This is a genomic window from Myroides sp. C6-3 (assembly GCF_050522425.1).
Classification (GTDB): domain Bacteria; phylum Bacteroidota; class Bacteroidia; order Flavobacteriales; family Flavobacteriaceae; genus Flavobacterium.
In genome coordinates, this window is record NZ_JBMVQP010000030.1 from 1 (window position 1) to 46,429 (window position 46,429).

The following is a 46,429-nucleotide window of genomic DNA, read 5'->3' on the forward strand; positions in this document are numbered from 1 at the left end:
TTTAGCACTTGGCTAATCATTGGGGGCTAGCCCCCAATGATTTAATTTGAGTTGCACTTATTTGTTGAACTTAGAATTTAAAAAAAAAACACTCGACCGAGTGTTTTTTTTTACATAAAATCAAGAATTTCTTTCTTCATTTTTGTTGAAAATTTTAAATTATTTTCTTTCAAAAGATCCTTATCAATGGATTCAATTTCTTTGATAAGCGGTTTTAAATTTTCATCATTTAAGGCTTCTAATTGTGTTTGAACCTTGTACAATCTCAATGAAATTTTCTTTACATTTTTTTCTTCCATAGCTAATAAAAAAATTTAATATTAAGTAAAGTGATTTCTAAAAATACAAAAATTTTATTGTTTAATAAAATTCTTATTTCGATTGAATTGGCGTTTTGTATTATATGATCAATCTAGGGTTAAAGTTAAAGTGTATGTTTAGCAAGAGGATACTGCGATGAATCGCAGTAGTAAGATTAAGCGCCTGCAAATCAATATCTTACGATATTAGTGTTTTTAAATAAAATATATTTTTGAATACTTTTTTTAAAAAAGTATTGAATTTCAATCAAATAGAATTAAAAAAAATATATGCTTCAAATATACTTTTGTGTAAAAATCTATTCTAATATACTGATTTTTATCGTATTATTGCATATATTTATTTAAAAAATAAAAAATGAGTAAATCAGATATAACAACGATACGCGTTCAACGTGATTTGAAAGAAAAAATTGAAGTAATCCAAAAGAATTACCAATACAACTTTATCTATGAAGTCTTAGATGATATGACTAGTTTTTTTTTAAATAATGGATTAAGTCCGGCTACTAATCTAAATTTAAATATTCACAAGGACATTCAAAAAATCAATGAAGATTTTAAAAAAAGGGATGATAGTTTTCGAAAATGGTTTGGAGATCATTTCAAAAAAACTATTGAATTAATTCAGCAAAGTGATATGATTTTAGCTAATCAAGAATTATTTAAAAATATACTTCAAGGTGAAATAAAAGAGGAAATAAAAAAGGAAATTATTAGTGAGGATAATTTTAAAAAACCTAACGAAGTTATTGCAGTAACACAAAATTTTGAAAAGACTAATTCGAGTAATATAGATGATTATTTGAATGTAATTGAAAAATTAAATAAACAAATCAGTGATTTAAAAAGTAGTGTTAATCTGATTGTTTCTAAGGCAGAAAAAAACGAAAAAGGAAAAGTTCATTATACGATAGTTCTTAATGAAATAGAATATAATAGTTTAAAAAGAATCTAATGCACATTTCATATAAAGCACATGATCCGCAAAAATTTGGTTTGAGTTCTCAAACTATGATTGAGTATTTAACAAAAGAAGAAAAAACAAAAGAAGCAGAAGTTTTTTACAATCATGAACAGCAAAATATATCTCCTAATGATGCTTATAATGCCATTGATAATAATAAAGGAAGTCATGGAAAAGATGTGTCTAAGTTTTATATGATGAATATTTCTCCCTCTCAAAAAGAATTAAATCATTTGGAAAATTTAGCGGAGAAATTTGCTAATGAATCAAAACAAGATGATTTGACTAAAGAGGAAATAAAAAAAATTTATGTTGAAAAATTATTACAAGAATATACGTACAAAGTAATGGATGACTATGCTAAAAATTTTGAGCGTGATAAAACCATTGATGACTTAGTTTATTTTGCTAAAATTGAACACAACAGAACTTTTAAAGAAAATGATAAAGATGTAATTCATAATAAAAGAATAGATGCTAAAATCAAAGAGAACCCCGAAAGAAAAAATGAATTTGATAGAGATTACAAACGAAATAGTAAAGGCGAGATTATTAGAAATGGATTAAAAAAGGAGGGTAATAATACTCATATTCATGTTGTAGTTTCGAGATACGAAAAGAAAGGAGAACAACGTGATAAAGCTTCTTTATCTCCAATGAGTAAAGCGAGAAAATCTAAAGGGTTGAATAATTCAAAAGTTGGTTTTGATAGAGATAGATTGAATCAAAAGTCGGAGGAAAGATTTGATGATATGTTTGATTTTAAAAGAATGAATAATGAAACTTATCAAAAAAGAAAGGAAAATAAGAAAGGTTATGACCAAGATAAAAGCAATTATTATGATTATGAAAGACAATCTAAATCTAATAAAAAAAAGAATGATAATGCAATTGTTTCCTCTATAAAGGATCGAGTTAAAGAAGAAGCAAAAGAACTTAAAAAAGAGTTTAAAGACGCATTAAAAAGTAATGGAGTTGATGTCAATTTGCCTACATCATTGAAAGAATTACAGTGGAAAATTGAACGCGATATTAAACAAGAATTAGGAATGGATAACCTTAAAAGTCCTAAAGAAATATTGGATAACGAAATTAAAAGTATTCGAGATAACTTGTCTAAAGGAATCGATATTGGATATTAAAAACTATTTTAAATATGAATACAAATACAATTATTTGGTTAGTATTAATTAACATCATATTCTTTGTTGTGTTTTGTTTGGCCACGAAGAAAACTAAATTTTTCTTTCTTTTTTACATTGGTGGAACGATTTATCTGTACAATCTGTTTCCCTCTTACAAAACACTAATATATTTTATACTTCCTAATTTTGTGTTGGGTGCTATTATCAGTTTGCTAACTAAAAAGAAACCCCTAGTAGATGATATTTTTGATATTAAAATTATTACTAATCAGGGCGAAAGATTGTTAGAAAATTTTGATAGGGGAGTTTCTATTTTTGGTTCGTCCGGTTCTGGTAAAACTCAAAGTGCTATTTATAATTTCTTTGAGCATTTTAAAAAACATGATTTTGCAGGTTGTCTTTATGATTATAAAAACGGCGAGCTTACAGAAATTATAATGGGAATGTTTGACAATGTTGAAATTATTGCTCCTCATGACCCGTCAATAAGTGCTAGAGTTAATTTTATTAAACCAGAATTACTTAATGATGAAATTGATATTAACGAGATTGCAAAAGTTTTAATCATGAATCTGAAAGGTAATAATGATAAAGGAAATTTCTTTGACACTAATGCGGAAGCTCTTTTTACGGGGCTTATCTTGAAGTTTAAGTTAGATCATCCTGAGTATTGTACATTTCCTCATATACTAGCTTTCCTTACGTTAAATGATTTTGGAGGTATTAGAATGGTCAGAACCGTTGATGAAGATTCAGGAGAAGAAAAGATAGTACGCAAATGGAGTGATTTTAAATTGTTGCAAGATTTCTTGGAAAGTAACCATCGGATTAAGAATGTAACCCATCAAGAAGTTACCATTAACTATAAAGATTATAGAGATAACAGTAAAACCAAAGAGCTCACACTTAAGAATGAAGAATTTACTCGTCGCTTTAGTTTACATATTCTGCCTAAACGCTTTGTTCGAATCAGGCATTACGGCATTTTAAGTAGTAGTTGGAAACGCAGTAAACTACAACAACTACAAGAAGATTTAAATATCATTCGACCGATAGTTGAACCTAAAACACAACATCGAAAATGTTATTGTTGCAAAATTGGTAATCTGGTTACGCTACATGTTTTTGGGCAACGAGGTCCGCCAAAAGCATATCTTATCGAAAACACACTTGCTTCTGTGAATTAGGTTTTACGGGTAAGGGAACTTGTGTTTGGTTGAATCGAAAAACAACAAAAAACGATTGAAACAGCACAATTTCAACCACAAAAAAAGCAGTAATCCTAAAATTACTGCTCGTATATCTTAAAGTCATACTTCGACAACTCCATAATACTTTATTAGCTTCCTACGGTTCTGTTCAACGGGCTTTCATCTCGTGCCCTGCGGGCAAGACGAAAGCTTAGTTATTATGTGTAGTTTTTTTGTATCTTTGTCAGATGAAATTATCAGATTAGCATATTTACTTTACGCAACGTATAGGAAGAGAATAGTTTAGTATTATTCTTCGTTTCCTTATTGTCTCTTATTGTAAATTAAATATGTTAAATAATGAAAAATTTCTTCGAAAGTCCTTTTAAAGGAAAAATAATCAAAGACCACATAACTAATCCCAATATAATTTCGGGTAAATATTCTTATTATTCTGGTTATTATCACGGTCATTCATTTGACGATTGTGCTCGTTATCTGTTTCCGGACAGGAATGATGTCGATAAACTAATTATCGGTTCTTATTGTTCAATAGGGAGCGGTGCAAGTTTCATAATGGCAGGTAATCAAGGTCATAAATATGATTGGATTTCCAGTTTTCCATTTTTTTATATGTCTGAATTTGATGTTTTCAGTAAAAGCCAAGATGGATTTCAAAAAGCAGGAGATACAGTTGTTGGGAATGATGTTTGGATTGGTAGTGAAGCTATGATAATGCCAGGAGTTCAGATAGGAGATGGAGCTGTTATTGGCAGTCGTGCTTTGGTTACAAAAGATGTTGAACCTTATTCAATTGTAGGGGGAAATCCAGCCAAATTGATAAAAAAGAGATTTAGTGATGATGACATCCAAAAATTGCAGGAAATGAAATGGTGGGAATGGGATGAAGAAACCCTTTTTGAAGCAATGCCAATTCTTTGTTCAAATAAAATCGATTTGTTGTACAAGTTTTTTAGAAAAATGAAATGATAAAAAGAAGGTTCCGAAATTCGGAGCCTTTTTGTTTTAACTGCGTTTGCGGCTAAAATTACACATAACGACCGAGGCTATGGGCACGGGCGGGTTGCGGGCGTATTCGCTGTCGCACAGCGACAAGGCGAATGCGGGCGCAAAACCTGCTAAGTGCACGTCAGCCAGCCTGTGAACATAGGCGTGTGTTAGGTGGTCGTAGTTTGTTGTTTTTCAGTCGTTTAAATTTCGGCCGTTTAGTGAGCTTTCACTTCGAAAACCACAATTCAGTCGCTTGTTAAACCGCATTTTCCAACCGAAAACGCTCAAATTCGTTGTAAATTTTATATTTTCTTTTTTCTTAAAGTCTAACCGCTAAACTACGCACAAATTAACGAATAAAAACTGATTTTTTTGTCTTAGAATTCATGTTTTCCGACAGTTTTAAAGTCGAGAAACTCAAATTAAATGAACTGAATGTCAGTCGGAAAGCAGAAATAGAATCGAAAATTTTTCCGTTTAAGCACTTTCACGACAGCCCGAAACGGGTTTTTTATTTTCGGGTTGTCCGTGAGTTTGTTTTTCTTTTTGTTTTTTCGTCAAGTTTGTTCGTTAACCACTTTCAGTCCGCTAAAGAGCAGAGTCTGCAAAAAATGAACTTGGTTTCCTTATATTCAAATCGGAAATCTCCATTTCCAAAATTTCGTTCGTTATATGTCGTAGTCTGAAAAGTAATAAGTCTAATTTTCTTTCCTTTAAAATCTGCGAGGAATTGTCCGCCGTGCAAACTCCCGAAAGCCAGCAAATTCAGTCTAACCGATAAGTCAAAAAGTCGAGAAGAAGCGGACAGTTCCTCAAAGATTTTTCAGCAACAAATCCGTCTTTTTCCTTTTTTTACTATGACACCTAACGACCGAGGCTATGGGCTTGGGCGGGCTGCGGGCGGATTTCCTGTCGCCACAGCGACAAAGGAAATGCGGAACGACCTAAATCAGTCAGAAAATACTCAGTACGAGGTGGTTGTTCTGCATAAATTTTTCTATCTATAATCTTATACTCCAACAATTCTTTAAGTTGTTGATTTATTACACGTTCTGTTGCATCAGGCACCTCCTTGAATATCAGACTTGGGCGTAGTGGCTTATCTCGAAGTGCTTCTATGATGCAAATTTTCCACTTTCCGCCAAGCACCTGCATAGCAATGCTATAACCACATTCTAGATATATAGGGATTTTTCTTTCAGACATAATTGTATAGTTAATTTGTAGGAACAAGATACAAAAATAGTGCGAGAATGCATTCTTTGATTATTTTGCTTATCATTCTCTTATCCTAATTCCTTCTCAAACATATACATCAATTTATCTTTTTCATTCAGTTCTACACTTCTGCTTACCTTTTTATTGGTGATTTGATAGCCCGAAAATCGAGTAACAAAAATGCCCAAGCCTTGAGTGTAGGAGCTGACTTCTGCTGAGTATTCTTTACTAGTATCTAAAGGAATTTCACCCAAAATAGTAGTCCAATCACCATCTGAAGTAATAGTAGATATTTCGCCTTGCATCTTGTTGATGTCTGTAATAGCCCTAGCATTCACAGCTATTGGAATTTGCAATTTAAAATCTAAGATTGGCTCCAACAACTCAACATCAGCTTGTTGTAAAGCCAATCGAAAAACATAGGGAGCTAAACTTCTAAAGTCGGCAGGTGTGCTCACTGGACTATAATAGATTCCGTGAGAAAAAGTGACTTTAAGGTCGGTTACTTTCCAGCCATACAAACCCGATTCACAGGCTTTCTTGACTCCATCGAATACTGCATTCTGAAAAGATTGATTCAAGTAGCCCAATGAAATATCGCTCTCTATCGTAAGTCCCGCACCGATTGGCAAAGGTTCTATAATCAAGCCAATAGATGCCCAATAAGGATTAGGTGGCACTTCGATATGAATGGTGTATTCCGATTTCGTTTTCAGACGTTCCTTATAAATCGTTTTCACCTCTTCAAAGTAAGCATCTACCGAAAATCGCTCCTCCAACAAAGTCAAAATAACTTCCCGTTGAGTTGCTCCATAAAGAGAAACTTCTAGCTCATTATTATCAGCATTGATACCAAACGTTAAAGATGGATCTTCTACCGATAATACATTCATAGCAGAAATTAATTTACTCCTATCCTCTACTTTGGCAGGATGTATAGATGATTTGAGAGCAGGACTAGGAATATTCAATTTATCAAATAAACTTGGCATTGTTCCTAAATAATCACCTACCATCAGACTTTCGGCATGGTCTAAAATTGCAATATCGTTTGTAGAAACTTCATCTACATCTATTTCGTTTCCAGCGTAAAAGGTCTTTAAACTTCTTATTTTCAGATTCTCATCTGAGCCATTGAGGTTGTATGATTTTCTTGTTCTAAGGCTTCCCCCTATAATCTTTAGATAGGCTCGTTTCTGTTCCTTCTTATTATGCTCAATTTTATAGACATAGGCAGATAAATCGTTCTCTTGAGGTAGAGATGTTTCAATAAAAGTAGTGATTGAGTTTAGCAAATCTTCGATACCAATGCCATACATTGCTGAGCCATGGTAGATAGGATGTAGTTTAGCGAATTGAACAAGATGAATCATTGAACTCCAATAGTCTGAATTTGAGAGTTGCGTATCGCTTAAGTATTTTTCAAGCAAAGAATCATCTTTCTCCAAAATTGTTTCTCTGTCCTTTTCTGATATGTTGTGTATTGTACAGCTAGAAGTTAAAATCTTGCCATCAACGGATTGCATAAGAAGAATATCTTTTGAAAGGCTATTTTGTATTTCGAAATAAAGCTGATTTAGATTTACTCCCTCTCTATCTATTTTGTTGATAAATAGAATGGCTGGAATTTCTAGTTGTTGCAAGACATTGAACAACAATCTCGTTTGAGCTTGAATACCCTCTTTAGCAGACACCACAAGAATAGCACCATCTAGCATTCTAAAAGTGCGTTCCACTTCTGCTAGAAAGTCCATGTGTCCAGGAGTGTCGATAATATTAATCTTTGTATCGTTCCATTGAATAGACGTTGTAGAAGCTCTAACGGTGATACCTCTTCGTTTTTCAATATCCATCGAATCGGTTGTGGTATTACCTTTGTCCACACTTCCACGTACCTCAGTTGCTCCACTAGCAAATAGCAAGTTCTCAGTAATGGAGGTTTTTCCTGCATCAATATGTGCAAGAATACCTATATTTATAGTTTTCATTTGATTTTGTAAATAATATAGCGGATGCTTTGTAGAAATGCATCACATAAAAAATACATCCTTGATGGTAGAATGTACCACAAGAACTTGAATTCGTATTTCTAATTATATTATTTACTGCCGCATAGTGTGACAAAGGTAGAAAATAAATTTTAAAATCAACCCTACATTCAAGTTGAAAATGCAACTTTATTGATTATTAACTAAATGATATGTTTGATGAAAAAATCGAGGATAACTTTTTTCGAGCTCGATGGGACGGCTCCAAAAGTTATCACCCGCTTTTTTCGAGTAGATTCCAAATTCCATCAAATATCTGATTTGGGGATAAATATCCAAATCTTTTTCGTGGCCTGTTGTTTATCTGTTGTTCCACATAATTCACATATTCATGTGTAACATAATTGAAATCAACTTTTTTCGGTATATATTGCCTTACCAAGCGATTATAGTTTTCGTTGGAACCTCTTTGCCAGCTTGCATATGGCTTGGCAAAGAAAAAGTCGATTTTCAAGTCTCCGGCTACCATCTGATGACACGAAAACTCTTTTCCATTGTCAGATGTGATTGTTTTCAGGAATGGTTTCCAATCCTCCAGGCAATCAATAGTAACCAGTGCGAGTTGTTCCGCATCCTTGCCATCTAATTTTCGGAGTCTGGCTATTCCGGTTGCCCTGTCGTTGATGGTTAAGATGGCACCTTTGTGATCCTTGCCTATGATAAGGTCAATTTCCAAATCACCAAAGCGTTCCCGTAGTTCAACTTCAGGCGGTCTTAGAGATATATCTGTACGATTGGGGATTGTTCCCCGCTTGTCGTAAATCACACTTCGCTTTTTGTAGCGACGTCCACGGTTTCTCAGGTCAAGATATAGCGTCCCTTTTTTACGCTTATCTTGCCAAATAAACTGATAAATACGTTCGTGTGATACACAGTTATCTCCATTTGTTTTGGCAACACCTGCAATTTGTTCCGGACTGTATTTGAGACGCAATTTATCTCGTACATAAGCCTCAACCTCAGGTGTGAAGGTTCTCGCTTTAGCTTTGTATGCCTGACGCTTCAGGTATTTACGATGCGCTAAATCATCTTTGTATTCGCCAGATCGGGCATCTGCATTACGGCGGATTTCACGACTGACAACTGATTTATCTTTATTTATTACACGGGCAATCTCACATTGTGGATACCCACTTTGCAACATTGTGCAAATAGTATATCTTTGTTCTCTGGTTAAATGACTCATAAATGTCAACTTTGGTCGGTAGACAATATAGTTCATTTTTTCCATCAGGGCAAGGGGGAGTTATTCCTCCTGGCTCTGAAAAAAACAAACTTTCCTATTTTGTCTGCAAAGTTGCATTTACAACTTGAATTTTCATGTCAATTTCTTTTATTTTTCTGAAAAGTTTATTTCCAATTCTAAAGTACTCATAGTTGTTGTTAAAATAGAAAAATACTTTATATCTTCCTCTATAACTATAAACACTTTCGATTGGCAGAGTCATAACAATCTGATTACTGTTTTTTGCAACATTATAGCCAACAATGTGAAATATTGCTTCAGCTGTAATTCCAAAACTTGAATAAGAAATCATTGAAGCCATAATAATCAATAAAACATATGTAAACACTCTGTCTATAATTGACTTAAAACCTTTGTGAAGTCTTTTTAAAAAGTTAAGTCTGAGTAATGTTATAATAACAATTCCTATAATAAAAGGTATCCACTCTACAAATAAATTGTATTTAAAACTTTGTCCAATTGTCAGTGGTTTAAGAAAAAAGTAATAAATGACAGCATATGTAAGAAACCCTACAAATAATTTATATACAATATTTTCTTCTTGACTATGTTTGATTTTTATTGAGCTCAAAAACTTAAGCATATATTTTTCTAATTTTCATGTTCGCAATACTTAGTGTTCTAATCTTGAGTCTTGTAAAAATAGTTTTACCATTTATAATTGTTTTCACTCGTAAAAAAGAGATAAATTAAGTTCCTACTAATTCTCAACCACAATGTCCCGCTTTTGCTCGTTATTTGTCAATGTAATGAAGTGAAAAGTCAAAAATACTTCCTTTATAGTCTGCGAGGAATTGTCCGCCCGAAAAAGCTGACAGAAGTAAAAAGTCTGTCAAACCCGAACTGTCTGTCTATGTCGAAAAAACGGACAGTTCGTCAAAGACTTTTCAGTGAATAAATCTCTGTCTTTTCTTTTTTTACACTGACGCATAACGGTTACGTATTGGCGATGGTGGGGCATTTGAAAAACGTCAGCCCAACATTTGCACTAATGCCCGATAGAAGCACAAATGTTGAATTTATAACTATCAGCCCCACTATTGCCAATACGATGTTGGTGGCTGGGCTTCTTTCAAAAGAACTCGTCTAATAATATATAAAACTCTATTTTATTTTTGTTTGGCTTATCAAGTCCATATACCTTGTAAAATATGTCAACCATTTCTGGTCTAAAATTATCTCGTATGTTTCTAACAGCAAGTGCAATATCTTGATATTTATCTGTTATACCTCCATTGCCAATGTCTATAAAACCACTTAAGTTATGATTGTCAAAAATTAAGTTGTCAAAACAGTAATCTCCGTGTGTAAACACTAATTCATAGTCTGATGGCTTTATGCTTAATAATTTCACAAATAGTTCTTCGGGGCTGTAAGTTTGATTTTCGGGTTGTAAGTCTGTAAAATCAATTAACCCACTATCTAAATTAAATCTTGCTTTTGAAATTTTCAAGTCAAGGTGTTGAACCAACGCAGTATTGTCAATTTTCAAAGAATGAAGTTTTTTCAATGATATTGCATATTGCTTAATAATTTCTTCAGTTTCTATTTTATCAAAATAATATTCAAGAGTTTTTCCTTGCAGTTCCGTCATACATAACAATTCAAAGTCGCTTAATTGTTCATAAAAAATAATCTTAGGAACTGGAATTTTTCCGTCAAGCCATAAATAATTTTGATAATCGTATTTGAGGTTTACATTATGGTTACTATAAATTTGTTTTTTGAGAATAAAACTCTTTGATTCATCTGTCGTAACCCTGAACAATTCAGCATTTGTTGAACCACCTGAAATTTGTGTGGTAGTATAATTTCCAAAATATTTGTCAAGTTGATTTTTTACGTCTTTACTGATGTCCATTTGCTGTGTCTTTTAGCCTTGCCACCAACATAGTAATTTACGAAGTAAATAATAGAAAAGTTTCGTGAAATATTCCCTATATCCGTATTTCGTGTAATTACTTTGTTAAAAGTAATAAATTCTTTGATAGTCTATATTATCTAAATAACATTTGTATGAATAGCGAGGTTTTTATTTAAAATTTTTAAATTCTCAATCATGGATCACGAAACTCTACAATTGATACTTTATTAATCTATTTCATTACTTAACATAATTCTTATTATAGCTTTTACTGAACCGAAGTTGAACTAAACCTCCGGTAGCTTTCGCTGCGATGATTTAGTACCTTAGTATTTATTAACGTTTAAATAATTGATAATATGGTAACTAAAAAAAATCTCCGGAGGAATTAAGAACGAACAAATATTTGAATCGTGCTTGTAATGAAATTACAGGTTTTTCTGAACTTCTGCAACGTTTTGAGCGAAATATTTCTATTTTAGGACGAAGCAAACGCACTTTTGAAAATTATTCGCGCCATGTGGCCGCAATGGCACTTCATTTTGGTGCTTTACCAACCGAATTACATCCAGAACAAGTTAAAGATTATCTCTTTGAACTGCAACAACGTTCCAATTCACCTTCGCAATCGTATTTTAAACACACGGTTTACGGACTTCGATTTCTTTTAAAAACAGAGAATTTACCTTACGATCATCTTCATTTACCATCGATTCCTAAAGAAAAGAAACTTCCTGTAATTCTGAGTCGAGAAGAGATTTGGAAGATGCTTCAACATGCCGATTTACTCAAACATCGCATTTTAATTGGATTGATTTACGGCTGTGGTTTGCGTTGTATGGAAGTTAGAAATATCGAATTGAAACACCTAGATTTTGATAGAAAACTACTGCATATCGTTCAAAGTAAAGGCAAAAAAGATCGTTATGTTCCTTTATCGGATCATCTCATTCGAGGGATTAAAAAATATATTTCGGTTGAACATCCTACCACATTTTTATTTACAGGCAACACCAAAGATGCCAAAGGTTTTGATTCGCGATACAGCCAACGTGGGGTTCAATGGGCGATTCAATCGGTTTGTAAAAAAGCTGGAATTTTAAAAGACGTGCATACGCACACGTTGCGCCACAGCTACGCTACGCATTTGTTAGAAGATGGGGTGAATATTCTTCAGGTTCAGAAACTGATGGGTCATGAGCGTGTGGAAACCACGATGGAATACTTGCATGTTTGTCAGCTCGAAAATCAAAAAGTACGCAGCCCACTAGATACCGTTTTTGCTTTATGGAGCCGCAGTGGGAAGTAGCCGATGTGCTGAGAAAAGTCGATTTGTCCAACCAAAACTTTACCGTTCATCAAGAAAAAACGTTAAGAGCATTGACTTTGTGCCGAACTGCTGCTTTGGGCGGACATGTAGATGCTTGTGATGCTTGTGGCAACATTAGTATTAGTTACAACAGTTGTCGCAATAGGCATTGCCCGAAATGTCAAGGTCATAAACGTGAAGAATGGATTCAGGCACGTGAGCAGGATTTGTTGCCTTGTTCGTACTATCATTTGGTTTTTACCCTTCCAGATTCGCTTAATGGATTAGCGATTGCACATCCAAAAATCGTTTATAAAATCTTGTTTGATTCTGTTTGGTCGACATTAAATCAATTCGGAAAAACGGAAGGTTTGCAACTAGGAATGATTGCGATTTTACATACCTGGGGACAAAATTTAAGTTTACATCCACATTTACACTGCATTATTCCTGGTGGTGGAATTGATGCCAACGGTAAATGGAAACGCAAGATAAAAACCGATAAATACTTATTTGCAGTAAAAGCGTTAAGCAAGGTTTTTCGAGCAAAATTTGTTGCCTTGTTACGTAAAGAAAAGCTTGCCGATGCTCATGTTTTGCAAAGTTTATTTGATAAAAATTGGGTGGTTTATGCCAAACGCCCATTTGGAGGTCCCAAACAAGTAATCGAATATTTAGGAAGATACACCCATAAAGTTGCCATCAGCAATCATCGGATTAAAAATGTAACAAATCAAGAAGTTACCATCAACTATAAAGATTATAAAGGCGGAAGTAAAACCAAGCAACTCACCTTAAAAAACGAAGAGTTCACAAGGCGATTTAGCTTACATATTCTGCCTAAACGCTTTGTGCGCATACGCCATTACGGTATTTTAAGCAGCAGTTGGAAACGCGGAAAACTCCAACAATTGCAAAAAGATTTAAAAGTTGTACGCCCAATAATTGAGCCCAAAACCCAACATAAAAAATGCTATTGTTGTAAAGTCGGCAATCTGATCACCTTGCATGTTTTTGGGCAAAGAGGACCACCGAAAGCCTACCTTATCGGAAGTAAACTTGCGCCTGTGAATTAACTTTTATGGGTAAGGGAACTTGTGTTTGGTTGTTTCGAAAAACAATGTAAAAAAATAGAAACAAACACAAAAAAAGCAGTAATCGTAAAATTACTGCTTGTATATCTTAAAACTGCACTTCGACAACTCCATAATACTTTATTAGCTTCCTACGGTTCCGTTCAACGGGCTTTCATCTCGTGCCCTCCGGGCAAGACGAAAGCTTAGTTATTGTAAGCAGTTATTTTATTCCGTTTCAATTTGTTTTCCAGACAATACTTGTTCCTTTTTTAATTCAAATTCAGTTTCTGTCAAGAGTCCTTTGTTTTTCAGTTCCGCAAGTTGCCCAATCAGTTCGTTTTCTCTTTTTGATTTAGCTTTTAAATCATTTTCCTCCGTTTCTTTTTTTAATTCAGTCAGTAGTATGTCAAATTTATTATGCACTTCTTTCTCTGTTAAAATTCCCTCTGCGAAAAGTTTTTTAATTTTTTCAACTTCGTTTTCTTTTCCACTTTCTATTAATTTCTCCTCTTTAGATTTTTTCCAAATATTAATAACTAAAAACATTGCTCCAGTTATTGTAAGTATAGATAAAATTCCACCAACTCCAGGATAAGAAACAAACGATTGATATTGGTCTTGTATAAATTCAGGTTGTTTTAAAAAATGGAAATATTTGAACATAGAAACCAAAATCAGTCCTAAAAAGATTATAAAAACTGTATTTAAAAATTTGTTCTCTTGTTTCATTTTTCTAATTGCTTACAACGGCAGTCTGTGAAAAAAGTACACAAACTCCTTTCAAATATAGTTAATATTTCTTAAATTCATAAGGTATTCATAATTCACGGTTTTATTCCTATAACTAATGGTTTAGACAGATAAAATTCTAGATTAACTATAAAAAAAGCAGTAATCGTAAAATTACTGCTCGTATATCTTAAAACTACACTTCGAAAACTCCATAATACGGATTAAGCTCCCTACGGTTTAACTCATTTTACTTTATTTGTTTTGGTATTCGTTGAAATTACATTTCGTCCAACGGGCTTTACTTCATGGTTTATTATTTGTTTTAGTATTCAGTGATTTCAATTCATCTCTTGTCTTCCAAACAAGACGTTTCGACCGAAGGGACAGAGCAAAGATAAAGCTTAGTTATTATGTACAGTTGTTATGGTTTAGATATTTTTTGTAAGAAACTTTTAACTTCAGGATACTTTGAGTCAGCATTTATAATCATCTCGCTTAACTTCTTATTTCCTTTAATATTGAAAAGACCAACCATCCCATTTTTAGCTTGTTCTCCTGAAAAGTCAATTTTTAAACCATCTTCCAAATTGTTTTCATTTTTAAGAAGTTCAATGTTGTATAATATCCCTTTGTCCTTGAATGTAATAGCTTTAATTTTACTTTCAAGTTTATTAAATTTAAACGTCTTTAAGTTAACTTTTTTAGAAAGTTCCGTAGATAAATGATGTAGAATTTCTGGGTAAATAAAGTCTTCAACCTCAAAATTACTTTTTACCTTGTTATGCCCTACATCATCTAAATTTGGAGTCTCACCAAAACAATTTGGAATAAATTCTATTGTTACAACAATATTTTTAAATGACTTAATTTTGGATTTAATCCTATTATACTCTTTACGCCCTTCTTCATCATTATCAAAAATGACTCTAATTTTTGGTTTGAAATCTCTATCAGTGTAAAAATTATTGTAAAACTCTAAATATTTGTCAATTTTTGTAGCACCGCCTGAAGAAATAATATTAGGAATATTTATACCGAAGAAATTACTTATTTCAGATAAATATTTCTTATCAGACTCTCCTTCTAATATAATATTATAATTATCCAAAAGTTCAAAATCTTCATCTGTTATACCTAAATACTCTCTAATTTTTTTTAAACCATTTTCCTGCTTAATATCAATTAAACAAGTATTAAGGGGATGATATTTTAATTTTGTTCTTTGATATTCTCTTTCTTCTCCGACTTCTAAATCCAGTAAAAATACATTGTCTAATTTATAACAGTCAATGAATGTTTGAGAATGTGAGGTTACAATAACTTGGTGTTTTTTAGCAATATCTAATAAGTGATTATGTAATTTTTTCTGAAGACCTTGATGCAAGTAGACATCTGGTTCGTCTATACAAAAAATTACATTCTTCTTTTTTAATTTAGATATTATTTTACTGTGCAATAATATATAACCTAATCTTTGTAGACCAGATCCCTTTCCTTCAATGTTCCTATTGGATAAGTCATTTAAATAGAATTCTACATCTTCAGAAATTAAATCTTTAAATTTTTTAACGTCAGAAGTGTTTTCAAAACTTACGCTCCAATTTGAATTGAATTCTTTAAAAATTGGATTTATTTCAGAGGCAAGTTTATTTAATATTTCAAGTAAACCTTTGCTATAACTTTCAAAAGAATCCTTTAAATCTTTTTTTAACCCACTAAATCTAGCTTTTTCGTATTCTAATTCATAAACATCATCTATTAAGTTATTTATTAAAGTTGGAAAAGAGATATTAATTGCAGGAATGAAGAAAAATGAAATCTGATTTAATATTCTGCCAATTTCCTTATTATCACCAAGACTTTTGTTTTGCTGACCTTCTTCAATTATAATTTTTTCGTAGGATTCTTTATCTATTCCATTAACTCCGAATTCTCTTTTGATAATATGCTGAATATTGTTTTTCTCAAATGTTAAAGTTATTTCGGGATATGTTGAACCTCCTCTAGAACCTAACTTATGATTTGGAATATCTTCTGTTAAACTGTATTGTTCAGGATTGAAAAAAATATTTAGTGCTTTTAAAACATTTGTTTTACCAGAATTATTAGCACCACATATTGTTGAAAAATTATTAGAAGTATTTAAATTTAACTTTAAATCTAAGATAGATCTAAAACGCTTTATTTGAATTTTCTTTAGAATCATAAAACGATGTAGGTTTACAATTGTGCATAACGGCAGTCTGTGAAAAAAGAACACAAATTCCTTTCAAATATAGTTAATATTTCATAAATCCATTAGGTATTCATAATTCACGGTTTTATGCCTATAATCAATGGTTTATACAGACAAAAATGCTAAATTAACTATAAAAAAAGCAGTAATCGTAAAATTACTGCTAGTATATCTTAAAGCTGCACTTCGAAAACTCCATAATACTTTATTAGCTTCCTACGGTGAGCCTGCCGTGAGTTTATCGAAGGGTTCAACGGGCTTTACTTCACTTGTCTATTATTTAATTAGGTGTTCAGTGATTTTCAATTCATCTCGTGCCATCCGGGCAAGACGACCCGAGGGCTTTGCCCGAACAGAGCGAAGCTAAAGCTTAGTTATTAGCAGCAGTATTTTATTTGATTTCTAAAACGAGTTTTTGTGTTAAATGAGCAAAATGTTTCATCAGGCTTTCAATGTCAGCTATAAATACTTCAATTTTCACATCCTTTGCTGAATAAAACTTAATCGTGTTACCATCTTTTATAACATTTTTGGTTGCTCTAAAATCTTTATTAATTGGAGTAAATCTATGATTAAAGGAATTTCTAATATTATAAGAATCTTTTGTGTTGTTTAAAAAGTCTGTCAAAGCATTTTTAATTTCTTCTGTATGTATTTGTTCAAGGAATTTTTCATTTAAAAATATCTTATCTTCTCTAAGCTTTAAATCACAGTAGACATTCAGTAATTGCCCAATTACATCTCTAGTTGAGAAATAATAGTAGTAAAAGATTTCAATAAAATATTCAAGTAATAGTTTGTCAGTATATTGATTTACTGCTTCATCGTTTTTAATTTCTAGTTCCCTTAAATAATGAGTATTTACGTAAACAAAAGTTTCTTCCATTTTTCCAAGTCGATTATTTACGCAATTACACCACCAATAGATGTCTTCTTCTCTAATTGCTGTTTCAAATGAAGAATTTTGCAGAATTCCTATGGTTGCGGATTTATACTCAACATTAAAGCGTTCAATTTTGGGAATAATATTGTTTATTTTGCGCCTTTCTTCTTTAGTTGGATATTTGAAAGTATCAGCTTTAAGTGTAATTGTTTCTCCCATGTTTTTCCGAATTAGTTCAGCTAAGTTTTTCGGCAAAATTGCTGCTAGCTCCCAAATATACGCAATTACATTTATTTAAGAAATTATTTGTTTATTCTTTATCAAAATAGATATAATACGGTATATAATAAAAATATATAGTGCGTAATTTGTATTGTAATTTTAAATTTTAATGCGATTTTAAATAAAATATATACAAAATACGAATATGGAAGTTTCGTTGTTCATAAGCTCTTTATATTATATTGATTTTTTATAAATGAACATTATAATAATCCCACCCACCCTATTTCAAAGTTAAATTTCTATCTAACTGTTTAATACTTTACACCCGGGAAATAACCCCTTGCTGTAAATAATTAAACAATAAATTCACAAAACACAACCTCTTAAAATCGGTTTAGTTTTAGTCGTTCATTTTACGATAGAAATTAGTGTGTTTATCCCAGTTAAAAGGAAATTTAATTTATGTTTTAATTTTTTCTTTTTGTTTGGTTTTTATTGTTCCATCAGCATATTGAAAAATAGTTCTTCCTCTTTTTAGATCATTCTACTCGGAATGGCCGCCATATATGGTTTTCTTGTTGCAAAATTATTGCCTATTCCGATTTATAAAAATCTATTAAGGTTTCTACTTCACAAGAACTACATCAATATAGTTGGCCTTAAAATCGTCATTATTTTCAGGAAAAATAACGCCAATTTTCAGTTTATCTATCGTGTATTTCTAACTCGCAGACACTCCTAAATATATTTACCAGTCGAATCCATTTGTCAGCTTCATTTCTGTAGCGGCCAATGGATTTTTCCTTTTATAAATCGTTCGGTAGGCAATAGTTCTATTTCGCACAGAAAAGCCATAAGCGACAACTCACGAAGAATGATTAATAAAAATTGTAGAACTATTAAATATTATTTCATTATGGAAACAAGTTTAAAAACTCCCCAAGCAAAAAGAATCGTTAAAACAACAGAAAAGAGCCAAGCTCAAACTACAAAGAATAATTATAACGATTTGTTTTTTAGTTCAATTATTGAACAGTTGGAAAGTGTAGAAGAGAAACATTGGCAACATTTTTTAAAAGAAAATGTATCTTTTATGCCTGCTAATAGACTTTCTTTACAATCTTACACACGATTAAACCAATTTATATTGGCACTTGATATGCTGATAAATAAACGTTCAAATTGCTATTATGCAACTTTTAATCAAATTACTAAATCAAAAGGTAAAATTAAGAAAGGTTCAAAGTCATTACCAATACAATACTTTAGTTATGATATTAGACATAAAGAAACGGAAGAACGTATTCAACTTGCTGAATTTAAGGCTTTAGATAGCACAAAACAAAAAGAATATCGAGTAAAAAGCTTTATTAAGTATTATCGTGTATTTCATACGGATAACATTGAAAATATAAATGATTGTGACTTTCCAATTATTGCAGATATTGAATTCATTGAGTTTGACGAAGGTGCCGAAAAATTTATTAATAATTTAATTGAACACAAAAATTTATCCTTACAACATCTAGTACAAGGCGAAGCGTATTATATTCCAGGAAGAGATGAAATTCATTTACCAAAACCACAATATTTTAAAAATATGGAAGCATATTATTCAACTGTTTTTCATGAAATTATTCATTGGACTGGACACAAAGACCGCTTAAACCGTTTAGACCAAGATTTTGAAGATGGCAGAAATAAATACGCTTTTGAAGAATTGGTTGCTGAATTGGGTTCGTTATTGTTTTCGTTAGAATTTAATTATTCGGAGCAGTTTATTAACTCAATTATCTATCTAAAAAGTTGGTTAAAGCATACAGCGGAAGAGAAAAAACATGAAATTTTAGAAGAAGCATTTGGTTATGCGAACAAAGCAATAAATTACCTTAAATCATAAACCTTTTACGCCTTTTAAAATAATAAAGGGCGTAAAAATTTGCCCCTCCGGGGCGGATTGATTTAGTTAGTGATACCTTATATTCGTACCTTAATATTTTCTTACCCCACCCACCCTATTTAAAAGTTAAATTTCTATCTACCTCCTTTAATACTTTACACTCGGAAAATATCTCCTTGTTGTAAATAATTAAAGGGTACATTCACAAAACAAATCCTCTTTTAATCGGATTAGTTTTTAGTTGTTCTTTTACGATAGAAATTAGTGTGCTTAACCCTTTTGATATAAGGTATTTATAAAATATTATTTCATACATTTTTAATAGTATATAAATATATATTTATATCTAAATATATTAATATTTAACTATACAAATATTTGTATATCAATATATTTTGATTTATTTTTGATGAAAATTAATAGATGAATTATGGCTAAGATCATTTTATTTACTCATCAGAAAGGTGGTGTTGGAAAAAGTACATTATCTTATAATGTTGCAAATTTACTTAACCAAGATGCGAAGGTTGGCTTAATTGATTGGGATTATCAAGGTACTTTACTTCAAGTAAAAGACTTAAATGACCAGTTGACGTATATTGATGTGGATCGTAAAATTAATAAAATACCGCATGAAGATTTCGATTTCATCATTATCGATACACCTCCTTACCTATTCGAAGAAATACACTCATTGGTACAACAAGCTGATTTAATTGTAATACCAACGCAAGCGAGTATTAATGATTTATTAGCTATTGATAAAACTGTACAGATTATTAAAGATAATAATGCTGTAGATCGATCTTTAATCGTTTTTAATAGAATTAAAGCTAATTCATCACTTAAAGATAGATTAAGTGAAAATTTTAATGAGTTGGATGTTCCTATTGCTAACACTGTAATCAACGATTATGATGCAATTACCAACAGTATTGTAACCAAAGGAGTTGAAGGAAAGCACAAAGCGAGTAATCAACTTCAGAATTTGACAAGAGAATTAATGATTAAACTTTTAAGTAATGGCTAATAAAAAAGTAGATTTATCTGCATTAGTTAATCAGGTAAAAAAAACACAAGTAGAAACACCAGTACAAAAAGTTGTACCGGTACAGAAACCTTCTACGTCTGAAAAAGGATTGTATGTAAAAGTTCCGAGCGAAATGATTACATTTCTTAAAAATAAAGCATCATTGATTGAGGGAATGACTGTGAAAGAATTAATTAATACTGCATTAGTAAACGTTTATGAAGAAGAATATAATGAATTCTTAAAGCGTTATCATGGAAAGGTCAAATAAAGTATATGTAGTAAACGTAAAGCTCTTAAATGGTAACTGGGTTAAATATCGTGCTGTACAAGGATCAGCTGGAGTAAAACGCCTGGTTAAGTATTTTGATGAAAACTTTACAGGAGAAAACAAATGGTTATTCTGTAATGTTTATGAAAAAGAAAGTCAGCAACAAGTAGCTAACTATTTAAACGGTAAGAACCCTACCCGACCATAAAATAAAAGAGGAGCCGAAGCCCCTCTTTCGGAAACAAAATAAATTTTGTTTTCCTTTTCGTATTTCAAATATACGATTAAATTTTATTTGGTCACTAAAAAATTTATTAAATTACAGCACTTTAACGAGAGAGAAAATTACAAGTTATGAATGAGGAAGAAAAAGATAATAAAGTAAAAGAAACCTTTAGCAGCAATAAGATTGCTGATAAGGTGAAAATTTCTAATGAATTTTATCGAGATCTATTTTTCCATGAAGATAATGGCAATTTCGTTGTTAAAGAATCCATGCCGATTGAGGCGAACCGTATTATAATTAATATTTTAAATACGTTACGAAACAAGCAGTTCCAATATGGAGTTTCAGATGATAGTTTCCAGTTAGATTTATTTAAGAAAACTTATTTAGAAGACGACGAATCTTATGCTAAGATAGTAATGAAATCTTCTGATATTTCTAAATCAAGAAATTTAGAGTTAACTAAAAAAGGACTTCAATTTTTAGTTAATTATAAACAAGAATGGCATACTGTCAAGTTTTATAACTCAAAAGGGGAAGTAGAAAAAAAACAATTTTATGGTGGATTAATTATTGATCCAACCATTTATAAAGGGCAAGTATCTTTTTATATTAATCCTTATTGGTTTAAAAAGATAGTAGCTTTAGCTAATTATAATTACGTTCTATATTCTTTAGTCTATTCTGTAAAATCTCACAAACAGTTCTTATTTGCACTCTGGTTAAATACTCTTAGAGAAGATGGAACCAAGGTTACTTTAGAATATATGAATAGAACCTGGGGAATAAATTACAAAGATTTAAGAACGCTTAAAAAAGGCTTTTTAGACCCGATTAAGAAAGTGTTAGACAAATCCTCCTCTTTCTCTTTTAATAGCTCTGTAAATGGAAATTACATAGGTATAACTAGATATCAGCTTAGATCCATTGGAAGTGGCGCAGCAGAATCTTCGAATATTACAAGTCAGGACGATCAATTTAAATTATATAAACTTTCTTATATTAAGAAAAGACATAATCTGACTAAAAAAGAGTTAGAGCATTTGGAAAAAATATTTAATATTGATTTTGGCGCAAAGTTTCTCTTTAGCAGTGCATATAAGAATGTGGTTAAGAAATATAATACAGCAAGAAGAAAAGATAATAACAAACCTTTAATTACTGATATTCCTTTCTCAGAATTGTTAGATGATATTCAAGAAGAAGTTATTTCTATTTATTCTGTAACGAAACATGCGCAAATATCCCCTAAGGGTTACCCAATTTTTAATGCTCCTTTGTAGGAGCATTTTTTATTAATATTTTCGAGATTCCACTACCCATTAAAAAAAAGCTATTAATAAATATAGAATATTCTCTAATTACATTTCGAGATTCCACTACCCATCATTAAAAAAAGACTATTAATAAATTAAAGAAATCTTTTCTTTTAGTTTTCGACATTCCACTACCCATCATTATATAAAGCCTTTCATATATCAAGATTAATTACTTAATTATTTCGAGATTCTACTACCCATTAATCCTTAATGAATTAAAATTAAATAAGATACCTGGTTGATGATCATTTAGTTTCGGTATTTATATATTTGAAATTTAGCACCTAACTTAAATTTCAATTTCGAGATTCCACTACCCATCATTATATAAACACACTGATATATAAAGATAACTTACATATATATTTCGACATTCCACTACCCATATGCTAGTAATGTATTAGTTATCATTGCTTTATATGAGAATGTTCGTACAATTTAGCACATATTTATGCTGTTTATCCTAATATAAATTATTTATTTAACGTATCTTTATTTGAGTTAGTAATTAAAAATCGACATTCCACTACCCAAAATTCAATGAAAAATCATCATTTCCCTTTATTTCGAGATTCCACTACCCAAATTTTATGCATTTTTTCCATTTAATATTCGACATTCCACTACCCATCATACTTTTTTTAATTTTAAAGTCAATTTTTAAGGTCAATAATCGAGATTCCACTACCCAAAAATCGAGATTCTACTACCCACATAAATTTATTTCGAGATTCCACTACCCAAAAATCGAGATTCCACTACCCAAGCATTCGACATTCTACTACCCATATCTTCGAGATTCCACTACCCAAAATAACTTAAAATATAGGCTATAAAACCCTACAAAACAATACTTTATATCTAAAAAAAACAGTTGCTTAAAATTAATATTAAAATTAATATTAAAATTAAACTAAGAAACGCATAAAATCATATTCCCATTTTAAAAGGAATTTTTTTAATCTTTTTCCCATTATTGATAAAAAAGTCCGAAAAGGAAAGACGATATTTTCACCAGTGCCCGGCGAATTTTTGTAAATAATAGCTAATTTTATAGAATGAAACGAGTTGGTACATGCCCCATTTGCAACAAAGGAGAGCTTTTAGAGTTTGAGGATAAATTTCAATGTAATTTCGTTGAAAATAATAAGAAGTTGTGCAATTTTTTTATTTATAAATCTTATTCGAAAAAAATTATCACTCCCGAAATGCTATTTGACTTACTTCACAATTACGAAACAAAAATTTATTCAGATTTTGTGGATGATAAAGGTGAAAAATTTGAAGCTGCATTAAAAATAGTACACGGTTATATTAATTATAAGTTTCGAAATCAAATTGTAGATAATGTTAAGTGTGTTAATTGTGATGGCGAAATTCTAAGAACAAAGCAAGGCTGGGGATGCGAAAATTATTTTAATCGAAAATGTGGAATGTTTATTTACCGTTCTTATAATGGAACTGTAATGACTGAAGATATTGTAAGATTATTAGTTACTGGCAACTACACTCCTTTTTTAAATTTTACTTCAAAACAAGGAATTAATTTTCAAGCAAAACTTTTTGTAAATGACAGTACTTTTCAAGTGCAATTTGATTACTCTTTAGGAGATTGTCCGAAGTGTAGCGGTACTGTATTAAAAATGGAAAAATTCTTTGGCTGTACTAATTACTTATCAGATATTAAATGTGATTTTATAATTTGGCTATCTATTTTTGACTATAATTTATCTTTTATTGATGTAGAAGTATTACTTAGAGGAGATCAAACTGATGTTAAATCCTTTAGATGGAAAGATAAAGATTTTGAGGGAAGGCTTTCATTAGATGAAAATTTTAAATGTAAAGTGTCATAATAACTTACTTGTTATCATATATTTAAAAACATATATGTATAGCAATATATATAAATATACATATATTTAAATATAAAGCTAGCTTTATATTTAAATATTGTTTTATAATTTAGTCTTACTTTTTAAAGATGATTATGATAATTTTCAATTTTAAAGCATTAAAATATTAATGTAAAGTTCCTCCCTATTACTGTTTCAAATGCTATATTTGCATAAAATAGTATTATAATGAAAGAACTTTTAGAACAGTTGAACGCAGAATTTGAAACGTTCAATTCAGATGCTCAATTACAAATGGAAAAAGAAAATAAAGCTGCTGGAACAAGAGCGAGAAAATCATCTTTAGCTTTAGAGAAACTTTTAAAAGAATTTAGAAAGTTATCTTTAGAAGAATCTAAAAAATAATAGACAAGCCGTATACATTAAGATACGGCTTTATTTTTTGATTATAATACGATATATATAAATATATACATAGAAATATATTTATATATTTCTTTTCTTTTTATCTCTGATCAAAGCATCTACCACACCTAATATTATTACTTCATCATCTTCATCAATTTTTACGCTTTTTGCGTAATCAGAATTTAAAGCTATTAAAGTACTATTGTGCTTATCATATCTTTTTAAAGTATATTCTGATGAATTAATCGACACTACAATATCATCGTTATGACACGGTTCATAATCTGTACGTAGAATGATTATATCATTCTCCTGATATTCGGGATACATCGATCGTCCTTTAACTAAATTAAGAAAAGTGCTTTCTATTTTCGATAAATAGCGTTCGTCTAAACTAATACGATCACTTAAAAAATCTTCAGCAGGTGAAGGAAAGCCTGCACGCACACCTCCTAATATTTGAACATATTTTTTTTCACCATCACTATGTATGGTTAGATTTTCCAATTCTGTTCCGAAGTACGGTGCTTTTTTAAAATTTATCATTTTACTCTAAGTATATCTTTCCAATTAGTTGTATAATTTGGACTTAAAAGATCTTGGCGCATCTTCCATGTTTTATCCAGTGCTTGTGAACCAATTTTTAATTTTTTTACTCCATATTTAAAATTAAGTTGATCCATTACCTTCATCAGCTTGCGGTGTTGTGGGTGCTCATCTTCAAATAAGTTGAATTGCTTTTCGCTTTCAGGACTTATTCCTCCAACAATAACGCCAGCTTTTTTATATCCATATCCTTTTTTGAAAATAATATCTAAACCTTTTTTAGCATACTTAATTATCTCAATTGATGAATTAGTAGGGTAGGGGATGGTTACGTTTACAGATTGGTAATATTGTGGTTTATCTGTTTGAAATCTATTGGTAAAAATAAAAACAGTAACTATTCTACAAGTAGAATGTTGGTTGCGTAATTTTTCGGCACAGGTGGTTGCAAAAGTAGCAATGCGCTCTTGTAGATAGGTTTTATCTTCATACGTTTTATCAAAAGATCTTGTCGTAGCAATATTCTTTTTTGTTTTTACATCTTCAAGTTCCATAGCAGATATGCCTTCTAATTCCTTTTTTAGTCGTAAACCAACTACAGTAAATTCCTTTCGGACATATTCATCAGGAAGATTTGTAAAATCTAATGCTTTATTTACTCCTTTTGCCTTTAATTTTTTAGCAAATTGTCTACCAATACCCCATACATCTTCAATAGCTAACCATCGCAAAGCTTTAATCCGTTTTTCTTCGGAATCTATAGCATATACACCTTCTAATTGCGGATATTTTTTAGCTATCCTATTGGCCACTTTAGTTAATGCTTTTGTGGGCGCAATTCCAATACACGTTGGAATTAAAGTGTTTTTAAGCACTTCTTTCCGTATCGCTTTTGCATACGATACTAAATCATAATTTTCAAATCCCTTGAATTGTAAAAAGCTTTCATCTATCGAATAAACTTCTAAATCAGGTGTATATTTTCTAAGGATTCGAGTTACACGGTTACTCATATCGCCATACAGAGCGTAGTTTGATGAAAATACATTTACACTATTATCCTGAAATAACTTTTTGTATTCAAAAGCGGGTGCTCCCATTGGAATACCGAGTGCTTTTGCTTCGTTAGAACGCGCCACAACACAGCCATCGTTGTTGCTTAACACAACAATTGGCTTATGGCGCAATGTGGGATTAAAAACCCTTTCACAACTCGCATAAAAATTATTACAATCTACTAAAGCATACATCCTACAAAATTATTAAATTAGTAAACGTGCTAAAGTTAAATTATTATGATGCCAAGAAACGTCGTTTGTTTAGCGTTAGATTTAGGAAATTCATTAGAACCTGAGCATATATCTAACATTGAGATTGTAGCGAAAAATTTAGAAGATTTTAATAATCGTTTTCAAACAGATTTTTATCTTTTTTATGATACGGATGGATATACTTTTGAAATCCCCGAACAATTTATAATTAATGACTTATTAAATTGGTTTGTTGAAGGTATTGGCAAATTATTAGCTTTTTCATATTCCCCAACTCGGGACAGTTATTTTGATTTAAATTCGTATTTAAATGATCGCAAAACAGAGTTAGACTTTTTACATAGTTTTGAAATGTATAACAATTATCGTCAACGTTATATTGATTATGCCCCATTAGGATTTTTAGAAGAGGACTCGTACTTTTTTATAAAAGAAAATCTTACTAATTTGATATTAGATTATTCTCGGAATTTTAGTTGATAAAAACATTTTACGGCAGTTATTTAATTACTAATAGGCGAAATATAAAATTATTTATTTTCGTTTATTTTGGTTATTTCGATTATTTCGTTTAAATTTGTTTAAACAATTTAAAATATGGAAGCATTAGACTATATAAAAAGACCCACTAAGAAAGAACAACGAGTGGCTATTGAATCTTATTCAGCACTTTCTTCAATTTTATCACAATTGAAACAAGATGATACTGAAATAGAAATCGAAGAAACAAACGACAGAATTAAAATACCTTTTAAAGCTTTAAAACTTTTAAGTGAAATTTTAAAGTCAATGAGTGAAGGAAATCCAATTTCTATTGTACCTATTGCAACGGAAGTCACTACTCAAAAAGCAGCTGAAATATTGGGTTGTTCACGACCTCATTTAGTTAAACTTTTAGAGCAAGGTGAAATTGATTTTACAATGGTTGGAAGACATCGTCGTATTTTATTTGAAGATGTAATCAAATATAAAAACGAGATGAAACAAAAACAGAAAAAGCATATCATTGATATTATGAACTTTGATGACGAAATAGGTTTATATGATTCATAGTGTAAGGTACAAAGCAGTTCTTGATACCAATGTAATATTTCCTATCGTGATTAGAGATTTATTATTTTGGTTTGCTCATTATGATTTATATACCCCAAAATGGAGTAAAATCATTTTTGATGAATGGAAATCTGTAATGATTCGAAAGGGAGTTGAATCTTCACAAGCAGAAAAGCGGATAAACGTAGCAAATTTGGCATTTCCCGATGCTTTAGTATTAAATTATGAAGGATTAATTGATAATTTAAATTTACCTGATAAAGATGATAGACATGTATTAGCTGCTGCTATTAAAGTAAATGCTAATATTATTGTAACTAATAATTTAAAGGATTTTCCGGATGATTATTTAGACTCTTTTGGATTGAAGGCAGTTTGTGCTGATGATTTTCTAACGGATATTATAGATTTAAATCCAAAAATAGCCCTCCAAGCTTTTAAAGATTTGGTATTAAATCGCAAAAACCCAGCAATGGATGAATTTCAAGTATTAGAAAGTTTTAGAAAAAATGGATTAAATCAAACAGCAGATTATTTACATGCTCTTTTGTAATTTAATTATACCAAAAATCGACCGTTTTATGGGACTACTTTTTAGTAGTCTTTTTTTTATTTTGAATAGTGCTTTTTGTCGTTATTTTTATTAGTTTTATAAAATAACCTTTTACAGTACTATTTTATGATTATTGGATATGCGAGAGTTTCTACTAAGGATCAAAATTTAGAAAATCAAATCGAGTTGCTGAAGCAACATCAATGTGAGAAAATATTTTCTGATGTAGCGAGTGGAGTGAAGGAAGATAGAAAAGGATTATTAGAACTTTTAGATTTTGCTCGACCAGGTGATACCATTTTGGTTTATAAGAATGATCGTATATTTCGTTCCTTAAAAAATATGGTGGATTTGATTGAAACGTTCAATCAAAAGAAGATTCATTTCAAATCGATAACAGAACCGGAGTTTGATACCAATTCAGCCAATGGTAAATTTTTACTTCAGATATTTAGTGCGGTTGCAGAATTTGAACGCAACCTAATCAGCGAACGCACGAAACACGGTTTAGAAGGTGCACGAAGACGTAATGAAACCTTAGGTAGACCTAAAGGTATTTCTAAAGATACTTTAGAAAAATACCAGTACGCAAAGCACCTTTACGATAATAAAAAACTAAGTATTGATAAGGCTTGTAAACAAGCTGGAATAAGTAAAACTACTTTTTATAGGGTAGAAAAAGAAAAATAAAGTTTTAGATGACAATTAATGACGTCCTAATGTTTTATTTTTAAAAAAATATTTTATGGAAACATTTATAGAAATAAATGGGGTAGAGGTTGAAATAACTAAAATCTACCAAATGAAAACTTATGATTCTTTAATTGAAGGAACAGCTAATAAAGAATTAAATGATGATATTTTAGTTGATATAAAACAACGTGCTAAACGTATTTTTTATCGAAGTTCTTATTATGTCATGGATCCAAGAGAAAATCCGAATGATGATTTTCCTCAATATTGTATTATTTTAGAATTAATGGTTTTTAATACATTTCAAGATCCTGATAAAGATTATTCTGCTTTAACAGTAATTTGTTTTCAAGATGAGTTTGCATTTCCAATAAATGAAGAAAATTTAATTCATTTGAAGCAAATACCTTTTGGGTTATTGTGTAATGAGTATAATTTTTAGACTAATGTCAACAAATAAAAATGCATTAATAAGATACAAGACACTTGATAAATGCTTAAGTAATAAATACAAAAGATATTATATCAACGATTTAATTCAGGCATGTAATGATGTGTTGTATGAACATTATGGTGAAGAGGTTACAGTTTCTAGGCGTCAAATTTTCAATGATCTTGAATTCATGAAAAGCGATGCAGGATATGAAGCTCCTATTGTATCTGTTAGAGATGGAAGGAAAGTATATTATACATATGAAGATCTTAATTTTTCTATAATACAAAAGCCTTTAACCAATGACGAATTGTCAATTTTAGAAAATACAATTGAATTATTGAGTCGGTTAAAAGGAATTCCTGGAATTGAGGGTATTGAATCTGTAGAAACAAAATTAATGAATGTAAGTAATGAAAATTCAGTACAGAAAATCATCTCCTTTCAAGAAAATGAATTTTTAAAAGGTTTAGAATTTTTGACTCCATTATATAATTATATAAAGAATTGTCAAGTTGTAAAACTTACTTACAAACCTTTTACACATACAAACTCTACGTCATATATTATAGCTCCATATTTTTTAAAACAATACAATAATCGTTGGTTTTTATTTGGGTGGAATTACGAATTAATTAAAATACAAAATATAGCATTAGATAGAATAGTAAAGTTGGAGCCAACAACTTGTGAATTGTATTGTAAGAGTACTATAGATTTTGATGAATATTTTGAGGATATTATTGGTGTTACAAATTTTGAAAATAATGAAGTATTAAAGGTAAAAATTCAATTGTCAGATAGTGTACTTCCTTATATTGAATCAAAACCAATACATGGTTCTCAAAAAATTATTGACAATATTTTACACTTATCAGTAAAATATAATTATGAATTAGAAAGTTTACTTCTTTCTTACGGTGAAAATATTAAAGTATTAGAACCTCAATTTTTAATTGATCGATTAAAGGAAAGAATCAATAATTTAAAAAATTTATATTAGTGCAGTATAATTGCACAGGTCAGCTGTATGTTTGCAGTGTTAATCTTTAATATTTGTTTTATGAGCGTTACAAAGACTACTTCAGAAGTTAATATGATCACAAGTAATTTATTACATGATATTAGAAAAATAATTTCATTAGATAATTATATCGTTTTAATTTATTTAGTTTCACTAAATAAGATTGGCGCTATTTCTATTTCTGAAACATTACCAAACGATGATATTGAGAAGGGCTTATTAGCTCAATTAAGAAATTCGGAGTTTATAAAGAATGTAAATCCTTTATTTATTGATGTTTTTTACTCAGTTATTAATAAGCTATCTTATAATGAGTTAAATAGTCTGTTGTATGTTTTAAAAGACTTTTCTATTGATGATCATCTTTTCTCTAATTTCTTTGAAGATTTAATTTATAAAATATCTTTAAGCCAAGGTAGAATTGCTTCAGAATACTTACAACCTTTAGAATTAACTCATTTTATAAAGGGTTTGATTTCTAAAGATGAAGGTCAGAAGATTTATAATCCATTTGCTGGTATAGCTTCTTTTGGAGTTATTGCAAATGAAAAGGATAGCTATTATGGACAAGAATTAGTACCAACCTCATGGGGTATTGGGCTATTACGATTGATTATTAATGGAAAAGATCATCAAAACTATGTTTGTGATGATTCAGTTTCAAATTGGTTAGGCACTTCTCAAAAATTCGATGTAATTGTAGCTAACCCACCATTAAATGTTCGGCTAAATGAGAGAATTGAAGGGCTTAGATTTCTTGAAGATTTTTATATAAGTAAAGGGTTAGATGCATTAGCAGATAATGGATATTTAATTTCTGTATCTTCTTTTACTTTACTTACTTCTACTATGTATCGACCTTTAATTCAAAAATTAGTAGATAATGATTATTTAGAAGCTATCGTATCATTTCCTTCTAATATTTTATTGAATGCGAGCATTCCTTTTTATGTACTTATTCTAAACAAGAATAAGGCTGAAAAAGGAGTAGTTAAGTTTTTCGATGCCAAAGATTTTAGTATTAAGTCCAATAAAATTTTTAAAATTGACGATTCTAATTTATTAGAAGCATTTAAAAATTCTAAGGATAGGAATGTTGTTAGAAAAATTACGAATGAGCAAATTAAAGAAGAGGATTACAATTTACAAGTTGGTAGATATTTTATAGATATTGATTTTAATTTAGACCATCCATCTAAATTAGGTAATATACTTACACCTGTTTCTTTAGTAAATGATAGAAATATATCAAGATTCTATAAATTGAGTTTAAATAATCTTTCTGATAATATTTTGAAGAAAGATATTGATAACTCGACACTAGAAATTGTAAATGATCATGATGCTCCTAGATTTATGAATATTTTAGGTAGAAATGCTCTTATTATTTCTACCGTAAATAATATTAAAATTGGGTTTTTCAAATTTGATGGTACACCAGTGTTACTTCCAAGAGATTTTTATGCAGTAACTTTTGATGATGATTTAATTGATGCCAATTATTTAGTTTCCGTTTTATTATCTACAAATGTTCTGGAACAGTATAAAAAATATTCTAAAGGAAATGTACTGAGTAGAATATCTAGAAATGATTTTTTTAAAATCATAGTTTCACTTCCTCCATTAGATACTCAGCATGCTATTTATTTAGATAATTTAAGAGATTATATTGGTAAAAATGAAGAATTAAATCACCTTATTAAGGTTCAAAATTTATTAGACAGTAGCGATAGTAATAGTTTGTTAAGACATGAAATTGCTGGACCTCTAAGAAATATAAAATCTTCATTGAATTTTATACTAAGTATGATGGAGAAAAAAATCTCTTCAGATTTCCCAGAAGTGTTACATTTAACACCACATCCTGCTGTAGAAACAACGTTTAAAGAGTATTTAAATTTTATGAAAAGAGATTTAGATAGAATAAGTGTTTCCGTAAATAAAATGAGTGGAGAAATTGATTTTAGTCAAATGAAAATAGAAGAAATTGATTTGATTTCATTTATTCAAGATTATGTCAATTCTGTAAAGGTTCGTGCGAATAATAAATTTTCTATCGAATTGGATTTTAATGAAATTGAATTAAAATTAAATGGAATTGATCAGCTATTGATCAATGGCGATAAAAATTTGCTTTCCAATGTATTTGACAATTTAATTGAAAATGCTGAGAAGCATGCTTTTAGTTCTGAAGATTTTGAGGATAATAAAATCAAAATTGAATTGTTGTGTAGTTTTGAGGACAATACGGTTCAAATCGATATTTGTAATACAGGAAAGCCTTTACCATCCGACTTAACGTACAATCAATTGGTAAGGAAAGGTGGTTCTTTCGGAATTAATAATGGCAGTGGGATAGGGATGTGGTATGTTAGTGAAGTTCTTAAGAAGCATAAAGGATTTTTAGGGTTTACGGATGAAACGGGGCCTGAAGGTATTGATAGTGAATTTGTAACATCTATTGAACTAACACTTCCTGTAATTTTTAAAAAATAAAGCGATGATAAATGTACTTTGGATAGATGACGAGCATAAAGTTTTCCAGCCTCTTAAAGATGCAGCAATAATAGAAAATATTCAATTGGTTGGATATGACAATGCTGAAGATGGGTTATTAGAATTGACTAATAATTTCAATCATTATGATGCTGTTATTTTAGATGGAATTTTTTTTACAGATAAAACAAATAGTAAACAAACAGATGAAGCGTTTGGGAATGTTGCAAAAGGTTTACTTGAATTAAGAACAAAGGGATTTATAATACCTGTTTTTATTTATTCCGGTCAACCAAGTTTTGTGAAAGATAGTCATTCATATGTAAATTTATTTAAAGATGAATTTTCTGCAAATGGAAGGGTTTTCGATAAAACGGATGATGATGGTATGCCTGAACTTTTACTGCATATTAAAGAAGCTGTAAAAGATAATGTTTATACTAAAATAAGACATCAGTATTCCGATGTATTCAAATACGTATCTTACATCCCTACTTTAGATAAGCATTATGGAAACTTTTTAGAAATTCTAAAAGATATCGATACTGATCAGGATTTGACAAAAGTTCGTAAAATTATCGAAAGTTTATTTAAAGCATTAGCTGATATTAACATAATACCTGAAGGATTTACGGAAGAAAAAGGGTGGATCAATGGAACATCACTATTTATTTCTGGTAAACATTCAGATTATGAATTTTCAGAGCCCGATTTCATTCATCCTACGATTTGTGAAACCTTATATAGGGTTTTAAATATCGTACAAGATGCATCGCATAATGAAGGAGCCTTGAGATATAAAGTAGATGAATACAGTAAGTTGCATACTTCGGGTTATTTATATCAAAGTGTAGTGTATGCTTTATTGGAAATCATTTGCTATTTTGGGAATTTAATCAAGCATAATCCGGATAAAGAAAAGAATCAGTCCCGATGGAAGAAAAAGGAACTAGATAAAGACACAACTGATTTTATTGAAGGCGTTTTAGAAGAAATCAATGATAAAGGATGGGGGAAAGTAAAGTGTATAGATGGGAAGGAGGTTTCTTTGCATCCTAAAAGTATTGATAACTATGACCTTAAAATAGAGGACACCTTTTGGGTTTTATTAGAGTTTGTAGAAGAAAAAAATAAATATCATATAAAAAACATTAAGAAAAATAATGGCTAAAAAGAAAAAAGAAGAAGTTCAAGAAACGATAGAAAAAACACTGTGGAAAGCAGCGGATAAGTTGCGTAAAAACATTAATGCCGCAGAATATAAAGATGTAGTTCTTGGATTGATATTCTTAAAATATATATCCATTGCATTTGAAAAATTGCATGCAGAATTAACTGAACAAATCGATCAAGGTGCTGATCCTGAAGATAGAGAAGAATATACTGCAGAAAACGTATTTTTCGTTCCACCTTCAGCACGTTGGTCTTTTTTACAAAGTTCGGCTAAGCAGACGACGATTGGTAAAATCGTGGATGATGGAATGGATGCTATTGAGGCAGAAAACCCTCAATTAAAAGGAATTTTACCAAAAGTTTACGCCAAACAAAATCTCGATCCTACCAGCTTAGGAGATTTGATTGACTTGATTGGTAATATCGACTTTGGCGATACGCAAGAACGTTCTGCCGATGTATTAGGTCACGTGTTCGAATATTTCTTAGGGCAGTTTGCTTTAGCTGAAGGTCAAAAGGGAGGACAGTTCTACACGCCTCGTTCGGTAGTAGAGTTATTGGTCGAAATGCTAGAGCCTTACAAAGGTCGTGTATTCGATCCATGCTGTGGTTCGGGGGGGATGTTTGTGCAGTCGGAGAAATTCGTAACCGAGCGTCAAGGTCGTATTGATGATATCTCAATTTTCGGACAAGAGTCTAACCAAACCACTTGGCGTTTGGCAAAGATGAATTTAGCCATTCGTGGGATTGATTCTACGGGGGTTAAATGGAATTCGGAAGGTTCGTTCTTAAACGACGCACACAAAGATTTAAAAGCCGATTATATCATTGCGAATCCTCCGTTTAACGTGAGCGATTGGTCGGGCGATTTGTTGCGTAACGATGCGCGTTGGCAGTTTGGTACTCCTCCCGTAGGTAATGCCAACTTTGGTTGGTTGCAACATTTTATCCATCACTTGGCACCAACAGGGCAAGCGGGTGTAGTATTGGCAAAAGGAGCCTTAACGTCTAAAACTTCGGGTGAAGGAGAAATCCGTAAAAACTTGATCGAAGAAGGTTTGATTGATTGTATCGTGAACTTACCAGCAAAATTGTTCCTGAATACGCAAATTCCTGCCGCCTTATGGTTTATGCGCCGTAAGAAAGTACCGAATCCAAAATTTCGTAACACCGAAAACGAAATCTTGTTTATCGATGCACGAAATTTAGGGCATCTGATCAACCGTAGAAACCGTGAATTAAGCAAAGATGATATCGACTTAATTGCTTCTACCTACCACAATTGGCGTAATGTAGATGGACAGTACGAAGATGTTCCAGGTTTCTGTGCTTCGGTACCAAAATCTAAAGTAGCAGAGTTAGATTATGTGTTAACACCTGGGCGTTACGTTGGCTTACCTGATGAAGAAGATGATTTCAATTTTGTAGAGCGTTTTACGTCATTGAAAAGCACTTTAAAAGAACAATTAGCCAAAGAAGCGGAACTGAATACGATTATTGCGGAGAACTTGTCTAAAATTGAACTGCCAAAAGAATGAGTAAAGATTTAACCCTTTCCCAACAACATATAGAAAACCGAATTTTTACGATTCGGGGGAAACAAGTCATGTTCGACAGAGATCTGGCAGAAATGTATCAGGTGGAAGTAAAAAGGTTAAATGAACAGGTAAAACGCAATATTGACCGGTTTCCCGAGACATTTCGTTTTCAGCTGAATAGCCAAGAAAAAGATGAACTGGTCGCAAATTGCGACCGGTTCGAATCGTTAAAACATTCCGCTGTAAATCCGTATGCATTTACCGAACAAGGTGTCGCTATGTTATCTGCCGTTTTACGAAGTGATATCGCTGTAAAAGTCAGCATTCAAATCATGAATGCTTTTGTAGAATTGAGGAAATTAGTTGGTCAAGAAACGCTCCAGCATTTACGTCTATCAAGTATTGAAAACAAATTGATAGAGCATGATCAAAAATTCAACAAGCTTTTTACTGCATTAGAAAATAATGAACTACCACAACGCGGGGTGTATTTTGATGGACAGGTTTATGATGCCTATCAGTTTGTAAGCGATGTAATAAAAAATGCCCAATCATCCATTATTTTAATAGACAATTACATAGACGATAGTGTACTAACCTTGTTTAGCAAACGTAAAAAAAACGTAACAGCTACGATTTATACAGCAAGTATAAGTAAACAGCTTCGGTTAGATTTAGAAAAACACAATGCACAATATCCTGAGGTAAAAGCAGAATTGTTTAAACAAAGCCACGACCGCTTTTTAATCATTGATGAAAAGGAGTTGTACCACATTGGTGCTTCACTCAAAGATTTAGGAAAAAAGTGGTTTGGTTTTTCGAGGATGGATAGCTTGAGTAAGGATGTATTGGGTAAAATAAAAAGGGGGAATAATGGAGAATAGGAATTGGAATTCAGATAAATTAGGTTCTGTTATAGAAATTAAATATGGGAAAGATCATAAAAAGTTAAGTGAGGGAAATTTTCCTTGTTTAGGCAGTGGTGGGATTATGCGTTATGTTGATTCTTATCTCTATGATGATGAATCTATTTTAATACCTCGAAAAGGTTCTTTGAATAATATTATGTTTCAAGATAGCCCTTTTTGGACTGTTGATACAATGTTTTGGTCAAAAATTGATAAATCAAAAGTATTCCCAAAATATCTATTCTATCAATTAACATTGATTGATTATGAAAATTTGAATGTAGGTTCTGCAGTTCCGAGTTTAACTGTTCCTGTAATTAATGAAATCGAAATCCAACTTCCCCCACTTCCCGAGCAAAAAGCCATTGCATCGGTATTGTCGAGTTTGGATGATAAAATCGACCTATTACACCAACAAAACCAAACCTTAGAAGCTTTGGCGGAAACTTTATACCTTAATTTCATTGGAGAAAGAGAATTTAATAGTAAGCTAAGTAATATATTTTCTTTGCAGAATGGATATGCATTTAAAAGTAAATCATTCAAAGAGTCGGGTACTATTAGAGTAATTAAGATAAAAAATATTTCTGGAGATATAGTTGATATAACAAACTCCGATTTTGTTGATGATGAATCGATAAAAAAATTGGATACAAAGTTTAAAATCAATTCGGGCGATATCATAATAGCTATGACAGGAGCTGAAGTCGGTAAATTAGGTATTGTACCTGAAACAGATCAAAGCTTATGGTTAAATCAGCGAGTAGGATTATTAAAAGAAAAATTTGAAGGTGCAAAGTATTTAGCATATCTACATTTAAAATCTGATTTCGGTCAAGATTATATTGAAAATACAGCTACTGGAAGCGCTCAACCAAATATATCAGGAGAAGGAATTGAGAATTGTGAATTTCCTTTCTACGAAGAAACAGAGTTAAGAGAAATTTGTAATAAACTTTCTCCACTTTATGATAAAGTGATATTTAATTTAGGTCAAATCCAAACCTTAACAAAACTTCGCGATACCTTATTACCTAAGTTAATGAGTGGCGAGGTGAGGGTGCAACTATAAAAATTTTATTATGGATGCAAAAAAATTTTCTGAACATTTAATTTTTGAAAGATTAGAACAATTACGTGAAACGTTAAATGCTGAAAATGCTATTGATATAATAGGTGTTGAAGATTATAACTTTATGGAAAGTTTTTATTCTTATACATCTATGCAGCTTAAATTAGTATTATTTACGCTAGTAACAGAAAAAGAACTTAATGCAATTTCTTCAGAAATAAATGCAGGAGTTCCCCAATTAAATGCTTTTTTAGGTAGTAAAAACCAAGGTCACTTAACTAATGCTTTGAATAATTTTAACTCAGCATTAAGTAGAGTTACACGTTTACCCATACCAATTACAAAAAAAGGTTTTGATTATTCTGGTGATATTTCGAATTTTCAAAAGACGATAAAAGAGGCATATGAATCAATTAATAAACAAAATGAAGAATTAAAAGAATCATTAAAATTAATTGAAAAAGATTTACAAGCTAAGAATGATTTAGTAATTCAATTGCAATCTCAATTATCTACTAAAGAAGTTGAAATTCAAAATGTATTATCTCAATATAATACTGAATTTGAAAAGATTAAATCTAGTAATAATACAGTTTTTGAAAATGAAAGAACACGTTTTAATTCTGAAATAGAAGCTGATCGTAAAAGATATCAAGAAGAAATCGAAAAAGAAAAAAACACCTTCAAAGAAGCATTTGAAAAACAAATTTCTGATTTACAGAATGAAACGAAATCTACAATTGAAAATCTGAAACAAAAATTAGAAGAAGCTAAAAAAATTGTAAATATTGTTGGAAATGTGGGAGTTACTGGTAACTATCAGAAAATCGCCAGCGAACATAAAACCACAGCAAATACATTTCGTTGGATTAGTATTGGAATAATGATAGTGATGTCAGGTTTGCTAATTTGGACTATAATTGATTTATCAAAAGATGGTTTTGATTTATATAAATCAATAGTTAGGATTGTGGCAGCGACGATTCTAACTTATCCTGCCATTTATGCTTCAAAAGAATCTTCTAGACACAGAGTTCTTGAAACAAAAAATAGAAATTTAGAATTAGAATTAGCTTCGTTAGGTCCATTTATTGAATTGTTGTCAGAAGATAAGAAAGAGAAAATCAAAGAAGATTTGGTGTACAGATATTTCGGAAATGGTTTATCAGAAGAAAATGTAAAAGAAAGTGAAGAGGATGTTTCTATTAATGGACTAGAAAAAATAATTAAAGCAATGTTGCCATTGATTAAAAAATAACCAACCATGACCGAAAACGAAATTGAAAATAATGAGAATAGACAGTCAATTTTCGTTCAATTTCATAATACCTTATTACCAAAGTTAATGAATGGTGAGGAAAGGGTGAAGAAAAAAAATAAAAAGGGAGCTGTTTGAAAATGAGGGTCCTTAAAGCGATTAACCAATTGCGTCTACTGACGATGTTTTTTGTGGAGTAAAAGAACGAGTATAATCTTAAATAAAAACTCATACTATATGGCTAAAGTATTACGTAGCAACGAGCATATTGCTCCATATCTAAGCGAACGTTTAGCCTACATTCGTGGACTAGATCCTCTAGGCTTACAAAATAATTCAGAAGCTACTTTTGCGATGCTTTTACCTGGACTTAATAATGTAACAGGTAGGCTTAGGTATTATAGTTTTTATTGTTGGTTGTTAGATCAATACAGTGTACACATCGGAAGTACCAATCCTAAAGAGCAAGAAGCATTTATTCGTAAAGCTGAGTTGCTAGTAGCTTTGGTTATGGTACAATCTGGTACCGAATTTAACAATATACCCGGAAGTAATTTTGCTTCCAACTACTTGCAAGAATCACTCGAAATCATAAATTTAGCTTCGGGTATTTATACCGAAGATCACAAAACAGCTACTACTTATTGGAAATATTCTACAGGAGCATTTGGTCAGTATTATGTAGCTTCTTTAATCAATATAGGTATAGTAAATAGTCGTGCCGATGAAGCCAAACTATACAGTCGTACCAATACCTTAGAAGATGCAATTTTTGTAAGTGGTGAACAATTGGCTAAAACTTTTGATGTGAATATTGATCCATCGCACAAAAGCATCTTTTTAGAAGCTGTGCTATCTGCTCAAATTTCTAAAAGTGATCTTGCGCCACTCTTTGAATCGTTCAATATGATGGAAATTCCATTAGATACCCAAGAGCATCAATTATTATTGCAGTTATTATTGCAAAGTGATCGTATGCCTTTGGATGCCGAAGAAGTACCCTTTCATAGAAAAAACACCTTTCGAGCCTTGCTAGATTTTATCCAGCAGCAGCCTGTAGAAAAGCCGACATTGGCTTTTGTACAAGATAATTATCATCGTGCTATTACAGAGGGTTTACCAACCAATGAAACACTTTTCGGATGGTATTATTACCAAGTCAATGATTGGTTTCAATTTGCAAACACAGCCTTATTTAATGGGTTGTTGCAAGAATTAACAACTGAATACGGACTGAATTACGCTGACCTTAGCACTTTTTGCAATGTAGTGAGTACTAAAGTACTAACCGAACTCATGGATACTTATGAAATCGAAGAGGCGGTAACCTTACAAGATTTCATTTCTCAAATGGAAAGTTTCGTTATAGATGAAGTGGAATTGAGTGATAATATATTCCGTTACGAAGGATTGGATAGAATCGTTTACGGTTTTGAATTATTAATGGCTTTATTTATCAATAATCAAGAGAATTTGGAAGCTATAGATACATTTGGACATCAAAATGGAATTAAAAGAGATGGTGAGGCGAGTTCGTATTATTTAAAAAAGTTCACACATAAATTGTCCTTACCATTTAAAGATTTTATATATGAATATTTAGTGCAAAACATTGTCTTAAGACATCATTTTGTTGCATTCCGAAAAATGGGAGGCGGCTCACAAAGTACTCAAAAATTTGTATTAGAAGAAGGACATATCCGTTACTTAGGCAATTTTGAACCTTCGTTTACGGGGCCTCGATTAACGACACTATATTTATTCCTTAAAGATTTAAAGCTTGTAGATAATAATAAAATTACTGCTAAAGGAATAGCTGTATTAAATGATGAAGCATTATGGCTAAAATAGAACGTAGAAATGTTATAGAGCTTATTGGCAGTAATACCAAAAGATATCATTCTTGTATCATCACTTGCTTTACATTCGATTTTACCTATTTCGAAGAACGTATTGCACCTATTTTAAGAGCGGCAAACATTAGAAACATCAATATTTTTGTAGATGGAAATGAATTGATAAAAGCGCAAGAGTTTTTATCAGGTAAAGAATTCTCTTTTCAGAAAAATTATAATCTTATCGGCGTACATTCAGCACATGGCGTTTTCCATCCTAAAATCATTTATTTGTTTGGACAAGATGAAGGTTTATTAACTATTGGTTCTGGAAATATTACATCATCAGGACTAAGTTACAATGACGAAGTGTGGTCATCCTTTCATCACCGAAATTTAGAATCAACCTATCTCCATTTATTTAGAGCGGCTTGGTTGTATATAAATCAATTTTTCCAATACGCATTAGGTGTCGCTAAAGTAAAATTAGATTGGATTACAACTAATACCCCTTGGTTGGAGGAGTTAGTAAAAAGCCCTAGTTTTGAAGTAAATGATATACAATTTGTTTCAGAAAGTTCTTTAGCTTTTTTAGTAAACGAATTACGTTCGAAAGAAATCGAACATATGGTAACTATTTCACCCTACTATGATAAAAGTGGTAAGACCATTGAATTGCTTCAGCAACATTTACAACCTCAAAAAGTAGATGTTATTGTAGATCAACATTCAGATTTATTACCAACCGAAATTTTCAATTCTTCCCATTATCAATTTCACTTTTGGGAAGATGTTATTGAATCATTTGATGAAAAGATCAATCGACTTCATGCCAAAATAATCTATTTTTCTACAGCAGAATCTGAGTATATGCTCATGGGGAGTGCCAATGCTACTTATGCAGCAATGGGTGATTTGCAAAATAAAAACAGCAATACAGAAGCGGGTTTATTTTTAAGAAGACCGAAGAAATCAACCCATTGGTTGAAAGAGTTAGGAATTCAAATTCCTAAAAAAGGTATAGCTCTTTCAGAGCTTACCGAAATTTCAAAAATTAATAGACCTGTCAATTATAAGATAACATTTGAGTATCAAATACTTTATGCAGAAAATACGAATGAAAATATAAGTCTTTATCTTGATAAAATAATCAATCAAGAAGTTTCATTTCAAATCGAAGATCGAGATGGAACTATTTGTAGTGTTCAAGCTATAAAGTATTATGAAAATAGAATTGAATTATTTTTAGACCATACATCAGAAGCATTCAAAATTTGCATTTGTCAAGAAGGCAAAAGAGTTTCTAATTATGCAGTGATTCATCAAGTTGAACAACTTCTAAAAACCAATCCGAATCAAATTAATGCTGACTTAGATATCTTATTAGGGAGAGATAATCTTCAAAATTTTGATTGGTATCATATTATTAAGTTTGTTGATTTGTCATGGGTTGATGATGAAAATGAAGTTTTTAATAAAGGACGATCTACAACGTTTGATAAAAGAGAATCGGCTATACTAGCATCATCAGCTTATGAAACTTTAAGTTATGATGAGTTTAATAAGCATGCCGTATATCATAAATTGTCTAGTAGCTCTAATCCTAATATTCGAATCACGGATTTCTTTATCACCTTATCGAAAGGCTTAGAAATTACCAATTATGAAGAATCTGAAGAAATTAGATTAGACATTGAGGGAGATGCGGATAAAGGCAAATCTGATAAAGTGGCTACAAATCAGATAAATATTAGTTGTACTGTTGGTAGGAAGATTAAAAAAGAAGTATCTAATTTTTTAGTGAAATTATATAAATTTCTAGATAATAAAATAGATAATGCATTTCCTGAGAATCCTAAAGAACCATTAAAACTAGATCAATTACCTAGTGAAACGTATACCATTACACATTTAAGTAAGGTCATTATAGCATTGGAGTTGATAAGTAAATATTTTGATAGTTTCTATGAGGAAGAAGATGGAAGGAAGATAATATTCGTTAAAAATGGTCCAATAGAAGAAGTAGATACAGTAATTGGTTTTGTAACTAATACTATAGGTTTATTTTATATTGCCTTTAATAAAGGAACGCATATATATGATTATGAATTTCATAATAAAAAGCTAAAGATTTATAAGAAACATTTTTTAGAACAATTATTAGCTTTAGTAGATAAAATTAATTGGCGTAAAAATGAAATTTATGCTAAATTGTTAAAATTAAATACCATTCGTTTTTCAGAATTATCTGTCTTAGATTTTTCTGCAATGAGAGAAATGAATCAAGAATATGTCAAAAGCTATTTTCAATGGAAAGAGCAATTTGATGATTTAGAAAAAAGGAGAGAACATTTAATTACATACGTTAATCAAAGTCTTATAGGGAAAATTATTTTTAATAGTAAATTAGGATTTTGTTATGTTTCTCATGTCAATAACAACTGTGAATTAGACTTACATACTTTAATTGGAAATGTAAAAATTAAATTAAACAAGTGTGTGGTATTTAATTTATTATAATATTAAGCACTAACCAACCATGACCGAAAACGAAATAGAACAACTCGCTATAGCATTATTAGAACTCCAAGGATATACCTATATCAATGGGGTTCAATTGGCTCCTGATGCAGGAGATCTAGAAAGAACATCATTTGAAGAGGTGGTGCTAAAACAACGTTTAGAAAATGCAGTTCGTCGTATTAATCCAATGATTCCTCTTGATGCACAACAAGATGCAGTGAAGCAAGTTATGCGCATTGCCTCACCTGATGTGTTATCCAATAACGAAACATTTCACCGTTTACTAACAGAAGGTATTCCAGTTACCAAACGTGTTGATGGGCAAGAACGAGGGGATCGTATGTTTTTAATCGATTTTGAAAATCCATTACACAATGAATTTTTAGTAGTCAATCAATTCACTATTGTAGAAAACGGAGTAAATAAAAGACCAGACATTATTCTTTTTGTCAATGGTTTACCATTGGTTGTGATAGAATTAAAGAACGCTACGGATGATAAAACCACCATTCAGTCTGCCTTTCGCCAGATAGAAACCTACAAAGCCATGATCCCTTCGTTGTTTACTTTCAATGCTTTTTCGGTTATTTCTGATGGATTGGAAGCAAAAGCAGGAACGATCTCAGCAGGTTTGAGTCGTTTTATGGCTTGGAAAACCACAGATGGTGTCAACGAAGCATCGAAACAAATCAGCCAGTTAGAAACATTAATAAAAGGAATGTTGCAACCAACCGTATTGTTGGATTTGGTCAGACATTTTGTGGTTTTCGAAAAATTTAGAAAGGAAGACGCTGATGGTATAATTACCGTACAAACGGTAAAGAAACTAGCAGCCTATCATCAATATTATGCCGTTAATCGTGCGGTAGAATCTACGATACGTGCTGCTGGATTTATCTCAAAACAAACATTGGGACATTTGTTGAATGAATCTCCTGAAAGCTATGGTTTACCAGGCGTTAAAAACCAACCTGAAGGTGACCGAAAAGGTGGTGTGGTTTGGCATACACAAGGTTCGGGCAAATCGTTGTCTATGGTGTTTTATACAGGTAAAATTGTATTAGCCTTAGATAATCCAACGGTTTTAGTCATTACAGATCGTAATGATTTGGATGATCAGCTATTCGATACGTTTGCGGCTTCGAAACAATTATTACGTCAAGATCCTGTTCAAGCGACCGATCGCAAACAGTTAAAAGACTTATTGAAGGTAAATTCAGGAGGAGTAATTTTTACGACAATACAAAAATTTCAACCAGAAGAAGGTAACGTTTTTGAAACGCTATCGGCTAGAGAAAACATCATTGTAATAGCAGACGAGGCACACCGTACACAGTATGGTTTTAGTGCTAAAACGGTAGATGATAAGGATGAGAACGGAAATGTAATTGGTAAAAAAATAGTGTATGGATTTGCCAAATATATGCGTGATGCCTTACCAAATGCGACGTATTTAGGTTTTACAGGAACTCCGATTGAGAGTACGGATGTCAATACACCAGCAGTTTTCGGTAATTATGTAGACATTTATGATATTGCTCAAGCAGTTGAAGATGGAGCAACGGTTCGTATTTTCTATGAAAGTAGATTAGCGAAAGTAAAACTAACAGAAGAAGGAAAAGAATTAGTAGATGAGCTGGATGATGAATTGGATCAAGAAGATCTAACTGCCACCCAAAAAGCTAAAAGTAAATGGACACAGTTAGAAGCTTTGATTGGTGGTAAACAACGTGTTCAAAATATAGCTGCGGATATTGTCAATCACTTTACACAACGACAGGAAGTATTTCAAGGGAAAGGAATGATCGTGTCGATGAGTCGTAGAATTGCGGCAGAATTGTATAATGCGATTATTGCTATAAAACCTGAATGGCACTCGGATGATTTGAAAAAAGGAAAGATAAAAGTAATTATGACTTCCGCTTCTTCGGATGGTCCAGAATTAGCTAAATTCCATACAACCAAAGAGCAACGTAGAATGTTGGCCGAACGTATGAAAGATCCGAATGATGAATTAGAATTAGTGATTGTTCGTGATATGTGGTTAACAGGATTCGATGCGCCAAGTATGCATACCTTGTATATCGATAAACCTATGAAGGGGCATAACCTTATGCAGGCGATTGCTCGTGTCAATCGTGTGTATAAAGATAAGCCAGGAGGTTTAATCGTCGATTATTTAGGCATTGCTTCCGATTTGAAAAAAGCGTTAGCTTTCTATTCAGACGCAGGAGGGAAAGGTGATCCAGCAGTGGCACAAGAACAGGCAGTAACTTTGATGTTAGAAAAAATTGAAGTGATTTCGGCCATGTATCATGGTTTCCCTTATGAAGATTATTTTGATGCCGATACATCGAAAAAATTGTCGATGATATTAGCTGCAGAAGATCATATTTTAGGATTAGAGGATGGCAAGAAAAGATACATAGATGAAGTGACCGCTTTATCAAAAGCATTTGCCATTGCTATACCACATGATCAAGCCATGGATGCCAAAGATGAGATTTCTTTTTTCCAAGCCGTGAAAGCGAGATTGGCTAAGTTTGATAGTACGGGATCAGGCAAAACAGATGAAGAAATTGAAACCACCATTCGTCAAGTAATTGATCAAGCTTTAGTATCCGATCAAGTAATTGATGTCTTCGATGCAGCAGGTATTAAGAAACCTGATATTTCTATCTTGTCTGATGAATTCTTGATGGAATTGAAAGATATGCAACATAAAAATGTGGCGTTGGAAGTCTTGAAAAAACTATTGAATGATGAAATAAAATCCCGATCAAAATCCAATTTAGTACAAAGTAAAAAGTTATTGGAAATGTTGGAGCAGTCAATAAATCGCTACCACAATAAGATTCTAACAGCAGCTGAAGTTATTGATGAGCTGATCAATTTAAGTAAAGATATTGTCGAGTTAGATAGCGAACCAAAAAAGTTGGGCTTAACAGAATATGAATATGCTTTTTATACCGCAGTTTCTAATAATGATAGTGCTAAGGAATTAATTCAACAAGATCGATTAAGAGAATTAGCCGTAGAATTAACGACTACTATTCAGCAAAATGCAAGCATTGATTGGAATATTAAAGAAAGTGTACGAGCAAAATTAAAAGTGGCTGTAAAACGATTATTGCGTAAATATGGATATCCACCAGATATGCAATTACTAGCGACTGAAACTGTATTGAAACAAGCTGAGATGTTGGCTAATGAGTTGACCAAGTAAATTTATTATTATGAAGGATATTGATTTATTAATAAAAAATTTTTTTAAAAAGAAAGAATTTGATTCGGATGAATTAAGTATTTTAAAGCAAAATATTATTGACAAATTAGGCTATAAATATTATAAACCTTATGAGTCAATAATAAACCTTCATTTATTAAAATTTATTGTTAAAGCTAATAAGCCTGAAAAAAATTTACACCCTAAAAAATTAAATACTCTAGAACAGAACATATTTGAACAAGAGCATATTAAAGAAATTTTAAAAAAGCCATGTTCAAGTTATAAGTGCAACTGGCCAAGTAGATTTTAGTTTTTCGATAGGGCTAATATAGCCAAACTTTCTT

The 46,429-nt window shown here is 31.3% G+C and carries 40 protein-coding genes; 29 read left to right on the top strand and 11 right to left on the bottom strand.

Features of this window, described 5'->3' with window-relative positions:
* Positions 1-110: 110 nt before the first annotated feature.
* Positions 111-299, bottom strand: a complete 189-nt coding sequence (locus tag ACPDG9_RS12300) for a hypothetical protein (RefSeq protein WP_124899670.1) — start codon at positions 297-299, stop codon at positions 111-113.
* A gap of 379 nt (positions 300-678) precedes the next feature.
* Between ACPDG9_RS12300 and ACPDG9_RS12305 the strand changes: the two genes are divergently transcribed.
* The 4 genes from ACPDG9_RS12305 to catB all read left to right on the top strand — a co-directional run bounded on the left by ACPDG9_RS12305 (position 679) and on the right by catB (position 4,612).
* Positions 679-1,278, top strand: a complete 600-nt coding sequence (locus ACPDG9_RS12305) for a hypothetical protein (protein WP_182628693.1) — start codon at positions 679-681, stop codon at positions 1,276-1,278.
* Positions 1,278-2,429: a DUF5712 family protein gene (locus ACPDG9_RS12310; protein ID WP_131541102.1), complete on the top strand. Its 1,152-nt coding sequence runs from the start codon at positions 1,278-1,280 to the stop codon at positions 2,427-2,429. Before ACPDG9_RS12305 ends, ACPDG9_RS12310 begins: the two co-directional genes overlap by 1 nt.
* A 14-nt stretch (positions 2,430-2,443) precedes the next feature.
* On the top strand, positions 2,444-3,619 hold the full coding sequence (locus ACPDG9_RS12315; protein WP_255492492.1) for a transposase: 1,176 nt from the start codon (positions 2,444-2,446) through the stop codon (positions 3,617-3,619).
* A 363-nt stretch (positions 3,620-3,982) separates the two neighbouring features.
* Positions 3,983-4,612, top strand: coding sequence for a type B chloramphenicol O-acetyltransferase (gene catB / locus ACPDG9_RS12320; RefSeq protein ID WP_014043450.1), 630 nt, complete (start codon positions 3,983-3,985; stop codon positions 4,610-4,612).
* 885 nt (positions 4,613-5,497) lie between these two features.
* Here the strand turns inward: catB and ACPDG9_RS12325 are convergent.
* The 5 genes from ACPDG9_RS12325 to ACPDG9_RS12345 form a co-directional block, all read right to left on the bottom strand.
* The gene (locus tag ACPDG9_RS12325) at positions 5,498-5,839 is read right to left on the bottom strand and encodes a winged helix-turn-helix transcriptional regulator (protein ID WP_150433340.1); all 342 of its coding nucleotides are present in this window, start codon (positions 5,837-5,839) and stop codon (positions 5,498-5,500) included.
* A gap of 80 nt (positions 5,840-5,919) precedes the next feature.
* Positions 5,920-7,839 carry a tetracycline resistance ribosomal protection protein Tet(36) gene (gene tet(36) / locus ACPDG9_RS12330; RefSeq protein ID WP_150433341.1) on the bottom strand — a complete coding sequence of 640 codons (1,920 nt, stop codon included), beginning with the start codon at positions 7,837-7,839 and terminating at the stop codon, positions 5,920-5,922.
* Between the two features lie 274 nt (positions 7,840-8,113).
* The gene (locus ACPDG9_RS12335; protein ID WP_180906896.1) at positions 8,114-9,085 is read right to left on the bottom strand and encodes an IS30 family transposase; all 972 of its coding nucleotides are present in this window, start codon (positions 9,083-9,085) and stop codon (positions 8,114-8,116) included.
* Positions 9,086-9,179: 94 nt separating this feature from the next.
* Complete coding sequence (locus ACPDG9_RS12340; RefSeq protein WP_180906897.1) at positions 9,180-9,728, bottom strand: hypothetical protein; 549 nt, start codon at positions 9,726-9,728, stop codon at positions 9,180-9,182.
* 489 nt (positions 9,729-10,217) lie between these two features.
* Positions 10,218-11,006: an APH(3') family aminoglycoside O-phosphotransferase gene (locus tag ACPDG9_RS12345; RefSeq protein WP_154138269.1), complete on the bottom strand. Its 789-nt coding sequence runs from the start codon at positions 11,004-11,006 to the stop codon at positions 10,218-10,220.
* Positions 11,007-11,415: 409 nt separating this feature from the next.
* Between ACPDG9_RS12345 and ACPDG9_RS12350 the strand changes: the two genes are divergently transcribed.
* Positions 11,416-12,318, top strand: coding sequence for a tyrosine-type recombinase/integrase (locus tag ACPDG9_RS12350; RefSeq protein WP_430528042.1), 903 nt, complete (start codon positions 11,416-11,418; stop codon positions 12,316-12,318).
* Entirely contained in the window at positions 12,297-13,394 is a 1,098-nt protein-coding gene (locus ACPDG9_RS12355; RefSeq protein ID WP_058700113.1) for an IS91 family transposase, read from the top strand. Before ACPDG9_RS12350 ends, ACPDG9_RS12355 begins: the two co-directional genes overlap by 22 nt.
* Before the next feature lie 225 nt (positions 13,395-13,619).
* Here the strand turns inward: ACPDG9_RS12355 and ACPDG9_RS12360 are convergent, their stop codons facing one another.
* From ACPDG9_RS12360 to ACPDG9_RS12370, 3 genes are all read right to left on the bottom strand, one after another.
* On the bottom strand, positions 13,620-14,123 hold the full coding sequence (locus ACPDG9_RS12360) for an SHOCT domain-containing protein (RefSeq protein ID WP_182628675.1): 504 nt from the start codon (positions 14,121-14,123) through the stop codon (positions 13,620-13,622).
* Positions 14,124-14,547: 424 nt separating this feature from the next.
* Positions 14,548-16,332, bottom strand: a complete 1,785-nt coding sequence (locus ACPDG9_RS12365) for an ATP-dependent nuclease (protein WP_182628676.1) — start codon at positions 16,330-16,332, stop codon at positions 14,548-14,550.
* 421 nt (positions 16,333-16,753) lie between these two features.
* Entirely contained in the window at positions 16,754-17,464 is a 711-nt protein-coding gene (locus ACPDG9_RS12370; RefSeq protein ID WP_182628677.1) for a Cthe_2314 family HEPN domain-containing protein, read from the bottom strand.
* Positions 17,465-18,386: 922 nt separating this feature from the next.
* Here ACPDG9_RS12370 and ACPDG9_RS12375 point away from each other — a divergent pair.
* The 7 genes from ACPDG9_RS12375 (at position 18,387) to ACPDG9_RS12405 (ending at position 24,477) form a co-directional block, all read left to right on the top strand.
* Positions 18,387-19,370, top strand: a complete 984-nt coding sequence (locus ACPDG9_RS12375; protein ID WP_430528043.1) for a zincin-like metallopeptidase domain-containing protein — start codon at positions 18,387-18,389, stop codon at positions 19,368-19,370.
* A gap of 430 nt (positions 19,371-19,800) precedes the next feature.
* Entirely contained in the window at positions 19,801-20,400 is a 600-nt protein-coding gene (locus ACPDG9_RS12380) for a ParA family protein (RefSeq protein ID WP_090410433.1), read from the top strand.
* On the top strand, positions 20,393-20,671 hold the full coding sequence (locus ACPDG9_RS12385) for a hypothetical protein (RefSeq protein WP_090410432.1): 279 nt from the start codon (positions 20,393-20,395) through the stop codon (positions 20,669-20,671). Before ACPDG9_RS12380 ends, ACPDG9_RS12385 begins: the two co-directional genes overlap by 8 nt.
* Positions 20,655-20,879 (top strand): hypothetical protein, encoded by a 225-nt coding sequence (locus tag ACPDG9_RS12390; protein WP_182628680.1) that lies wholly within the window; start codon positions 20,655-20,657, stop codon positions 20,877-20,879. The genes ACPDG9_RS12385 and ACPDG9_RS12390 overlap by 17 nt, the downstream gene beginning before the upstream one ends.
* Positions 20,880-21,025: 146 nt before the next feature.
* Entirely contained in the window at positions 21,026-22,180 is a 1,155-nt protein-coding gene (locus tag ACPDG9_RS12395) for a hypothetical protein (RefSeq protein ID WP_182628681.1), read from the top strand.
* A 1,094-nt stretch (positions 22,181-23,274) separates the two neighbouring features.
* Complete coding sequence (locus ACPDG9_RS12400) at positions 23,275-24,072, top strand: topoisomerase C-terminal repeat-containing protein (protein WP_182628682.1); 798 nt, start codon at positions 23,275-23,277, stop codon at positions 24,070-24,072.
* Positions 24,073-24,300: 228 nt separating this feature from the next.
* Positions 24,301-24,477, top strand: a complete 177-nt coding sequence (locus ACPDG9_RS12405) for a histone H1 (protein WP_090410428.1) — start codon at positions 24,301-24,303, stop codon at positions 24,475-24,477.
* Between the two features lie 81 nt (positions 24,478-24,558).
* Here ACPDG9_RS12405 and ACPDG9_RS12410 read toward each other — a convergent pair whose 3' ends face one another.
* Together ACPDG9_RS12410 and ACPDG9_RS12415 are read right to left on the bottom strand one after the other, a co-directional pair.
* Entirely contained in the window at positions 24,559-25,026 is a 468-nt protein-coding gene (locus ACPDG9_RS12410; protein WP_090410427.1) for a LexA family protein, read from the bottom strand.
* A complete protein-coding gene (locus ACPDG9_RS12415; protein WP_182628683.1) occupies positions 25,023-26,276 on the bottom strand; it encodes a Y-family DNA polymerase in 1,254 nt (417 codons plus the stop codon). Before ACPDG9_RS12415 ends, ACPDG9_RS12410 begins: the two co-directional genes overlap by 4 nt.
* A gap of 45 nt (positions 26,277-26,321) precedes the next feature.
* Between ACPDG9_RS12415 and ACPDG9_RS12420 the strand changes: the two genes are divergently transcribed.
* The 16 genes from ACPDG9_RS12420 (at position 26,322) to ACPDG9_RS12495 (ending at position 46,395) form a co-directional block, all read left to right on the top strand.
* The gene (locus ACPDG9_RS12420) at positions 26,322-26,777 is read left to right on the top strand and encodes a hypothetical protein (RefSeq protein ID WP_090410425.1); all 456 of its coding nucleotides are present in this window, start codon (positions 26,322-26,324) and stop codon (positions 26,775-26,777) included.
* 117 nt (positions 26,778-26,894) lie between these two features.
* Positions 26,895-27,350, top strand: a complete 456-nt coding sequence (locus tag ACPDG9_RS12425; protein WP_090410424.1) for a helix-turn-helix domain-containing protein — start codon at positions 26,895-26,897, stop codon at positions 27,348-27,350.
* Positions 27,340-27,903, top strand: coding sequence for a PIN domain-containing protein (locus ACPDG9_RS12430; protein WP_131541122.1), 564 nt, complete (start codon positions 27,340-27,342; stop codon positions 27,901-27,903). The genes ACPDG9_RS12425 and ACPDG9_RS12430 overlap by 11 nt, the downstream gene beginning before the upstream one ends.
* A gap of 126 nt (positions 27,904-28,029) precedes the next feature.
* Complete coding sequence (locus ACPDG9_RS12435) at positions 28,030-28,593, top strand: recombinase family protein (RefSeq protein ID WP_430528044.1); 564 nt, start codon at positions 28,030-28,032, stop codon at positions 28,591-28,593.
* 55 nt (positions 28,594-28,648) lie between these two features.
* Positions 28,649-29,038, top strand: a complete 390-nt coding sequence (locus tag ACPDG9_RS12440) for a hypothetical protein (protein ID WP_430528045.1) — start codon at positions 28,649-28,651, stop codon at positions 29,036-29,038.
* Positions 29,039-29,042: 4 nt separating this feature from the next.
* Entirely contained in the window at positions 29,043-30,032 is a 990-nt protein-coding gene (locus ACPDG9_RS12445) for a helix-turn-helix transcriptional regulator (RefSeq protein ID WP_430528046.1), read from the top strand.
* 60 nt (positions 30,033-30,092) lie between these two features.
* Complete coding sequence (locus ACPDG9_RS12450) at positions 30,093-32,549, top strand: N-6 DNA methylase (RefSeq protein WP_430528047.1); 2,457 nt, start codon at positions 30,093-30,095, stop codon at positions 32,547-32,549.
* Positions 32,550-32,553: 4 nt separating this feature from the next.
* Complete coding sequence (locus ACPDG9_RS12455) at positions 32,554-33,720, top strand: hypothetical protein (protein WP_430528048.1); 1,167 nt, start codon at positions 32,554-32,556, stop codon at positions 33,718-33,720.
* Positions 33,713-35,260: an N-6 DNA methylase gene (locus tag ACPDG9_RS12460; protein WP_430528049.1), complete on the top strand. Its 1,548-nt coding sequence runs from the start codon at positions 33,713-33,715 to the stop codon at positions 35,258-35,260. The genes ACPDG9_RS12455 and ACPDG9_RS12460 overlap by 8 nt, the downstream gene beginning before the upstream one ends.
* Positions 35,257-36,144 (top strand): ORF6N domain-containing protein, encoded by an 888-nt coding sequence (locus ACPDG9_RS12465; RefSeq protein WP_430528050.1) that lies wholly within the window; start codon positions 35,257-35,259, stop codon positions 36,142-36,144. Before ACPDG9_RS12460 ends, ACPDG9_RS12465 begins: the two co-directional genes overlap by 4 nt.
* Entirely contained in the window at positions 36,134-37,240 is a 1,107-nt protein-coding gene (locus tag ACPDG9_RS12470) for a restriction endonuclease subunit S (RefSeq protein ID WP_430528051.1), read from the top strand. Before ACPDG9_RS12465 ends, ACPDG9_RS12470 begins: the two co-directional genes overlap by 11 nt.
* A gap of 10 nt (positions 37,241-37,250) precedes the next feature.
* Entirely contained in the window at positions 37,251-38,498 is a 1,248-nt protein-coding gene (locus ACPDG9_RS12475; RefSeq protein WP_430528052.1) for a hypothetical protein, read from the top strand.
* Positions 38,499-38,735: 237 nt separating this feature from the next.
* Positions 38,736-40,349 (top strand): hypothetical protein, encoded by a 1,614-nt coding sequence (locus ACPDG9_RS12480; RefSeq protein ID WP_430528053.1) that lies wholly within the window; start codon positions 38,736-38,738, stop codon positions 40,347-40,349.
* A complete protein-coding gene (locus ACPDG9_RS12485; protein ID WP_430528054.1) occupies positions 40,337-42,853 on the top strand; it encodes a hypothetical protein in 2,517 nt (838 codons plus the stop codon). The genes ACPDG9_RS12480 and ACPDG9_RS12485 overlap by 13 nt, the downstream gene beginning before the upstream one ends.
* A gap of 19 nt (positions 42,854-42,872) precedes the next feature.
* The gene (locus ACPDG9_RS12490; RefSeq protein ID WP_430528055.1) at positions 42,873-46,082 is read left to right on the top strand and encodes a type I restriction endonuclease subunit R; all 3,210 of its coding nucleotides are present in this window, start codon (positions 42,873-42,875) and stop codon (positions 46,080-46,082) included.
* Between the two features lie 10 nt (positions 46,083-46,092).
* Entirely contained in the window at positions 46,093-46,395 is a 303-nt protein-coding gene (locus tag ACPDG9_RS12495) for a hypothetical protein (RefSeq protein ID WP_430528056.1), read from the top strand.
* The last annotated feature ends 34 nt before the right edge of the window (positions 46,396-46,429 follow it).

Coding starts and splice junctions, on each gene's coding strand:
- ACPDG9_RS12470 (WP_430528051.1), top strand. CDS start 36,134: ATGGAGAATAGGAATTGGAATTCAGATAAATTAGGTTCTGTTATAGAA.
- ACPDG9_RS12385 (WP_090410432.1), top strand. CDS start 20,393: ATGGCTAATAAAAAAGTAGATTTATCTGCATTAGTTAATCAGGTAAAA.
- ACPDG9_RS12465 (WP_430528050.1), top strand. CDS start 35,257: ATGAGTAAAGATTTAACCCTTTCCCAACAACATATAGAAAACCGAATT.
- ACPDG9_RS12300 (WP_124899670.1), bottom strand. CDS start 299: ATGGAAGAAAAAAATGTAAAGAAAATTTCATTGAGATTGTACAAGGTT.
- ACPDG9_RS12480 (WP_430528053.1), top strand. CDS start 38,736: ATGGCTAAAGTATTACGTAGCAACGAGCATATTGCTCCATATCTAAGC.
- ACPDG9_RS12315 (WP_255492492.1), top strand. CDS start 2,444: ATGAATACAAATACAATTATTTGGTTAGTATTAATTAACATCATATTC.
- ACPDG9_RS12390 (WP_182628680.1), top strand. CDS start 20,655: ATGGAAAGGTCAAATAAAGTATATGTAGTAAACGTAAAGCTCTTAAAT.
- ACPDG9_RS12460 (WP_430528049.1), top strand. CDS start 33,713: ATGGCTAAAAAGAAAAAAGAAGAAGTTCAAGAAACGATAGAAAAAACA.
- ACPDG9_RS12410 (WP_090410427.1), bottom strand. CDS start 25,026: ATGATAAATTTTAAAAAAGCACCGTACTTCGGAACAGAATTGGAAAAT.
- ACPDG9_RS12380 (WP_090410433.1), top strand. CDS start 19,801: ATGGCTAAGATCATTTTATTTACTCATCAGAAAGGTGGTGTTGGAAAA.
- ACPDG9_RS12310 (WP_131541102.1), top strand. CDS start 1,278: ATGCACATTTCATATAAAGCACATGATCCGCAAAAATTTGGTTTGAGT.
- ACPDG9_RS12375 (WP_430528043.1), top strand. CDS start 18,387: ATGGAAACAAGTTTAAAAACTCCCCAAGCAAAAAGAATCGTTAAAACA.
- ACPDG9_RS12305 (WP_182628693.1), top strand. CDS start 679: ATGAGTAAATCAGATATAACAACGATACGCGTTCAACGTGATTTGAAA.
- ACPDG9_RS12455 (WP_430528048.1), top strand. CDS start 32,554: ATGATAAATGTACTTTGGATAGATGACGAGCATAAAGTTTTCCAGCCT.
- ACPDG9_RS12360 (WP_182628675.1), bottom strand. CDS start 14,123: ATGAAACAAGAGAACAAATTTTTAAATACAGTTTTTATAATCTTTTTA.
- ACPDG9_RS12485 (WP_430528054.1), top strand. CDS start 40,337: ATGGCTAAAATAGAACGTAGAAATGTTATAGAGCTTATTGGCAGTAAT.
- ACPDG9_RS12325 (WP_150433340.1), bottom strand. CDS start 5,839: ATGTCTGAAAGAAAAATCCCTATATATCTAGAATGTGGTTATAGCATT.
- ACPDG9_RS12400 (WP_182628682.1), top strand. CDS start 23,275: ATGAAACGAGTTGGTACATGCCCCATTTGCAACAAAGGAGAGCTTTTA.
- ACPDG9_RS12415 (WP_182628683.1), bottom strand. CDS start 26,276: ATGTATGCTTTAGTAGATTGTAATAATTTTTATGCGAGTTGTGAAAGG.
- ACPDG9_RS12495 (WP_430528056.1), top strand. CDS start 46,093: ATGAAGGATATTGATTTATTAATAAAAAATTTTTTTAAAAAGAAAGAA.
- ACPDG9_RS12435 (WP_430528044.1), top strand. CDS start 28,030: ATGATTATTGGATATGCGAGAGTTTCTACTAAGGATCAAAATTTAGAA.
- ACPDG9_RS12345 (WP_154138269.1), bottom strand. CDS start 11,006: ATGGACATCAGTAAAGACGTAAAAAATCAACTTGACAAATATTTTGGA.
- ACPDG9_RS12475 (WP_430528052.1), top strand. CDS start 37,251: ATGGATGCAAAAAAATTTTCTGAACATTTAATTTTTGAAAGATTAGAA.
- ACPDG9_RS12335 (WP_180906896.1), bottom strand. CDS start 9,085: ATGAGTCATTTAACCAGAGAACAAAGATATACTATTTGCACAATGTTG.
- ACPDG9_RS12405 (WP_090410428.1), top strand. CDS start 24,301: ATGAAAGAACTTTTAGAACAGTTGAACGCAGAATTTGAAACGTTCAAT.
- ACPDG9_RS12420 (WP_090410425.1), top strand. CDS start 26,322: ATGATGCCAAGAAACGTCGTTTGTTTAGCGTTAGATTTAGGAAATTCA.
- ACPDG9_RS12340 (WP_180906897.1), bottom strand. CDS start 9,728: ATGCTTAAGTTTTTGAGCTCAATAAAAATCAAACATAGTCAAGAAGAA.
- ACPDG9_RS12440 (WP_430528045.1), top strand. CDS start 28,649: ATGGAAACATTTATAGAAATAAATGGGGTAGAGGTTGAAATAACTAAA.
- ACPDG9_RS12365 (WP_182628676.1), bottom strand. CDS start 16,332: ATGATTCTAAAGAAAATTCAAATAAAGCGTTTTAGATCTATCTTAGAT.
- ACPDG9_RS12370 (WP_182628677.1), bottom strand. CDS start 17,464: ATGGGAGAAACAATTACACTTAAAGCTGATACTTTCAAATATCCAACT.
- ACPDG9_RS12425 (WP_090410424.1), top strand. CDS start 26,895: ATGGAAGCATTAGACTATATAAAAAGACCCACTAAGAAAGAACAACGA.
- ACPDG9_RS12355 (WP_058700113.1), top strand. CDS start 12,297: ATGGAGCCGCAGTGGGAAGTAGCCGATGTGCTGAGAAAAGTCGATTTG.
- ACPDG9_RS12450 (WP_430528047.1), top strand. CDS start 30,093: ATGAGCGTTACAAAGACTACTTCAGAAGTTAATATGATCACAAGTAAT.
- ACPDG9_RS12395 (WP_182628681.1), top strand. CDS start 21,026: ATGAATGAGGAAGAAAAAGATAATAAAGTAAAAGAAACCTTTAGCAGC.
- ACPDG9_RS12445 (WP_430528046.1), top strand. CDS start 29,043: ATGTCAACAAATAAAAATGCATTAATAAGATACAAGACACTTGATAAA.
- catB (WP_014043450.1), top strand. CDS start 3,983: ATGAAAAATTTCTTCGAAAGTCCTTTTAAAGGAAAAATAATCAAAGAC.
- ACPDG9_RS12430 (WP_131541122.1), top strand. CDS start 27,340: ATGATTCATAGTGTAAGGTACAAAGCAGTTCTTGATACCAATGTAATA.
- ACPDG9_RS12490 (WP_430528055.1), top strand. CDS start 42,873: ATGACCGAAAACGAAATAGAACAACTCGCTATAGCATTATTAGAACTC.